Below are 55138 nucleotides of genomic sequence, written 5' to 3' on the forward strand. Positions count from 1 at the left end.
GCTACTGGTGGAGGGTTGTGTTCTTTGGACTTGGCGCTGCAGGATTCGCTTATCGCATCTTCGTTCCGGTGGCAGCCTAGGCGCGTGGGCTTGCTGCCTAACAGTTCATTCAAGCCGAAGCCACTTCGTGGCTCGGCTTAATTCAGGCGTTAGGCAGCAGGGAGGGCTATGTCGGCGATTGATAGGGCATTGCAGATTGTCGGTCGCCTTTTTGTTGGGCTTGGATTGGCTGCTTTGGCATTTGCGCTTCTGGCAAGCGGACCGATATTTCTTGGCGGGCTGGGCGACCACACATATCTACGGCTAGTGCCGGCCCCATGGTGGCAGTCCACTGTGATCGGGCTATTCTTCCTAGCTGTTGGTGCCTATTTGATGGTTCGCTCCCGCAACCGAGGCAGGCCGCAAGGCCGATAGTCGGCCCGCTGCCTAACAATTCATTCAAGCCGACGCCGCTCCGCGGCGCGGCTTAACTCTGGCGTTAGGCGAGTTGTCGCCGCTGTGCAGCCGTAAGGGCGTAGAGCGGCACGGGTCGCGGACGCGTGGTGGGCGACTCCGCTAGACCCTGGTCGCCCTTTTTCGATGCCGGCTCCGGCAAGGAAGGGGGCAGGTTCACAGTCCGCCGCAAACTGCTACATTTTCGGCCGGGGAAGGCCCAGGGCATGGCCGGCTGCAGTTCTCGGCTCCGGTCACGACACTAGGCCTAACAAGTCATTCAAGCCGACACCGCTCCGCGGTGCGGCTTAACTCAGGCGTTAGGCCCACGATGAACATCACCGAGTACGACGTTGTTCGTGTCATTTCCGACATCCCTGCGGAGCGTGTGGACAAGAGTGTCGGCCAATGCCTGCCGCGGGTCGGCGATCTTGGCGCTGTCATTCTCGCCCATGCGACTGAACCGCAGCAGGAACCTGCTTTTGTCGTCGAGTGCGTCGGATCCGATGGCCACACCATCTGGCTCGCGGATATATTTGCCCGGGAGCTTGAGCGGGTTCCGCCCACATCGGGCGTTGCCTAACAATTCATTCAAGCCGACACCGCTCCGCGGTGCGGCTTAACTCTGGCGTTAGGCGAGGGAAGGCAATGAGTCGCGACGTGTATTACACATTGAGTGCTTGGGTCGGATTGCTCGGATTGCTGGGTGGCTTTTTGGTGCTTGCTTTCCAACTCAAGGCATATCGAGCAACCCGGCACAAGAGCCTGCGGCTTCTTCTGATGTCTACGGGCTTGACCTTGATAAGCATCCCCATTGGCATGATTCTCCAGTACACCTTCTGGCAGCCTTTCGCTACTGCGATCTATTGGGTTCTGGCTGTGCTGGCGACAGTCGAGACTATAGTCGGAGTGCTCGGTGTCCGATCCCTCTTGCGTGCGTTCGAATCTAGCGCCGAGGGCGTTAGGCACCAGGACTAAGGCTGATGCGCGGCAAGATAGAGAACTGGAACAATGGTTGGTATGGGGTCAGCCTCGGACTCTCAGTTGCGGAGATCGATCGCTTGATCGTTTTACTCACGAATCTACGCGGCGACCCCGAGCAGCATTTCCACATCACAAGCGACTACTCCGGTGCCGGTGGCCTTGGTGACATTGAGGTGTACGTGGCTGAGGCTGATGTGCAATGCAACATGCGAATGAGCGGTTTGGCACGGGCACCTGGCAGCGATCTTCCGCCGGCCGACGCCTAACAATTCATTCAAGCCGAAGCCACTTCGTGGCTCGGCTTAACTCAGGCGTTAGGACTGTTGTCGTCGCGGTGCAGCCGTAAGGGCGTGGAGCCGCATGGGGCGCTGGGCGTCGCGAGTGACTTCGGTGGCCCCGGCCGCCCCTCTTGGATTCCGGCTCCGGGCAGGGAAGGGGGCTGGTTCACAGGCCGCCGCAAGCTGCTACATTTTGGACCGGGGAACGCCCAGGGCATGGCCGGCTGCAGTTCTCGGCTCCGGTCACGACACTAGGCCTAACAAGTCATTCAAGCCGAACACCAATCGCTACGCGATTGCTGTCGGCTTAACTCAGGCGTTAGCCGCTCTCAATGATCGCCATACTTCTCAAGCTACTAGGCACGGCGCACGGTCTTTTTGGCCTGTGGTCGTTATCCGTGATCCCTGTTGCGTACAGGAGCGGCCTGTTTGCTAGTCTCTCGCCCGTGCAGGTGGCAATTAAACTCACGGCCACCTTCGTTGGCATAGTCTTGCTCTTGCTATGCATGTGGTCGTCCTGGCATCTCTCTCCCCAAGCGCATCTATACGCGTGGTTTGCCTTGATCACGTTCTTGGTCTCTGCCTTTAGTGACACTGTGGCGCTTCAAGGCATCCGCGGCCTTCTTCAGCTAATGTCAGTGTTCTACACTGCTATCGCTGTGCGTGTCCTTGCGGCCTCGCTACTTAGTGCATTAGCAATTAGCCTTTCCAGGTCGCCGGCAGGCGGCTAACAATTCATTCAAGCCGACACCGCTCCGCGGTGCGGTTTAACTCTGGCGTTAGGCATCATGAGAAAGATCATCGCGACTGCTGCACTAGGTCTGGCCCTTCTGACCGGCTGCGCAAGTGACGCCACCATTCGCACCACGGCCAACCGGCTTCCTGGCACCTATTACAGCGGCGACGGACTGGGACGCATGGTCACGGTTGTCCTCAAACCAGACGGCACCTTCTACAGTGACTGGCAGGGCTGCCTTGGCGTTTACGGCGAGGCAAGTGGCACTTGGACGTTGCAAGGTGACCAAATTACTTTCAAGCCTGCCAATGAGCACGAGCTCCTTGTCGGCTATCTGAGACAAGCCACTACCATTCAACGTGACGGGCGTCTTGGCTTCGCTCGGGCGCAAGATGTAGACCACGAGAAAATTAGTGAGGACCTCGTGTTCTTTGAGCAGCCGGAGCGCCAATGATGCCTAACAATTCATTCAAGCCGAAGCCGCTTCGCGGCTCGGCTTAATTCAGGCGTTAGGCCCACAGGGGGCGTTCATGCTTCGTAAGATTGTCTTTGGATTCTTATGGTTCATTGGTCTGAACGTCGTCATTGGCCTTCTGATTGCAATGATTGCTGGCATGGTGGCGGGCGCGGGCGAGACTGATCCGCAGAAGGCCTTTGAAGCTGGGAGGGTTGCGGGCGCATCGGTGGCTTGGCTCCAGTCCTACGTGTTTGTTGGCTCTGCCATCGTCTCGATCATTGGCGCCGTCAAGGGATACCTGCCAGGCACTAAGCGGGCGCCGCAGTCATCCGGCGGGGCCTAACAAGTCATTCAAGCCGAACACCAATCGCTACGCGCTTGGTGTCGGCTTAACTCAGGCGTTAGGCCTCACGAGGTGGATATGCGGGTTTGTCGGACTCTGTTCGCGGCCGGGCTGTTGCTTCTAGCGCTGCCGCTGTTCGCTCAAGAGCACAGCGTTGGACCGAAGCAGGGCCTCGTTCCTGACGCGAGGACGGCCATTGCCATCGCGGTGGCTGTATGGTCGCCAATCTACGGCGAAGAGGAGATCGCCTCGGAACGGCCGTACCACGCGGTGCTTTCTGGTGGGAAATGGACCGTGACAGGCTCACTTCCAGAGGGGTGGGCCGGTGGCGTCGCAATAGCGGTCATTTCCAAGTCGGACGGCCAAGTCTTGCGCGTGAGCCACGGCAAGTGAGGCCTAACAATTCATTCAAGCCGACACCGCTCCGCGGTGCGGCTTAACTCAGGCGTTAGGCCATCGGGGAGGGGTATGCGCCATCGGAAGCGAATGTCAGTCGCGGGAGTTTTGGCCGGTAGGCTTGTGCCCCTATGGTTGACCGCATGGCTGTTGATGGCGCCCTTAGCTGGCGCCTTCGCTACCGGCCTCGATCCTGTTATCTCGCGTGCGGAGCAAGGTGACGCGAGTGTGCAGCATGAACTGTGCTACCAGTTTCTCTACGGAGAAGGCGGGCGACAGAAGAATTTTGAACTCGCCTTCCGATGGTGCAGCGCGGCCGCCGCCGCAGGCCAGTCTAGTTCGCAGACTTTGCTAGCTGAGATGTACTACCTTGGCCTACATGTCGAGAAGAATGAAGGAATGGCGAAGGAGTATTACCTTGTGGCGGCAGAGCAAGGCCATCCACATGCGCAGCTCATGCTTGGCCGGCTAGCGCTTCACAATTCAGACGTCGTTGATCCATACCAGTTCTGCTATTGGACCCGTGCTGCGGCCGCGAAGAACTACGGCAAAGCTATTGAGCAGCTCCAATCAGTGGAAGACCAGTGGCGCAAGCAGCAAAAGCCTGGTGCCGCCGGCTACTGCGATTCGGTAATGGCTAAGCAATCACACACTCAGGCGTCGCAACCAGCGCCGACAGATGCGGGAGAGGTCAGTCGGACCTCTTGTCCGCTGGAAGTAGACCGAAATGGCTGCGGCCGCAGACCTAACAATTCATTCAAGCCGAAGCCGCTTCGTGGCTCGGCTTAACTCTGGCGTCAGGCCGCTCTGCATGACTCTTCGAAACCCAGGCCCCTTCTCACTCGTGCTGACGATGCCTGCTGTGGGTCTTCTGTGCTGCTTTGCATACTTCGCATATGAGACTGGTTGCACTGCGGACCTTAAGACGGGCTCAGTAGGAGACGCACAGGAGGCCATTCGCCTGGGCGGCATTTCCTTCATCAGCCTCTTACTTGGTCTGGTTTTCGGATCACTGGCTGTCGTCGCAGCCCACGGAGTGGATGCGGCCGTACGGGGTGGCTGTGCTGTGGCATTCTTTGTTCTAGGGGGCGTAGCGCTTTGGTTTGTCGGGGCCTCCCTAGAGGCTGCGGGCCTGCAAGCGTGTTTTGCGGCCTAATAGTTCATTCAAGCCGATACTGCTCCGTGGCTCGGCTTAACTCAGGCGTTAGGCCACATGAGAACGATCGCGGCAGTCATGGCACTTTGGCTCCTATCAGGCTCGGTCTTTGCGCATGAGGATGGCATTCTGCCAATTGGCGCAGGTGGCACGCTTACCGGAATTCCTGACACCTACGGACCCGTCAAAGTGCGTATCTCGCGCGCGACGGATAACCCAAAGGTGCTTACGCAGGTTGCGCTGACATCGCCGCACTTCAACATCAACCTTAACCAATGCATTGTCAGCAGGCTAAAGGACGTCACTCGTGTCCAGGCAAGCGGCTCTTGGTATCACGCTCCTGGCAGCCTCCCTCCGTACGTTTCGTTGACGTTGCCGCTTCGCGGCTCGGCTTAAAGACAGGCCGGGCGAGCGGTGACCCGATGTTCGTAGTGTACGGAGATCTCGCATTTTCCCGCGCCGGAAACTCACTGATGTCCCGCTATTGCCCAGGTGGCTGCGGCGAGAAGCTGCAGGTTCCGCCGAAGGGGCGGCTGGAGGCCGTCGTGCCCTATCAGGATTTCGGCGAGCCCCTACAGATCGCCTCCCTGCCTGATCGCCAACTACAGTTCAGTGTTTACGTCAGCGCTTGCCGTGACTAGGTCGGCGCCTGACAATTCAATCAAGCCGAAGCCGCTTCGCGGATCGGCCTAGGCCGCTCGGAGAGTTGATGCCAACGCTGTATTACTTGATGGTTGCTCTGTTCGCTGCTGTCATAGCGAACGATTGGTTCCTGGCCAGGAAGATCCGCAATGCTGTAGAGGCGGGGCGGCTTAAGGGCCAGGATTTCGAGGGTTTTCGCTTCGGTGGCTCTCCTCTTGGAATCGTCATTAACCTCTTTCGCTTGCGGAAGATGCCCGTAGCTAATGATCTATCGGACCCAGACCACATCGCGATCCGACGGCACTGCCGTACTCAGGAAGTTCTCGTCGCGTCGTTGGCCGCTTGCATCGCAGCGGGGTTCTTCCGCAATATCGCGGCCTAACAAGTCATTCAAGCCGACACCGCTCCGCGGTGCGGCTAAGTTCAGGCGCTAGGCATAAGGGGAAGCTTCGTGACGCCGGAAATGCTCATTGCCGTGGTGGTTGCTGCCGTTGCGGCCTTGGGTCTTGTTACCAAGTTTCTGCCAAAGCGCAAACCACCATCCCCGGTATTCCAATGCGGCCGTTGCGGCACGGCCTCACGACACAACGACCGTACGACAGATGCCTGGCGGGGCGGTAAGACAAAGTTCTTCTGTCAGACGTGTCATGCCAAATGGCTTCAGTCGCGTTCACCGCTGGAGCGGGAGTCGTACGTCAAGGCGGCTGGTAGCGCAAGCTCTGGTTGTCTTGGTGCAGTTGCACTTTTCGCATTGCTACCGCTGGGCGGCCTAGTGGCGTGGGCTTATGCCTGACAGTTCATTCAAGCCGAAGCCAATTCGCGACGCGGCTCAACTCAGGCGTTAGGCCGCATGCTCGAACCTCGCGGAATCTTGATTCAAGGAAACGTGCATGAAAGGAGTATTTCGACTCGCTGCGGTTGTTGTTTGGTTCGCGTTCTCTACAACAATTGCCACCGCACAGGAAGCAATGATTCCTGCGTCGACAAACGTGCTAGCGCAGATCGACTCGATGGCAGCGGCCGAGTTCGCAAAGGACAAGGCAGGCAGTCTGACGGTGGGCGTCATCATGGCCACCGACCGGTTCTGGACCAAAAGCTACGGTGTCACTGGCATCGGGCCGGCATCCGCACCTGCGGACCGCAAAACGGTCTACAGAATAGGATCCATCACCAAACAGTTCACCGCATTGATGCTGCTTCAACTGGTGCAGCAAGGAAAGGTTCGACTCTCCGATCCTGTCGAAAAGTACTTGCCCGAGATCGACCGGATCCAGGGCCAGATTCCGTTCGCAGCCCCTATTACTTTGGTGCAACTCGCAACGCATACGGCAGGGTTGTCCCGCGAGCCTGACGACGCGAAACAATTCACGTCCGGCCCCGTCGCGTACTGGCGCGACGACCTGCTGCGGGCTCTGGGAAAGACCAGATATATCCATAGTCCTGGCTCGCAGTATTCGTACTCGAATATCGGCTACGCGATTCTTGGGGCCGCTCTTGCGCGCGCGGCGGGCCAGGACTATATCGGCTACGTCGAGGAGCACATTTTCCAGCCCCTTGGCATGAAGGACACCGCCTTCGAACTCAATGAAGAGATGCGGAGCCGTCTTGCCACTGGCTTCGATATTGAAGAGGGCCAGTTGGATTCAACGACCTCGCAACGGGAGCTCCGCGGCCGTGGCTACAAAGTGCCCAATGGCGGCATCTATTCCACGATGGACGATCTCGCCGCATTCGTGTCGTTCGAACTCGGCAATGGGCCCGAGGCCGTTCTGCAGAAGGAGGCGTTGGACGAGAATTTCAACCGCCTCATTGCTTCCAACCCAAATCTGACCGGCGGCTATGGCATTGGGTTCGAGACCTTCCGCCGTGGCGATTTGCAAGGGTTCGGCCATAGTGGCCAAGTGGCCGGTTACGAATCCGCGGCCTATTTCAATCGCAAGTCGCAGACAGCCGTCATCATGTTGCGTAGTGCATCGGGCGGCTCGTATCGCGGCACGAGCTTGTGCATCAGCATTCTCCAGGCGCTTGACGAGGATCGACCACCGCAGGTCGGATCAGTTTCGGCGCCGTCACAGCAGGCGGCGCAGCGTCGGCAGGTACTTCTCGCTGGAGCCGGTGTTGACCGCGACCACCCGCTCATCGCGCCGGATGAGGCCGCGGTCGAGTAGCTGCGGTAGGGCTGCGAGGCAGGCTGCGCCCTCCGGCGAGATCCAGTCGTGCGTGCGGCGCCACTCCGCTGCGAGTTCGGTTTCGATCTCGGCTTCATCGACCGCGACGGCCGCGCCACCGCTCGTCCGGATGATGTCCAGCACGCGGAAATGACCGACGCCGCCGGGCACGTTGAGACCCACGGCGAGGGTCTGCCCCGCCGCGACGACTGTCGTGTCCGCCGCGCCGTCATCGAACGCACGCACGAGCGGGGCAGTTCGTGCGCTCTGCACGCACAACATGCGCGGGCGTCGCCCACCGATCATCCCGAGTGCCTCGAGCTCGTCCCACGCCTTCCACATGCCCAGCACGCCGGTGCCGCCGCCGGTGGGATAGATCACCGCGTCGGGCAACGACCAGCGTGTTTCGCCCGGCACCGGCTCAGCGAGTTCCAGGCCGAGCGACTTCTTCCCCTCGATCCGCCACCCCGGTTCCTGAAACGTTGCGACGGAAAACCAGCCATCTGGGATGTAGCGCTCCTTGAGGAACGCGCCGGCCTCGCGGATGGTCGGGCCGACCAGCTCGAGCATCACCCGATCGGGATAGCGCTTGGCGGCCGCGGCGACGCCGCCGAGAATTGGCATCGGCGTGTCATCCGGCATTGCGACTACGACGCTCAGTCCGCCTTCGAGCGCGTAACGTACTAGCGAATCGCCGGCGTTGCCCTGCGTCGGCACCGCGAGCCTGGTCAGACCCAGGCGACGCGCCTGCGCGGCGACCATCGCCATGCCGCGATCCTTGAAGCTCTGCGTCGGGTTCGCGCCGTGTCCGGGATGTGCCTTGCCTTCGTCCTTGAGCTGGAGCGCAAGGCCTGCCTTTGCCGCGACCGGATGCGTCGAGTAATCGAGCAGCGGCGTCGCGCCTTCGCCGAGCGGGACGAGATGCGCGGCGTCGACCGGATCGTCGGCATCGAGCGCCATCAACGCGCCAAAGCGCCACAGGTCGCGACGCTGCGGGCGATACCACGCCGCGTCCGGTTTCTCGCGCGCCAGTCGCTCAAGGTCGAGCACCATCTCGACTGGCCGGCCGTCGACCGGATCGAGGTTCATCGGAACGTCGGCGGAATACTCGACGCCGGAGGCGATACCGCGAACGCAGCGCACGTAGGACATGGGTGGACCCGATCGGAGGTCCGTCGTTGTCGCAGCCCCGCGCCCGGATTGCAACCACGCGCGGCTCTCCCTGTTCGTAAACGGCGGGTGGGCGGTGGAAGCTGCACCGCCGTAGCCCCGCATTGGCCGTGGATGCGCCGCACTTCTCGCCCCGCCTGAGCTAGTCCTGGGACACAGGTTTTATGGCCCGAAGGGTTGGTCCACTGGCCGCCGCAAGCTGCTACATTTCGGGCCGGGGAGGGCCCCGTGCACGGTCGGCAGCAGTTCTCGGCTCCGGTCACGGCGTTGGGCCTGGCGGTTCATTCAAGCCGAACATCATCGCTACGCGCTTGGTGTCGGCTCAACTCAGGCGTTAGGCTCGTTTGGGAGATCACTATGAGCTGGCTGATCACCAAGGACCTGCTCACTGCTGCCGTCGTGGTCATCGTGTCTGAGGCTGCAAAGCGCAGTGACAAGCTGGGCGGGTTCATCACTGCCCTTCCCTTGGTCACATTTTTGGCACTCATCTGTTCCTGGCATTCCCGCTGCTACTGCCCCGCCTCGGCTTCTGGCTGACGATGCTGGCAAGCATCGGCATTACAGTGCTGTGCTTCAATGAAGCCGCACTGGCTGGCTTTGGCACCGATGCGATCCGGCTGCTCTGTGCCGGGGATGTGTCGACCCTGGTGAATCGCTGTGGGTACGCGCTCCAACCGAACGACGGTGGCTTGTTCGCACTCGTTGCTTTGGGAAATGCATTGATTCTTGTTGCATGCGCAGATGAGCTCAGCAGAGCGGCTTGCCCTTGGCGTCAGGTGCAGAAATGGTCCTGCTAGTTGTCCTGCTGCCGTTCCTTGCGTTCGCTCCATCGCAGATCACTATCTGAAGCAAGACCCGGGCGAAGCGCTGAGCGCTTGGCATAAAGATGGCGGATTCATGGCTCTCGCTTTCGTGTTCTACAACTCTGTCCTGGTCGCCCTCGTTGCCTCACTGGGTGCAGTTGTCGCGCTAATACGCCGTCGCCTGCGCAGCTAGTCTGCCTGGAACAGATCAGTGCCGCGACGGGTTTTCCCCGCTCACGATAGGAGTAGGACATGCTGCAGATGCGTCCAGGCTGCGAATGCTGCAATGTTGATCTGGCGCCAGATTCGAAGGACGCCTGGATCTGTTCGTTCGAGTGCACGTTCTGCACGACCTGCGTCGAGTCCAGGCTTGGCGGCCGCTGCCCCAACTGTGGCGGGTCGTTCTCCCGGCGGCCCACTCGCGTCGGTGGCGCCCTGGAAAGGAACCCGGCATCGACGGAGCGGGTTTTCAAGCCAGGCGGCTGCGCACCGGCAGCCTGACAGTCAATTCAAGACCAAGCCGGTCAAGACCAGGCCAGCCCGGCTCGAGTCTGGCGGTGGCCCGCCAGGTGGTTTTCGTCGCCGTATTCGCGGCTTCATCAGGGGGGCAGCCGGTTCGTCGCACGCCGGTTGCCAATGGGCCCGCCGGATCGCAGTGTTGGCCGTGCCGTAACGGACCCGTGTCGCGAGGAGACTGGAAATGAAGGCGCTGATTGCCGTTGTTGCCTGGTGCATCCTGTTCGTTCTTTGCTGGCCGCTGGCCCTTCTGGCTTTGGTCCTGTGGCCGATCGCCTGGCTGATCGCCCTGCCGTTCCGCCTGGTGGGCATCACGTTCTCCGCCTTGTTCGCGCTGTTGCAGGCGATTCTCCTGCTGCCTGCCCGCCTCCTTGGCTGGCGTTCCGGGCCCGCTGAAGTGGCGGCACGCGGTTGACCGGCCGCCGCATTTTGTAGACAGTCGGCAAGGGGAAGTTTCAACCAGGCCCGGCCGCCTCGCGGCGGGCCTTAGTCCGGCGTCAGCCTTCCTGGGGAGGAAGAATGCGCAACCTGCTGCTGTCTGTCGTGGCCCTTGCCTTGCTGCTCACGGCCTGTGCCAAACCCGTGCCGCCCGCGAAAGCCGACTACGTCGGCGAGTGGCGTTCGCAGACCATGGCGCTGCTGATCACGCAGGACGGAAGCGTCGTCTACAAGCGCCTGGAAGCGGGCGTGAGCAAGTCCGTCGAGGGCCCCCTGCAAGGGTTCGATGGCGATGACTTCAGCGTCGGCCTCGGCCCGATCAAGACCACCTTCGTCGTTTCCCGGCCGCCCTATCAGGCGCAGGGGGAGTGGAAGATGGTCGTGGACGATGTGGAGCTCACCCGGGTCAAGGAAGGCTGAGCATGTCCACCGACAATCCGTGCATCGCACCCGCCGCGGCCATCGCCAATCCGCGCGCTGAAGCAGACGTGAGGCATGAGCGGCATTCCGATGGCGGTCCTGAAGGATTCGCGTTGAACGCGCCGGGGGGTTCCTGTCTCGCGGCGCCAGCGCAATGAGCGACCGGGTCGCGCGTTACCCCGCCTCGACCTTTGCCTCCAGCGCGTTGCTGTTCTTCGGCAGCGGCCTGGCGACGACACTGCTGCTGTCTGCCAAACCGCTCGAGTCGCTGGTCGGCGTCTCGGTGGCCTGCATCGGCCTGTCGATCATGCTGGGCAGGCTGAGGCGGCGAAATCTGGCGATGCAACTGATGCGTCATGGGCGAGCGGTCGAGGCCAGGGTCACCGATGTCCAGGACGACGGCCTCTTCCAGGTCAGCGGCCACGCGCCCTACCGGATCGTCGCGCAATGGGTGGACCCTGCCACCGGCGAGGTCCACATATTCCGCAGCTGGAAAGTGCTGAACGACCCCCGGGTGTTCCTCAGGCACGACCATGTCGTGGTCTATATCGATCCGCAGCGTAGCGAGCGGCATTTCCTGGATATCTCGTTCCTGCCGGAGTTCGACGGCGCCGGGCCGGCGTGATTCGCAGGAAGCAACGGCCGTCGCTGTCCGGTGGCGGCCGTCACGCCGCGCGACTATCCTGCGGCGGTGCCCTGGGGAGGGCATCGCACGACCAGACGCAAACCAGTCAACCAAGGGGAAATCGAAATGCAGAATCCGTATCAGGCGCCGGCCGCGACGCTGGCCGAGCTGTCGATGGGCGACAACACGTCGGGCATGGGCAAGGACGCGACGATTCCGCCGGGCGTATCCGGCTGGAGCTGGGGTGCGTTTCTGTTGAACTGGATCTGGGCGGTGAGCAACCGCACCTGGATCGGCCTGCTCTGCTTCATCCCGTATGTCGGCTTCGTGATGTCGATCATCCTGGGCATCAAGGGCCGCGAGTGGGCCTGGCGCAACAAGCGCTGGGACAGCGTCGAGCACTTCCAGCGCGTGCAGCGCAAGTGGTCGATCTGGTCGCTGGTGATCATCGTCGGCGTGATGGGTCTGGCCATCCTCGCGGCAATCGCCATTCCGGCGTACCAGGATTACGTGGTGCGGGCACAGGCCGCGGGCTGAGGCCGCCCTCACACCAGCCCTCTCCCGCTAGCGGGAGAGGGGCTTCATGCGGTCAGCAGCAGCGCGAGCGGCCCTTGCCGTAGCGCGCCAGCATCCGTTCGTGGAAGAACGCGTCGCGGCTCATCGCGGGTAATTCCGGATGGTTGCGCCGCATGTGCTCGACGTAGTTGTCGTAGTCGGGAATGCCGATCGCCAGGCGCGCGGTCCGGGCTGCCGCACGCCACCAGCGTGCGAGCAGGTCCAGGGCCATGGCGCCGGTATCAGCGAGCGAGGCCATCGAACGCAACATACTCACTCTCCTTGGCCGTCGGGGCATTGTTGCGGCGTGCCGCAAACGCAGCCTTCAGGCCGAAGAACACCGTGGCCAGCACCACCAGCACGAACAGCGCGCACAGGCCGGCATCGAGGTAGTTGTTGAAGATCACCCGCGTCATGTCGTCCATCGACTTGGCCGGGGCCAGCACCTCGCCGCGCGCGGCGGCGTCGGCGAACTTGCGGGCGTTGGCGATGAAGCCGATCTTCGGATCCGGGTGGAACAGCTTCTGCCAGCCTGCGGTCAGCGTGCAGATCAGCAGCCACGCGGTCGGGATCAGCGGGATCCACAGGAACTTCTCGCGCTTCATCTTCACCATCACCACGCTGCAGAACACCAGCGCCAGGCCGGCGAGCATCTGGTTGGCGATGCCGAACAGCGGCCACAGGGTGTTGATGCCGCCCAGCGGATCGACCACGCCCTGGTAGAGGAAGTAGCCCCACAGGGCCACCGCCAATGCCGTGCAGGCCACGTTGGCCGCCCAGCTTTCGGTCTGCTTGAACGGTGCGTAGGCCAGGCCCATCAGTTCCTGGATCATGAAGCGGGCGACGCGCGTGCCGGCATCGACCGTGGTCAGGATGAAGAGCGCTTCGAACAGGATCGCGTAGTGGTACCAGAACGCCATCATGCCTTCGCCGCCGACCAGCCCGTGCAGGATCTGCGCCATGCCGACCGCGAGCGTCGGTGCGCCGCCGGTGCGCGAGAGGATGGTGGTTTCGCCGATTTCCTTGGCGGTGGCGGTGAGGATGTCAGGCGTGAGCACGAAGCCCCAGCTCGAGATCGCAGCCGCGGCCGATTCGGCGGTGGTGCCGATCAGCGCCGCCGGTGCGTTCATCGCGAAGTACACGCCCGGCTGCAGCACGCAGGCGGCGATCAGCGCCATGATGGCGACGAATGCTTCCATCAGCATGCCGCCGTAGCCAATCAGCGGGATCTGCGATTCGTTCGAGATCATCTTCGGCGTGGTGCCGGAGCTGATCAGGGCATGGAAGCCCGAGACCGAACCGCACGCGATGGTGATGAACAGGAACGGGAAGAGTTTGCCGCTGAACACCGGGCCGGTGCCATCGACGAACTTGGTCATCGCCGGCATCTGCAGGTCGGGCATGGCGATGAGGATCGCGACGGCCAGCACCAGGATCGTGCCGATCTTGAGGAACGTCGACAGGTAGTCGCGCGGCGCCAGCAGCAGCCACACCGGCAGCACCGCGGCGATGAAGCCGTAGGCGATCATCAGCCACGCCAGGGTGGTGCCGCTGAGGTGGAAGATCGGGGCCCACTCCGGGCTCGCGGCGACCTTGCCGCCGCTCCAGATCGCCAGGATCAGCAAGACGAAGCCGATCACTGAAACTTCCATGATCCGGCCGGGCCGGAAGTAGCGCAGGTACAACCCCATCATGATCGCGATGGGGATGGTCATCGCCACGGTGAAGGTGCCCCACGGGCTGTCGGCGAGCGCTTTGACCACCACCAGTGCCAGCACCGCCAGCAGGATCACCATGATCATCAGGATGCCGATCATCGAGATCACACCGGCCGACGGTCCCATCTCGGCGCGGATCATCTCGCCGAGGGAGCGGCCGTCGCGGCGGGTGGAGAAGAACAGCACCAGCATGTCCTGCACCGCGCCGGCCAGGACCACGCCGAACAGGATCCACAACGTGCCGGGCAGGTAGCCCATCTGCGCGGCGAGCACCGGGCCGACCAGCGGGCCGGCGCCGGCGATCGCGGCGAAGTGGTGGCCGAACAGCACGCTGCGCGGCGTCGGCACGTAATCCAGGCCGTCGTTGCGGCGCCAGGCCGGTGTCGCGCGAGTGGGGTCGACCATCAGCGCGTTGCGCGCGATGTACAGGCCGTAGAAGCGATAGGCGATGGTGAACACCGAGACCGATGCCACCACCAGCCACATCGCGCTGATGGTTTCACCCCGGTGCAGCGCGATGGTGCCGATGCAGAACACGGCAAGTACCGCGACCGCGACCCAGCCAAGCCAGGACAGTGCTTTCATGACACCCCTCCGTAAGGATCAACGAAGGGTCGCGCCGCCGGTGGCGCCGGGTCAATGCGCAGTGCGCAATGGATCCTGCGACTTTGGTCTAAGCGTGACAACAATCCCAGCGTTTACAGCCACTTGGCCCGGCGAAGGAAGGCGAAGAGGATCAGGCACACCACCACGGTCACGCCGATCAGGACGCCGTAGCTGTGGCGGCCCTGCAGCTCGGGCATGTTGTGGAAGTTCATGCCGTACCAGCTGGCGATCAGGGTAGGGGCGGCCAGCAGCGCGGCCCAGCCGGCCAGGCGCTTGACCACTTCGCCCTGGCGGATCGTCACCAGCGACAGGTTCACGCTCATCGCCGCGGTCAGCATTTCGCGCAGCGTGTCGGTGGTGTCGTTGATGCGCACGACGTGGTCGAGCACGTCGCGGAAGTACAGCTGGCTCTCTTCGTCGACCAGGGTGTTGCGCATGCGCGAGAGCTGGCCAAGGATGTCCTGCAGCGGCGCCACGGCCATGCGCAGGCGCGTGAGTTCGCGCTTGAGTTCGTAGAGTTTCTTGACGGTGTCGGCGCGGAACTCGTCGGCGAAGATGTCCTGTTCCAGCTCGTTGAGGTCCTGGCTGAACTCCTGGACGATCGGCAGGAAGTTGTCGACGATCTGGTCCAGCACCACGTACAGCGCCGCGGCCGGGCCGTGGGCCATGTCCTCCGGGTCGCGCTCGAAGCGCGCCCGCGCCGGGGCGTAGCTGGTCGAGGCGCCATGGCGCACGGTCACCAGGTAGCGAGCACCGACGAACATGTGGCTTTCGCCGAAGCGGATGTGGCTGTCCACACTCTGCGCGGTGTGCACGACGATGAACAACGAGTTGCCGTAGCTCTCGATCTTCGGGCGCTGGTGGGCGTTGCGCGCATCCTCCACGGCCAGGTCGTGCAGGCAGAACTCTTCCTGCAACTTGTCGAGGATGTCGTCGGCCGGCTCGTACAGGCCGACCCAGATGAAGGTGCCGTCATCGACGGCGAGGACGTCGCTGATCTGGTCGAGGGTGATATCGCGGCGCTGGCCGTCGCGGGTGTAGGCGGCGCAATTGACGACGCACTGGGGCAGGGTGGGATCTTTCATGGCGCGATCGTGCCCCCGCGAATCAGCGAGGGCAAGTCGTCGCGGCAATGCCGTGGCCGGCCGTTCAGCGCTTGCGAAGCCCCAGCCACAGCCCGAGCTGGATTGGCAGCAGCAAGGCGACCCAATGCGCATTGCGCTGCGGGTAGACCGGCAGCCAGTACACGAACAACGCAGCGACGGCGGCAACGGCCAGCACCGTCAGCCAGCGCCGGAACCACGGGCCCGGATCGCGACCGCGCAGCAGCCGCCATCCGCCGGGCAGGAGCAGCCAGGCCAGCGGGTTCAACAGCAGCAGGTTGTTGTTGGCCCAGCCGTAGCGATGCTGGGTGCCGAGCCAGATGAACAGCATCACCGCACCGAGCACGCCCGACAGTGTCCAGAACGGCAATGCCAGCGCCGCCACTGCGCGCGGACGACGAGGGCCGGCCCAGGCCGCGGCAATGCCCAGCACGAGGCCCACCAGGCACCACGGCCACCAGCGCGGCGGCGGTGTCTGCGGCTCCGGTGGCAGCCGGTGCGGCAGGATCGGCTGCTCCGACAGCACCAGCGGCCGGCCTTGGCTGTTCTTCACTTCGCGCAGCGCGGAGGCCAGGCGCATCGGCACGTACGATTCGCTCCACACCGGTAGCGGCTGGTCCGCCGACGGACCCAGGCCGACGTCGAAGCCCAGCCACATCCACCAGGCCGGCGAGGCCAGCCGCACCGCTTCGCTGCGGTAGGTGCTGCCGTGGGAGCGGCCTTCGATCTGCCGGCGCAGGCCGCCATCGAGCACGCGGTCGAGCGAATCGCGCACGCGCGTGCTGCAGTTGTCGTCGAAGTACTGATAGGCGTAGTGCGCGTTCTCCGGCTTGGCGTTCTCGGCCAGGGCCGCGGCAAGTTCGTTGGCCTGGGCGTCGCTCAGGTCGAGCCATTGCACGTCGACGCCGCGGCCTTCGTCGCGGTACTGCAGCAGGTCCTGCTCGAACGGCAGCGCCGCCAGCTGGTAGCGCATGTGGCCGCGGACGAAGCGGCTGAGGAAGTCCGGCTCGCTCGGGTCGAAGAAACCGAAGTTGTAGGAGATGGCGGTGCCGGTGTCGGGGTCGACGACGACAATGGCGTTATGGCCGAAGCGCTCGAAGAAGATCTCGCCGGGCTGCATCGTGGCTACGCCGATGCGGGGGGTGGCGGCGAAGGCCTGGGTGCCCAGAAGGCTTGCGGCGAGCAGGACCGCGGCCATGAGCAGTCGCTTCGTTCGCCCCCACCCCAGCCCTCCCCCGCCAGCGGGGGAGGGGGCGCTTTCGTCACGCATCCGACAGGACGCCGACGTGGAAGGCGTGGACGCGGCGCGCGTCGGCGCCGGAGACGCGGAAGACGAAGCGGCCCAGGGTGAGCTCTTCGCCGGCTTCGGGCAGGTGGCCGATCGCGGCCGTGACCAGGCCGCCGATGGTGTCGTATTCGTCGTCGTCGAAGTCGGCACTGAAGCGCTCGTTGAAGTCGGCGATGGGCGTGAGCGCGTCGACGACGAACTGGCCGTCGGCCTGCGCGGCGATTAGTGCACTGGGGTCTTCTGCGTCGTCGTGCTCGTCGTCGATCTCGCCGACGATCTGCTCCAGGACGTCCTCGATGGTGACCAGGCCGGCGACGCCGCCGTGCTCGTCGATCACGATCGCCATGTGGTTGCGCGACTGGCGGAACTCGCGCAGCAGCACGTTCAGGCGCTTGGATTCGGGAATCAGCACGGCCGGGCGCAGCAGCTCATGGACACTGCCGGGGCCGTTGTCGGCAACCACGCCGCGCAGCAGGTCCTTGGCCAGCAGCACGCCGAGGATCTCGTCCTTGTCGTCGCCATGCACAGGGAAGCGCGAATGGCCGGATTCGACCACCTGCCGCATCAGGTCCAGGAACTTGCCGTCGGCCGGCAACGAGACCATCTGCGAACGCGGGATCATTACGTCGCCCACGGTCAGGTCGGACACCGCAATGGCGCCTTCCATCATGCGCAGGGTGTCGGCGGCGATCAGGCCGTCGGCTTGCGCATCGCGCAGCAGTTCGACCAGGTCCTCGCGGGTGGTGGGTTCGCCGGAAAGCGCCGAACTGATGCGTTCGAGCCAGGAACGCGGCTTCTCGTGGTGCCGTCGCTCGTGGGTTTCCTGCGCGTGGAAGCTACTACTGTCGTCCTCGGACATTGCGTTCTTGAAGGCGCCCAGGGGGAAGGGCGACGGGAGGAGTCTACCCCGGATGCGGCTGGGGTGGGCTTCCGGCCCCTGGGGCGGCGCGGAATGGACCGTCCGGGCAGCGGCCGGCTCAGTCCTGGTACGGGTCCTCGATCCCGAGTCCGGCCAGGATCTCGCGCTCGAGCTGCTCCATGCAGATCGCTTCCTTCTCGTCCTCGTGGTCCCAGCCCAGCAGGTGCAGCGCGCCGTGGACGGTGAGGTGGGCGTAGTGGGCGGCCAGCGGTTTCTTCTGCTCCTTGGCCTCGCGCGCCACCACCGGTGCGCAGATCACCAGATCGCCCAGCAGCGGCAGCTTCACGCCCTTGGGCAGGCCGGCGGGCAGGTCGGCGGGGAAGCTGAGGACATTGGTCGCGTAGTCCTTGCCGCGGTAGTGGCGGTTGAGTGCGCGGCCTTCCTTGGTGCCGACGATGCGGATCGCCAGGTCGGCTTCACGGATGCGGCTTTCCAGCGCGGCCGCCACCCATTTGCGGAAACTCACCGCCGCCGGGATGCCGGTGCGCGGAACTGCATAGTTGATGGCAACGTCGAGTCGAATGGGGCCCCGGGTCATGGCGTCTGCGCTCAGGAGGACGGGCCCGACGCCGAGTCCTTGGCGTCGCGGGCGTCGTAGGCGTTGACGATGCGCGCCACCAGCGGGTGGCGCACCACGTCGCGCGATTCGAAGAAGGTGAAGCTGATCCCGTTGACGTCATGCAGCACATCGAGCGCGTCGCGCAGGCCGGACTTCTGGTGCTTGGGCAGGTCGATCTGGGTCAGGTCGCCGGTGACCACGGAGGTGCTGCCGTAGCCGATGCGGGTCAGGAACATCTTCATCTGCTCGATCGATGTGTTCTGCGCTTCATCGAGGATCACATACGCATCGTTAAGCGTGCGTCCGCGCATGTAGGCCAGCGGCGCGATCTCGATGACGTTCTTCTCCAGCAGCTTGACCACTTTCTCCACGCCAAGCATCTCGTAGAGCGCGTCGTACAGCGGGCGCAGGTAGGGGTCGACTTTCTGGGTGAGGTCGCCGGGCAGGAAGCCGAGCTTCTCGCCGGCCTCGACCGCCGGGCGCACCAGGATCAGGCGCTGCACGCGCGCCTCGTTCAGCGCTTCCACGGCGCTGGCGACGGCGAGGAACGTCTTGCCCGTGCCGGCCGGGCCGATGCCGAAGTTGATGTCGTGGGTCGCGATCGCGTGCAGGTATTTGGCCTGGTTGGCGCCGCGGCCGCGGATCGTGCCGCGCTTGACGCGGATGCTGACTTCCTGCGGTTCGACGTCATCGGCGGCGACGGCGTCGGCATCGATCTCGGTCAGGCGCAGGTGGATCGCAGGCTCGGTCAGCGTTTCCTCGGCGGTGTCGCGCCAGAGATCACGTAGCAGGCGTTCGGATTTGTTGACCGCGAGCGGCGGCCCGACGATGCGGAAGACGTTGCCACGGTTGGCGATCTCCACGCCCAGGCGGAGTTCGATCATGCGCAGGTGGCCATCGAACGGGCCGGTGAGGTTGGCCAGGCGTTCTGCTTGCGCGGGTTCGAGGGCGAATTCGGAAGTGGTTCGAGAGGACATCGAGAGGAGGTGTCTTCCGTGGCGGAACGGGCGTGGCGGAGCGCGTGTTGCGGAGCAGGCCGCGCAGCTCGCCGGGGGGTAAACAGCTTGCGCCTGCACGGGCGATTTCGCAAAGCGATCGCCGTCGGGCAGGCAGCCGTGGCGTCAGTCGCGCCGCGCGGTGGCTGCAGGCCTGAGGGCGCGGATGACCAGGTACACGCCGACCGCGCCAACCAGCAATGAGCCGATCAGCCACAACCACATCACCGTGTCGCCGGCATGCTCGCCGTCGCGCAGGTAGCGCATGGCAAAGCGCAGCAGGCCGAGCGCGCCGATGGCGCAGAACCACAGGCCCAATGCGCAGCGCTGGAGCACGGTGGAGGAAGGATTCGGGTCGGACATGGCGGCAAGGTCTGCGGGCAATGGCTGTCGACACGATAGGGCACGGGCCTCGGCCGCGCCGTTGCAGCTCCGGGCGGATTCGGTGCCCCACGACCGTTCGTCGGCCTGGGGTTGAAACTAATTAATCGTTGAATTAAATATAGCGCCCATGACACAGTCGCGCCAAACCCCGGCCGGGAAGGCCGGTACGCCGTCCAGGCCCGCCAAAGGGGCGATCCGTCGTGCTCCGGGCCGGCCCGGGCCCGACAGCCCGGACCTTCGTGAGCGCCTGCTCGACGGCGCACTGGCCTGCTTCGCCCGGCAGGGCATCGCGGCAACGCCGCTGCGCGCCATCGCGACCGAGGCGGGGGTGACGCCGGCGCTGCTGCACTACTACTTCGGCGACAAGGAGCAGCTGCAGGAGGCGGTGGTGGTCGAGCGCATCCTTCCGGCCTTCGCCCGCCTGCGCGAGCCGCTGATGCAGGCCGGTGACGATGTCGCCGAACTGGTGGCGGTGTTCGTCATGGGCATCGGCCGCCTGGTCGCCGAACACCCTTGGCTGCCGGCGCTGTGGGTGCGCGAAGTGTTGTGCGAGGGCGGCGCGTTGCGGGGAGTCCTGTTCGAGCGGATTGGCCCGCAGATGCCGCAGATGATGGCCGCGCGCTTCGCCCAGGCGCAGCAGCGCGGCGAGATCAATGAAGACCTCGATCCGCGCCTGCTGATGGTGTCGCTGATCGGATTGACCCTGTTTCCCGCGGCCGGCGCCCCGATCTGGCGCCATATGTTCCAGGCCGACGACCTGGATTTCGACGCGTTGCGCCGGCACACGCTGGCGTTGCTGGATCGCGGCCTGGGTGTGAGATGAAAGGCGCAGCCATGAACGACACGACGAGCACCTCCACGACAACGCACAAGGCCTGGCTGACCCTGGCCTGCGTCGCCCTGCTGGCAGGCTGCGGCAAGGAGCCGGAGCAGGCACTGGGCACGCTGGAATGGGACCGCATCGCGTTGCCAGCGACCGCGCCGGAACGGATCGTCAGCATCGACGTGCGCGAAGGCCAGCGGGTCGAAGCCGGCACGCGCCTGGTGCAGCTGGAAGTCACGCGCACGCAGGCAGAACTGGCCGCATTGCAGGCGCAGGCGCGCCAGGCCGGTGACGTGCTGGCCGAACTGGAGGCCGGCCCGCGCAGCGAGGACATCGCCCAGGCACGCGCGCGCCTGGCCGCCGCGCAGGCCGAGGCGGTGGACGCCCGCGCGTACTACACGCGGCTGCAACCGCTGGGTCGGCAACAACTGGTCGCGGCATCGGACGTCGATCGCGCCCGCGCAGCCGCGCACAACGCCGAAGCCCAGGTGGGCGTCGCGCAGGCGGCTTTGCTCGAGCTCGAACGCGGCACACGCGTCGAACAGATCGCGCAGGGCGAGTCGGCGCTGGCCGCGGCCAAGGCGCAGGCGGCATCGCAGCAGGTGACCTTGCAAAAGCTCGACCTGGTCGCGCCGCGTGCCGGCGTGGTCGACAGCCTGCCGTACCGCCTGGGCGACCAGGCGCCGGTCGGCGCGCCGCTGGCGATCATGCTGGTCGGCCCCGCCCCGTATGCACGCGTCTACGTGCCCGAGCCGATCCGCGCCGGCGTCCGCGTCGGCCAGTCCGCGCGCGTGTTCGTGGACGGTCGCGACGGTGCGCTGCAGGGCAAGGTGCGGATGATCCGCAACGAGGCCAGCTTCACTCCCTACTACGCATTGATCGGCAAGGACGCGGCACGGCTGAGTTACCTGGCCGAAGTCGAACTCGTTGGCGGCCAGACCGCGAACCTGCCAGCGGGGTTGCCGGTGCGGGTCGAGTTCGAGGCGACCGCGAAGTGAACGCCGGCGCCGACGAACTGGCGATCCGCGCGCGCGGACTGACCAAGCGCTTTGGCGCCCTGGTCGCGGTCGATCATGTCGACCTGAGCGTGCCGCGCGCCAACGTCTATGGCTTCCTCGGCCCCAATGGTTCCGGCAAGACGACCACCATCCGCATGTTGTGTGGGCTGCTGACCCCGAGCGATGGCGAAGTGGAGGTGCTGGGCCTGCGCATCCCCGCGCAGGCCGAGGAGCTGCGCCGCCGGATCGGCTACATGACGCAGAAGTTCTCGTTGTTCGAAGACCTGACCGTGCGCGAGAACCTCGAGTTCCTCGCCGCGGTGCAGGACATCCCCCGCGCGGCGGCGGCCAAGCGCATCGACGAACTGGTCGCGCAGTACCACTTCGAGGACCGCCAGAAGCAACTGGCCGGCACCATGAGCGGCGGCCAGAAGCAGCGCCTGGCGCTGGCCGGCGCGGTGATCCAGAAGCCCGAACTGCTGTTCCTGGACGAGCCGACCAGCGCGGTCGATCCGGAATCGCGGCGCGACTTCTGGGAAAAGCTCTTCGACCTGGCCGATGCCGGCACCACCATCCTGGTGTCCACCCACTACATGGACGAGGCCGAGCGCTGCCACCGCATCGCCATCCTCGATCGCGGCGTGCTCGTCGCCGATGGCACGCCGGCCGAACTGACGCAGGCGCTGGCCGGACGCACCGTCGAAGTCCTGGCGGCGCAGCCGCGGCGCGCGCAGCAACTGCTGGTCAAGGTGCCCGGCGTGCTCAGCGTTGCGCAGATCGGCAATTCGCTGCGCGTATTGAACGAGAGCAATGGCGACGCCGCCGAACGCCTGCAGCAGGCGCTGGCCGGCGCCGGGATGGAAGCCACCGTGAAGGTCGCGCAGCCCAACCTCGAGGACGTGTTCGTGTCCGCCACGCGCGGCCGGGACACCAGTGGCAGCCAACCGACGCAGGAGCGCGCCGCATGAACCTGCGCCGCCTGCTTGCGATCGTGCAGAAGGAAATGCGGCAGATGCGCCGCGACCGCATCACGCTGGCGATGATCGTCGGTATTCCGGTGATGCAGCTGGTGCTGTTCGGCTATGCGATCAACCTCAACCTGCGCGGCCTGGAAACCGGCGTGGCCGACCAGGCCAACACCGCCGGCTCGCGCGCGGTGGTCATGGACATGGTCGCGACCGGGGTGATCGATCCGTCGGTCAGCGCCACCTCGCCGCAGGAACTGATGGAGCAACTGCGGCGCGGCAACATCAGCGTCGGCGTGGTGATCCCGCCGGACTTCGAGCGTCGCCGCTACGAGGGCCGCGAGGCGGTGCAGGTGCTGGTGGACGGCAGCGACACGGTGGTCCAGAGCGCTGCGGTCCAGCTCGCGCAGTTGCCGCTCAGCAACACTCCGACCAACAACCTCGCACCGGCGCGCGCGGGCACCGGCCAGCTCGGCGCTGGCCAGATCAGCGTGGTCAGCTTCTACAACCCGGAACGGCGCTCGGCGGTGAACATCGTGCCGGGCCTGATCGGCATCATCCTGACCATGACCATGGTGATGTTCACTGCCGTGGCCATCGTCCGCGAGCGCGAGCGCGGCAACATGGAGCTGCTGATCGCCACGCCGCTGACCAGCAGCGAGTTGATGATTGGCAAGGTGCTGCCCTATGCCGGCATTGGCCTGATCCAGACCACGCTGGTGATCGTGCTGGGCATGTGGCTGTTCGACGTGCCGATCCGCGGCAGCCTGCTCGACGTCTACCTCGCGGCGGTGCTGCTGATTGTCGCCAACCTGACGCTGGGGCTGTTGATCTCGACCAAGGCGCAGTCGCAGTTCCAGGCGATGCAGATGACGTTCTTCGTGTTCCTGCCGTCGATCCTGCTGTCGGGCTTCATGTTTCCGTTCGCCGGCATGCCCAGGGTGGTGCAGTGGCTGGCCGAGGTGCTGCCGCTCACCCATTTCCTGCGCCTGATCCGCGGCGTGATGCTGCGCGGCGCCACCCTGGTGGAGCTCTGGCCGGAGGTGCTGGCGCTGCTGGCTTTCATCACGGTGATGATGACGGCGGCGATCCTGCGCTTCCGCAAACGCCTGGACTGAGGCCCCGCTCCGGGCAGACGACTTGCGCGCCACCGCGTCATTGCGCAAAGTCCACTGGCTTCGATTGCCGGCTTGAACTGCCGGCTTCAATCGCCTGGGGAGGCGCAATGCACAAGCTCGCGATAGCTGTTTCCACCTTGTTGCTCGCACTGGCCGGTAGCGCCGCCGCGGCCGAGGTCACCGTACTCAGCGCGGCCAGGATCCACACGATGGACACCGGCCAGCCGCGCGTGCAGGCGCTGGCCTACGACGAGACCGGGCGCATCCTTGCCCTGGGCGACACCGCCGCGCTGCTCAAGCGCTACCCGAAGGCCAAGCGCGTCGATGCCGGCGAGTCGACCGTCATCCCCGGCCTCATCGACGCGCACGGGCATGTATCGGGCCTCGGCCTGACGATGCTCACCGCCGACCTGGTCGATTCGACCAGCAAGGACGAGGTGATCCAGCGCCTGCGCGGGTTCGCCGCGAAGTTGCCGGCCGATGCCTGGTTGATCGGACGCGGCTGGGACCAGAACGACTGGCCGGAAACGCACTTCCCGACCGCCGCCGACCTCGACGCCGCCTTCCCCGACCGCCCGGTCTGGCTCGAACGCATCGACGGCCATGCCGGCTGGGCCAACAGCGCGGCGATGCGCGCGGTCAAGCGCGACCTCGCTGGCAGCTGGCAGCCCGATGGCGGCCGCATCGATCGCGACGCTGCCGGCAAGCCGACCGGAATCTTCATCGACGGCGCCATGCCGCTGGTGGATGGTGCGCGGCCGCCGCTCGACGAAGCAACGGCCGAGCGCGCGCTGGCACTGGGAATGCAGTCGGCCGTGGAGCACGGCCTGACCGGCGTCCACGACGCCGGCGTGAGCCTGGCCGAATTGAACCTCTATCGGCGCCTGGCCGACCGCAACGAGATGCCGTTGCGGATCACCGCCATGGCGGCCGGCGACGGTGACGCCCTGGCCGAATTGTGCCGCGACGGCCTGTACCGGCACCCGTCGGGCCGCCTGCAGATGCGCACGGTCAAGCTCTACGCCGACGGCGCGCTGGGCAGCCGCGGCGCGGCGATGCTGCAGGACTACAGCGACGAGCACGGCAATCGCGGCCTGCTGCTGACATCGCCCGAGGCGCTGGCGGCGGCGGTGGCCAAGGCCAAGCGCTGCGGCGTGCAGGTGGCGACGCATGCCATCGGCGACCGCGGCAACCATGAGGTACTCGAAGCCTATGCACGCGCACTGGGCGCCGACGCCGCCGGCGATCACCGCTGGCGCATCGAGCACGCCCAGGTGCTGACGCCGCAGGACCTGCCGCGCCTGGCGCAGCTGCATGTCATCGCCTCCATGCAGCCGACCCACGCCACCAGCGACATGCCCTGGGCGCAGGACCGCATCGGCCCGCAGCGCATCATCGGCGCGTATGCCTGGCGCCAGTTGCGCGACAGCGGCGCACGCCTTGCGCTGGGATCGGACTTCCCGGTGGAATCGGTCGACCCGCGCTTCGGGTTGTATGCGGCCACGACCCGCGCCGACGCCCACGGCCTGCCGGTGGGTGGGTGGTTCCCGCAGGAGAAGCTGACCGCATTCGAGGCGCTGCGCGGTTTCACCCTCGACGCGGCCTATGCCGGTTTCGCCGAGAATGAAGTGGGCAGCCTGGTCGTCGGCAAGCGCGCCGATTTCGTCGTGCTGAAGGAAGACCCGCTGGCGATTGCGCCTGCGCGGCTGCGCGAGCTGACCGTCGTGGCGACCTACGTCGACGGCCGCGCGGTGTACACAGCCGGGAAGTAGGGGAGATGTCCCAACCCTCTCCCGCGCCGCGGGAGAGGCGCTCGATTACGCGGCGTCCTGCTCGCCGGCCGTGGCCACGCGTCCACGCAGCGAGTTGCTCAGCGCTTCGGTGATCAGCACGTCGACGAACTGCCCGACCAGGCGCGGATGGCCGGCAAAGTTCACCGAGCGCATGTTCTCGGTCTTGCCGGTCAGCTCGTTCGGATCCCTCTTCGACGGGCCTTCCACCAGCACGCTCTGCACGCTGCCGACCATGGCCTGGCCGATCGCGCGGGCGTTGTCGTTGATCGCCGCCTGCAGGCGCGACAGGCGCGCGTGCTTCTCCTCGCCGGAGACGTTGTCCTCCAGGTCGGCCGCGGGCGTGCCGGGACGGCGCGAGTAGATGAAGGAGAACGACTGGTCGAAGCCGACGTCCTCGATCAGCTTCATCGTCTTGTCGAAGTCGGCCTCCGATTCGCCCGGGAAGCCGACGATGAAGTCCGACGACACCGAGATGTCCGGACGCACCGCGCGCAGCTTGCGGATCTTCTGCTTGAACTCCAGCGCGGTGTAGCCGCGCTTCATCGCCGACAGGATGCGGTCGCTGCCGGCCTGTACCGGCAGGTGCAGGTAGTTGGCGAGCTTGGGCACGTCGCGGTAGGCCTCGATCAGCGAGTCGGAGAACTCCAGCGGATGCGAGGTGGTGAAGCGGATGCGGCCGATGCCTTCGATCTCGGCGATGGTGCGGATCAGCAGGCCCAGGTCGGCGACCTCGCCGTCCCCGCCATCCTCGGCCGGGGCAATGGGACCGCGGTAGGCATTGACGTTCTGGCCGAGCAGGTTGATCTCGCGCACGCCCTGCGAGGCCAGGTCGGCGACTTCGACCAGCACGTCCTCGAACGGCCGGCTGATCTCCTCGCCGCGGGTGTAGGGCACCACGCAGAACGAGCAGTACTTCGAGCAGCCTTCCATGATCGACACGAACGCGCTCGGGCCGTCGGCGCGCGGTTCGGGCAGGCGGTCGAACTTCTCGATCTCGGGGAAGCTGATGTCGACCTGCGGCAGGCCGGTGGCGCGCTTGGCGGCGATCAGTTCCGGCAGCCGATGCAAGGTCTGCGGGCCGAACACCAGGTCGACGTAGGGCGCGCGCTTGACGATCGCTTCGCCTTCCTGCGATGCCACGCAGCCGCCGACGCCGATCACCACCGGGCGGCCGCCCTGCTTGAGCGCCTTCCAGCGGCCGAGCTGGCTGAAGACCTTCTCCTGCGCCTTCTCGCGGATCGAGCAGGTGTTGATCAGGATCACGTCGGCTTCTTCGACCTTGTCGGTCAGCTCCATGCCGTCGCTGGCAGCGAGCACGTCGGCCATCTTGGCCGAGTCGTACTCGTTCATCTGGCAACCGTGGGTCTGGATGAAGAGCTTCCTGGCGCCGGTCGGGGCGGCGGCAGCGGGGGCGGCGGGGGCAACAGGGGTGGCAGCGGTGTCGGTCATGGTCTCGATCCGGGGAGGGCGGCGGTTATTCCGCGCCGGAGGGGGCGTCATTCTACCCGCGCCGGCGCCAGGGGCGGGCCGGGTCGGGCGGCCGATCGCGTTGGATCAGGGGAAGGGCAGGGCGCGAGGTGCGCCGCCGGGGTCGAGGGAATGTCCGTGAAGGCAGGTGCGTGGTGGTTGGGGGCCGTATGCCTGCTGGCATTGTCGCCGGCGGTGGCCGCCGGTCCCGAGCGCTGCGAGCGCGGGGGCGACCCTGCCGCGAGCGCCTCAGCGGCCGTCTCCACGCCGCCGTGCCCTGGGGCCGCGACCGCCGCCCCGCTGGGCCGGGTGAGCCAGCCGTCGATGCCGTCCCGGGTCGGAGAATCGGCGCTGCTGCTGCCCACGGTCGCGCGGGAACTGCAGGAACCGCAGGTCGCAAGCATCGATACGGCGGCAACGCCTGACCAAATGCCGATGCGGGTAGCGCAAGGCGAGGTCTACCGGTACACCAGTGGCGGCGACGTTATTTACAGCAGCGGCCGTCCGGCCAGGCGCGCGGGCATCGGCGCGGTCAGCCTGGTGCGCTACACCTACATGGAAACCTGCTACGCCTGCGACCTGCAGCCGGGCATCGACTTCGGCACGGTCAGCCTCAACACCGATGCCTACCGGCGCGAGATCGCCTCGGCCGCGCGCGATTTCGGCGTCGACGAGTCGGTGGTGCGGGCGGTCATCCATGCCGAATCGGCCTACAACCCGCGCGCGCTGTCGCGGGTCGGGGCGCAGGGTCTGATGCAGTTGATGCCGGACACGGCGCGGCGCTTCGGCGTCGCCAACGTCTTCGATATCGGGCAGAACATCCGCGGAGGCGTGCAGTACCTGGCGTGGTTGCTCAAGCGTTTCAACGGCAACCTGACGCTGGCCGCGGCCGGCTACAACGCCGGCGAAGGTGCGGTCGATCGCTACCGGGGCGTCCCGCCCTACAGCGAAACCCAGCGCTACGTCGAACGGGTGGCGGTCCTGGCCGACCGCTACCGCAACGCCAGGGCAGCGCCCTGAGCGTGGCCATGACAGGGGCCCAACGGGCGATGCCGGGGGTGGGGCTCCGGCGTCGCCCGCCATGGGAAAAGGGGGCAGCGGGCGCGACGCGGCATGGGTCACGTTTCGCTTCAGTCAGTACGATCAAGCACTTGTAGCGGTAGGGGAGACAGGACACACTCGCGGCCATGAGGGGGGGCTCACTGCTACTGGGGATTGCCTGTTTGCTGGCTGCGGCGCCGTCCGTGGCCGGTGCCCTGTACCGTTGCGATCTGGCCGACGGCAGTCGCAGCTACGTCAGCAAGAAGCCGCCCAACGCGCGCTGCATCGTGATCAGCCAGTCGCACGGGGGCAGTCGACCCGCCGCCGCGCCGGCCAAGGCGCCGGTCGCCATCGGCAACGCAACCCCGGTCAACGCCGTCGCCGGTTCGCCCGTCGCGGTCCACGCGCAGGCGCCTGCCGCGCCGGTCTCGGTGCCTGCCTCGTTGCAGGTGGCCAGCACCGCCAGTCCGCCGCCCGCCGTTGCTTCCTACGCCAGCACAGCGGCCGCCAGCACGGCGCCGCGGGTAGTGCGTGGCCAGGTGTACTCGTACATCCAGGATGGCGTCCGCCACTACACCAGCCAGGCGCCGCGAGGCGTGGCCAACGCCGGCGCCGTGCGCACCATCCGCTACAGCTACATCGAGACCTGCTATGCCTGCGGCGTCCGGCCGGGCGTGAACTTCGGCACGGTCCGGCTCAACACCGACGCCTACCGCAATGAAATCGCCATGGCCGCCCGCCAGCACGGGGTCGACGAGGCGATCGTGCGCGCGATCATCCATGCCGAGTCGGCCTACAACCCCAATGCGCTGTCGCGGGTCGGGGCGCAGGGTCTGATGCAGCTGATGCCGGCCACGGCGCGACGCTTCGGCGTCAGCAACGCGTTCGACGCCGGCCAGAACATCCAGGGCGGCGTGCAGTACCTGGCCTGGCTGCTCAAGCGCTTCAACAACAACCTGGCCCTGGCCGCGGCCGGCTACAACGCCGGCGAGGGCGCCGTCGACAAGTACAAGGGCGTGCCGCCCTACAGCGAAACCCAGCGCTACGTCGTACGCGTGGCCCAGCTGGCCGAGCGCTACCGCGGCGCGGGCACCGTCGTGCGCTGATCGCGCGGGCCAACCCGCCGCCGGGCCCACGGGCCTGACCACGACTGGCCCGCTGCCAGCCCGCGACCGGCCCGCAAAACCAGTGATTCCAGAGCCGCCAGGCGCCTGACGGGCCCCAGCAGGCGGTTTACGCAACATCGGCGGATTGTCGGGCCATTCACCGTTCCGTTACACTTCCCCGTCTTTTGTGCCGCGAGCCGTCGCCAGTGGCTGGCTACGCGGTGTAACTTCGAACAGCTTTGCGGAGTGCCGGATGGCCAACCAAGGGGTCCATGATCCTGTCAACCAGGGCCGCCGTCGGTTCCTGACCGCGACCACTGCCGTGGTCGGTGCGGTCGGGGCCGGTTTTGTGGCGGTGCCGTTCATCAAGTCCTGGAATCCCAGTGCCCGAGCCAAGCTCGCCGGCGCTCCGATTTCCGCGGACATCAGCGCCCTTGAGGAAGGCCAGCGCATGATCCTGGAATGGCGCGGTCAGCCGATCTGGATCGTCAAGCGCTCCAAGGCCATCCTTGATGCGCTGCCGACCCTGGACTCGCGCCTGCGCGATCCCAAGTCGGACAACAAGGACCAGCAGCCGGCCTACATCACCGGTGAGCTGCGCTCGATCAAGCCGGAGATCTCCGTGCTGGTCGGCCTGTGCACGCACCTGGGCTGCTCGCCGGAAATGAAGGCCGAGATCCGCCCCGAGCCGTTCGATGACGACTGGAAGGGCGGTTACTTCTGCCCGTGCCACAAGTCGCGCTTCGACATGGCCGGTCGCGTGTTCCAGGGCGTCCCGGCGCCGACCAACCTGGTCGTGCCGCCGCATCATTACGAAGGCGACACCACGATCATCATCGGCGTCGATCCGTCGTCCGGCAGCAAGGGAGCGGCGTAAGTCATGTCGAACATCATTACCCGCACCGCCCTGGGCGCCTGGGATTGGGTCAACGCGCGCGCGCCCGGCATGATGCCGGCGTACCGCAAGCACATGACCGAGTACTACGCGCCGAAGAACTTCAACTTCTGGTACTACATGGGGTCGCTGGCACTGCTCGTGCTGGTCAACCAGATCGTCACCGGCATCTTCCTGACGATGCACTTCAAGCCGGCAGCGGCTGAAGCGTTCTCGTCGGTCGAATACATCATGCGTGACGTGGAGTGGGGCTGGCTGATCCGCTACATGCACTCCACCGGCGCGTCGATGTTCTTCATCGTCGTGTACCTGCACATGTTCCGCGGCCTGATGTACGGCTCGTACCAGAAGCCGCGCGAGCTGGTGTGGATCCTGGGCATGCTGATCTACCTGGTGCTGATGGCCGAAGCCTTCATGGGCTACGTGCTGCCGTGGGGCCAGATGTCGTTCTGGGGCGCCAAGGTGATCATCTCGCTGTTCGGGGCGATCCCGGTAGTCGGCAACGGCCTGACCGAGTGGATCATGGGCGACTACCTGCCCGGCGACGCCACCCTCAACCGATTCTTCGCCCTGCACGTGATCGCGCTGCCGCTGGTGCTGCTGCTGCTGGTCGTGCTGCACCTGGGTGCGCTGCACGAGGTCGGTTCCAACAACCCCGACGGCGTCGAGATCAAGAAGGGCCCGAAGGGCAACCGCTGGGATTCGACCAAGCCGCTGGACGGCATCCCGTTCCACCCGTACTACACGGTCAAGGACCTGTTCGGCGTCAGCTTCTTCCTGATCATCTGCGCGTTCGTCATCTTCTTCGCGCCGGCCTTCGGTGGCTGGTTCCTGGAGCATGACAACTTCACCGAGGCCAACCGCCTGGTGACGCCGGAGCACATCAAGCCGGTCTGGTACTACACCCCGTACTACGCGATGTTGCGCGTCATCCCGCACAAGCTCAGCGGCGTGATCGTGATGTTTGCCGCGATCGCGGTGCTGTTCCTGGTGCCGTGGCTGGACAAGTCGCCGGTGAAGTCGCACCGCTACCGCGGCATCCTGACCAAGGTCATGCTCGGCATGCTCGCCATCTGCTTCCTGTGGCTGGGCAAGATCGGCGCCGGCCCGGGTACCGACCCGGTCGAGACGATCATCGGCCGCGTGCTGACCTTCCTGTACTTCGTCTTCTTCATCACGATGCCGCTGTGGACCAAGTTCGACAAGACCAAGCCGGTGCCGGAACGGGTGACGATGCATGACTAACCAGACCGACGTCCGCCAGCCCTTCCAGAAGACGCACATCGTGAAGAAGCTCGCCACCTTTGCCGCCGGCCTGTTGGTTTCGGTCACCGCCTTCGCGTCCGAAGGCGGCCACCTGCTGCAGTCGGGCACCGACCTGGGCGACCAGGCGTCGCTGCAGCGCGGCGCCAAGCTGTACATGAACTACTGCTCGGGCTGCCACTCGCTCAAGTACCTGCGTTACTCGCGCATGGCCGAAGACCTCGGCCTGAGCGAGGACGACGTCATGGCCAACCTGAACTTCACCGGCGCCAAGGTCGGTGAGCAGATCCAGGTCAGCCTGACGCCGGAACACGCCAGCCAGTGGTTCGGCAAGATGCCGCCGGACCTGAGCCTGATCGCCCGCGTGCGCGGCACCGACTGGATCTACACGTACCTGAAGTCGTTCTACCTGGACGAGGCGCGTCCGCTGGGCTGGAACAACCAGCTGTTCCCGAACGCCTCGATGCCGAACCCGCTGTGGGAGCTGCAGGGCCTGCAGCACGCCGAGTTCGGTGAAGCCGACAAGAAGACGGGCGACCGTCCGGTGCACGGTCTGAAAGTGACCACGCCCGGCAAGCTCGACGAGAAGGGCTTCAACCAGGCGGTCCGCGACATCACCACTTTCCTCGAGTACGCCGGCGAACCGGCCGCCCTCAAGCGCCAGAGCATGGGCGTGTGGGTGATCCTGTTCCTGGCGATGTTCACCATCATTGCCTACCTGCTCAAGCTCGAGTACTGGCGAGACGTGGACAAGCACTGATCGCTGCTGTATCCCTTGGAGCCCGCCCAGCAATGCGCGGGCTCCTTGGTTGATGCGGCGGGCTGCGCGATCGAGGCCGTGACGACCGTCCACACGGGGTGGATGGCGTCTTGCCACTGGCGGATTCCAGTGGCTGGGAGAGGTCGATAATGGCGGCGAGTCCACGTATGCGTAATGCCCTGACGCTGTTTTCCTCCACCGATTGCGTGCTGTGCCATCGCGTGCGCCTGGTGCTTGCGGCCAAAGGCGTCACCTACGATCTGGTCCCGGTCGACCCGCAGAACCCGCCCGAAGATCTCGTCGATCTCAACCCCTACCACTCGGTGCCGACCCTGGTCGAGCGCGACCTGGTGCTCTATGCCGCCAGCGTGGTCAGCGAGTACCTCGACGAACGCTATCCGCACCCGCCGCTGATGCCGGTCGACCCGCTTTCGCGGGCGCGCCTGCGCCTGGCGATGCTGCGCCTGGAACACGACTGGGTGCCGCAGGTGCAGGCCATCCAGCTGGGCACCAAGGCCCAGGCCGAAGCCGGCCGCAAGCGCCTGAAAGAGCTGCTGACCGCCTCGGTGCCGCTGTTCAAGGCGAGCAAGTTCTTCCTCAATCCCGAGATGAGCCTGGCCGACTGCGCGATGGCGCCGATCATCTGGCGGCTCGACGCGCTGGGCGTGCCGATGCCGAAGGACGGCAAGGCGATCGAGGACTACGGCAACCGCATCTTCCGCAACCCCGGCTTCACCCGCAGCCTGACCGAGCAGGAACGCAAGCTGCGCGAAATGCCGGCCTGAGCCGCGGCCGGTCCTTTGAAAAGACGGGCGGGCCTGCTGGGCCCGCTTCGTATTTGGGCCTCCGGTTTCCACCTGCCCACGACATGACGGCGCTAAACTGCGCACATGAGTCAGGAAAGTCCCCCGATGACCAGTCACCGCCCCTATCTGCTGCGGGCGTTGTACGAATGGATCGCCGATAACGGCATGACCCCGCACCTGCTGGTCGATGCGGCGCGGCCGGCCGTGCAGGTGCCGGTGCATGCGGTGAAGGATGGCAAGATCGTGCTCAACATCGCCGAGCGCGCGGTCTCCCATCTGGAAATGGGCAACGACGCCATCCGCTTCAGCGCCCGCTTCGGCGGCGTCAGCTATCCGGTGAGCGTGCCGGTGCAGGCGGTGCTGGCGATCTACGCGCGCGAGACCGGGCAGGGCATGGCGCTGCCCGACGACGTGCATGCGGCCGGCGACGATGGCGACCTCGACAGCGACATGGAAAACAACGAAGAGGGCGTGACCACGACCCTCAGCGCGGTGCCCAGCAATCCGTCGCCCGAAGGCGACGACGATGGCCCGCAATCGCCGACGCCGTCGCCGCGCCGCGGCGGGCACCTTCGCATCGTCAAGTAACGCAGGCCGCCATCCCCGCGAACGCGGGGAGATCCAAGGACGTCGCGCTGGCCTTTCAGTGCAACTGCGCCGGCGCCCGCGTCACCGGCCCGCTGAACGCAATCAGCCGATCCCCGCGCAGCACCATCCGGCCCACGTGCCGGTCCTCGCCATCGATCGAATAGTCGAAGCGGAAGGTGCGTTCCCAGCCCAGCCAGCCACTGTCCTGGCGGCACAGGCGGATGCCGGTGGCGTGCACGCTCTGGTCCAGCCACTGCACCCCGGCGGCCTTGCAGGCGTCACGACCGACCGCTTCGGCGCGCTCGGCGGCGGCGCGGCCGGCACTCCAGAATGCGAACACCATCGCAGCGGCAATCATCAGAAACAGTAAAGTCGGCATGCAATTGGGGACCGCGGATGATGGGAAATCCAGGTCCTAAATGTGGCGGCGCGCCGCGCCGGCCGCAAGGGGTACGGGACATTGCTGACAGGGGAGCAGGTCCACGATGAAACTCGTCTTTCCGGGTGGCGAACACCCGCAGGTACTGCTGGGCCACGGCATCAACCGCGTCGGCTCCGATCCGCACTCCACCATCGTCATCGACCGCCCCGGCGTGCTGCCGCAGCATTGCCTGCTGCATGTCACCGCACAGGGCGTGATGCTGGATGTTCCGCCCGGCACCGCGGTCAGCGTCAACGGCCGCAACGTGGCCGGGCTGATCACGCTGCGCCCGGGTGACAGCGTCGGTTTCGACCAGGTCCAGGCCAAGCTCGCCGCACTGGGCCCGGCCCCGGTGGTCGGTCGCCAGCCCCCGTCAGCCGGCCCGGATCTGATCCCGGCCAACGACGACCCGGGCGTGACCGCGGTGCGACCGGTGGTGCCGCGCTTCTTCCTGCGCGGCATCTCGGCCGAAGTGTCGGGGCGGAGCGAACCGCTGGTGGGCGTGATTACCGTGGGCCGCAGCAGCGAAAGCACCCTGCGCTTCGACTCGCCGGGGGTGTCGCGCAACCATGCCCGGCTGATGCCCACCGACAGCGGACTGCAGGTCGAAGACCTGGGTTCGAGCAACGGCAGCTTCATCAACGGCAAGCGCGTCCTGCGTGGCGAGGCCAAGGTTGGCGACGAGATCGCCTTCGACACGGTGCGCTTCCGGCTGGCGGCCACGGCCAAGGCCGAGCCCGTGCAGGTCGTTGCCGCGCCGCGGCCTGCGCCGGGCAGACGGCCGCTGTGGCCGCGGCTGCTGGCGATCGTGCTGCTGGCCATGGTGCTCGTGGGCGCGGCGGCGGCTGTCGCCTTCGTGCTGTCGGGTCAGCGCCTGCCGGCTTTCTGAGCAGGCGCCCGGGGCGTCGCCGCCTCAACCCGGCGGCGGGCCCAGCTTGAGCGACAGGTCGATCGCGCGGACGTGCTTGGTCAGTCCGCCGATGGAAATGCAGTCGACGCCGTCTTCGGCGATCGCGCGCAACGTCTGCATGTCGACGCCGCCGGAGACCTCGAGCGGAATGCGCCGGTCGAACGGCGGGTTCGACGCGATGCGGACGGCCTGGCGCCGGGTATCGGCATCGAAGTCGTCGATCAGGATGCGATCGCAACCTTCGCGCAGGGCTTCTTCCAGCTGCGCGATCGTCTCCACCTCGACGATCAGCGGCAGTTGCGGGTGCATCGCCCGGGCGGCGCGGATGGCCGCGGTGAGCGAACCGGCCGCGCGCACGTGGTTTTCCTTGAGCATCACCGCGTCATGCAGGCCGATGCGGTGGTTGACGCCGCCACCGACTCGGACGGCGTACTTCTGCGCCAGGCGCAGGCCGGGGATGGTCTTGCGGGTATCGAGGATTTTCGCGCCGGTACCCTGGACGGCATCGACATAAGCCGCGGTGGTGGTCGCCGTGCCAGACAGCGTCTGCAGGAAATTCAGCGAGGTGCGCTCGGCACTGACCAGTGCCCGCGAGCGGCCCTGCAGGATCGCCAGCACCGTGCCCTTGGCGACGCGATCGCCTTCGGCCACGTGCCAGTCGATGCGCACCTGCGGATCGAGCGCGCGATGGCAGGCATCGAACCAGGGCCGGCCGCACACCACGGCGTCTTCCTTGCACAGCAGGTAGGCGCTGTCGGCGGTATCGGGCAGCAGGGCGGCGGTGACGTCGCCACTGCCAAGGTCCTCGGCCAGTGCGCGGGCGACGTCGTCCTCCACGGCCTCGGCCGGCGGCGGGGCGAAGGGCGCGGTCATGCGCCGGGGAAAGCGTCGACCTGGGCGGTGGCGATGGCCTCTTCGGCCAGCAGCACCGGGATGCCATCGTCGATGCGATAGGCGATCTTGCGGTCGCGGGTGATCAGGGCTTCCTTCACCGCAGCGGCCTGGGCGCTGCCGTCGCCGCGGACGATGCCACCGGCCTGGATCGCGTCGTTCAGGGCCTGCAGGCCGCGGCCGTCCAGCAATTGCAGGGGCTGGCGGGTGGTCGGGCAGACAAGGAGGTCGAGCAGCTTGCGATCCATACGGTGTGGTGCCGGGGGAACGGAACAGGGCGTTAGAATACGTCTTTGCACAAGGGCAGGACCATGCCAGTAGACCAAGTAGCGCCGCTTGTCGGCATCGTGATGGGCTCGCGCTCCGACTGGGAGACGATGCAGCACGCCGCCGCCAAGCTCGAGGCGCTGGGCGTCCCGCATGAGATCCGCGTGGTCTCGGCGCACCGCACCCCCGACGTCCTGTTCGACTACGCCGCCACTGCGCAGTCGCGCGGATTGCGCGCGATCATTGCCGGCGCCGGCGGCGCCGCCCACCTGCCGGGCATGCTCGCCGCCAAGACCGCCGTGCCGGTGCTGGGCGTGCCGGTGCAGAGCAAGGCGCTCAACGGCATGGACTCGCTGCTGTCGATCGTGCAGATGCCGGCCGGCATCCCGGTCGCGACCTTCGCCATCGGCAATGCCGGCGCCGCCAACGCCGCGCTGTTCGCTGCCGCGATGCTGGCCGCCGAACATCCGGTGATCGCCGCGGCGCTCGACACCTTCCGCACGCGCCAGACCGACGACGTGCTCGCCAACGACGATCCGCGGAAATGACCACGGTCGGCATCCTCGGCGGCGGGCAACTGGCCCGCATGCTCGCGCTTTCCGGTGCGCCGCTCGGCCTGCGCTTCCTGGTGATGGACAACGTCGCCGACGCCTGCGCCGGGCAGTTCGCGCCGATGGTCGTGGGTGACTACCGCGACGAATCCACGCTGGCCGAATTCGCTTCGCGCGTCGACGTGGCCACGTTCGATTTCGAGAACGTCCCGGCCGAATCGGCGCAATGGCTCAGCGAACGCGTGCAGGTATTCCCGAACCCGCGCGCGCTGGCAACGGCGCAGGACCGGCTGGCCGAGAAGACCCTGTTCGAGGAGCTGGGCATCCCGGTGCCGCCGTTCGCCGCGATCGACACGCGCGAACAGCTCGACGCCGCGATCGCGAAGATCGGCGCGCCCTGCATCCTCAAGACCCGCCGCCTGGGCTACGACGGCAAGGGCCAGTTCCGCATCAAGACGCCGGCCGATGCCGATGCCGCCTGGGACACCCTGGGCGCGCAGGCGAGCAACGTCGGCCTGATCCTGGAAGGCTTCGTCCATTTCGAGCGCGAGCTGTCGGTGGTGGCGGTACGCGGCCGCGACGGCGAATTCCGCACCTGGCCGCTGACCGAGAACTGGCACGTCGACGGCGTGCTGTCGGCCAGCCTGGCCCCGGCGCGCGTCGATACCGCGCTGGCCGAAGTCGCCTACGAACATGCGCGAAAGCTGGCCCAGGCACTGGACTACGTGGGCGTGTTCGCACTGGAACTGTTCTGCCGCGACGGCAAGCTGCTGGCCAACGAACTCGCCCCGCGCGTGCACAACTCCGGTCACTGGACGATCGAGGGAAGCGAAACCTCGCAGTTCCAGAACCATCTGCGCGCGGTGCTCGGCCTGCCGCTGGGCGACACGCGCATGGTTGGCGTGGCCTGCATGCTCAACTGGATCGGCGAGATGCCGTCGCCGACGCCGGTGCTGGCCGAGCCGGGTGGTCACTGGCACGACTACGGCAAGTCGTCGCGCGCCGGTCGCAAGGTCGGTCACGCGACGGTGCGTGCCGACTCCTCGCAGGCGCTGGCGACGTCGCTGCAGCGCATAGGCGAAGGGCTGGGCCGACAGGCGCAGGTCGATCCGGTGATCGCGGCGCTGGCGCGCTCGTAACGCCGCCATCGGCACGAAACGCAAACGGCCGGGTTTCCCCGGCCGTTTGTTTCTGGAGCGCTCTGTCGCTTGCTTCAGGTTCGCTTACTTCAGGTTCGCGGCCACGAAGTCCCAGTTGACCAGGTTCCAGAACGACTCGACGTACTTCGGGCGGGCGTTGCGGTAATCGATGTAGTAGGCGTGCTCCCACACATCGCAGGTCAGCAGCGGGGTGTCGTCGCCGGTCAGCGGGGTGGCGGCGTTGGAGGTGCTGACCAGGGCCAGCGAACCGTCCGGACGCTGCACCAGCCAGCCCCAGCCCGAACCGAACGTGCCGACCGTGACCTTGGTGAACTCTTCCTTGAACTTGGCGAAGTCGCCGAAGGCCTTGGTGATGAGCTCCGCCAGCTTGCCGCCGGGCTCGCCGCCGCCGTTGGGGGACAGGCAGTTCCAGTAGAAGGTGTGGTTCCAGATCTGCGCGGCGTTGTTGAACATGCCGCCCTGCGACTTGCGGATGATGTCCTCGAGCGCCATGCCGGCGAACTCGGTCCCCTCGATCATCTTGTTGAGGTTGTCGACGTAGGTCTTGTGATGCTTGCCGTAGTGGAAGTCGATGGTTTCGCCGGAGATGTGCGGTTCGAGCGCGGTGCGGTCGTAGGGCAGGGCGGGCAGTTCGATGGCCATTGCGGGCTCCAGAGGGCTGGCTAAGGGGAGGGCCGGGGGCGCGATCCGGGGTGCCGGAGCGTCCGCGGCTCGGGAAGGCTTACAATTACCCATTCTATCCCCACGCTTCGTTGCCGTGCCGTCAAAGGTTCGCAACGCACCATCGCAGGAGTTGCACCCATGTCCGTTATGGAGCGGATCCAGGCTGAAGTCGAAAGCCATCCGATCGTCCTTTTCATGAAGGGGACGGCGCAGTTCCCGATGTGCGGCTTCTCCAGCCGCGCGGTGCAGGCGCTCAAGGCGGCAGGTGCGAACGAGCTGCACACCGTCAACGTGCTCGAGGATCCCGAGATCCGCGCCAACCTGCCGCGCTACTCGAACTGGCCGACATTCCCGCAACTGTTCATCCACGGCGAACTGATCGGCGGCTGCGACATCACCATGGAGCTGTTCGAGTCCGGTGAGCTGGCGCGCATGATCAGCGAGACCCACAGCCAGTGATGGCAGCGGTGGAACCCGCGCAGGATGCCCGCGCGCTGGAAGGCCGCGCTCTCGAAGGACGTGTCGTTCTGGTGACCGGCGCCCATGGCGGCCTCGGCCAGGCCGCTGCGCTGGCGTGCACGCGCGCCGGGGCGACCGTCATCCTGCTCGGGCGCAAGCTGCCGAAGTTGAACCGCGTTTACGACGCGCTGGCCCAGGCAGGGCCGGAGCCGCTGCTGTACCCGCTCGACCTGGAAGGCGCGTCGCCTGACGACTACGCCGAGTTGGCGCAACGCCTGGAAAGCGAAGTCGGCCACCTCGACGGCGTGCTGCATTGCGCCGCCGAGTTCGCCGGCCTCACGCCGCTCGCGCAGACCGACCCGGCCGTCTTCGCCCGCGCCATCCACGTCAACCTCACCGCGCCGTGGTGGCTGACCCAGGCCTGCCTGCCGCTGCTGGGCAAGGCGCGCGATGCGGCCGTGGTTTTCGTCCTCGACGATCCGGCGCTCACCAGCAAGGCGTACTGGGGCGGCTATGGCATTGCCAAGCAGGGCGTTGCCGCCCTGGTCGGGATGCTCCATGGCGAACTGGCCAACAGCAACGTGCGCGTGGCCGGGCTGCAGCCGGGTCCGATGCGCACGCCGTTGCGCGCGAAGGCCTATGTCGAAGGCGATGACCGTTCCGCCGCCGATCCGTCGGCGTATGCCGCCGCCTGCGTCACCCTGTTGTCCGAGGCCGGGGCGGCGCATCGCGGCCAGATCTGGAATCCGCCCGCGCCTTCGGCGTTGAGCCTGCCCGTTCTTCCGACCCTTCCAAGCCAGCCGGGCCACTGACGCCTGCCGATGACGCCACGCCCATGACGATTGCCTCGGCGGCCCTGCTGCTGTTCCTGATCCTGGACCCGCTCGGCAACGTGCCGGTGTTCCTGAGCCTGCTGCGCGGCCTGCCGCCCAGGCGCCAGCGGATCGTGCTCGCGCGCGAACTGCTGATCGCCCTGGCGGTGCTGATGATGTTCCTGTGGGGCGGCAAGTACGCCCTGGAACTGATGCACCTGCGCCAGGAATCGGTGTCCATTGCCGGCGGCATCGTCCTGTTCCTGATCGGCATCCGCATGATCTTCCCGCCGCCGGAAGGGCTGATGGGCGAGATCCCAGATGGCGAGCCTTTCATCGTGCCAATGGCCATCCCGCTGGTGGCCGGCCCCTCGGGCATGGCCGCGGTGATGCTGATGGGCAGCAACGAGCCCACCCGCCTGGGCGAGTGGAGCCTGGCCCTGCTGATTGCCTGGGGCGCGACCGCGGCGATCCTCTTCAGCGCCACCTTGCTCTACAAGCTGATGGGCATCCGCGCGCTGACCGCCATCGAACGCCTGATGGGCATGCTGCTGGTGGCCATTTCGGTGCAGATGTTCCTGGACGGCCTGGGCACCTACCTGCAGATCGCCCCGCCGTAAGCGCCGCGGCCGGGTCCGGGGCCATTGTTCCCCGGAGCCCGCCCATTGCCCCGCGGTCACTGCCGCCGGGCCTGCACCGCCAAGGCTACCGGCCTCCAGGGACGGCTTTGCCGCCCATGGCGAATCTTGACCGTCGTCACGTCTCTGTCACAAGACGCACATAGCCTGTTAAACTACTGTTAACACAGTGGTAGGGGCCCGCACCCCACAGGGGCCGGGGCAGCCGCAAATCCGAATTTCGACCAGGCGCGGACAGGTTCCGCGCTGGTCGCGTCGTTTTTTCCATTCGAACCATGTATGAGGCCATCGCAATGACCCATCCGAACCGCGTCCGTATGTCCAAGCTCACGCTTGGCCTGCTGGCTGTCCTCGCTACTTCCACTGTGTTCGCCCAGGCCACCTCGGCCGGTATCGGCGGTCGCGTTGTCGCTGCTGACGGCCAGCCCGTCGCCGGCGCCGAAGTCGTCATCACCCACACCGAGTCGGGCACGGTCAGCCGCGCCGTCACCGGTGCCGACGGTCGCTACAACGCCCGCGGTCTGCGCGTCGGCGGCCCGTACACCGTCACCATCAACAAGGCCGGCGCAGGCAGCACCAGCCAGGACGGCGTGTTCCTGAACCTCGACAAGGTCAACCAGGTCGACCTGTCGCTGAACAACGAAGTCACCACGCTGGAATCGGTGCAGGCGATCTCGTACGGCGGTTCGGAAGTTTTCAGCGCCAACAAGATGGGCGCCGGCTCGCAGATCACCCGCGAGCAGATCGAGTCGATGCCGAGCATCAACCGCAACCTGCAGGACTTCGCCCGCCTCGACCCGCGCGTCGTGCAGAGCGACAAGGCCCGCAACGAGATCACGGTCGGCGGCCAGAACCCGCGCTACAACGTGATCCGCGTCGATGGCATCAGCGGCGCCGACTCGTTCGGCCTGCAGGGCAACGGCCTGCCGACCCCGCGCCAGCCGTTCTCGATGGACACCATCGATGAGATCTCGGTCGACGTCGCCAACTACGACGTCACCATCTCCGGCGGCACCGGTGGCGTGATCAACGCGGTCACCAAGTCCGGCACCAACGAGTTCCACGGTTCGGTCTACGGCATCTACCGCGACAACGACTGGTCCGGCAAGAACCAGAACGACGTCCGTCCGAAGCTGTTCGACAACGAGCAGACCTACGGCATGACCTTCGGTGGTCCGCTGATCAAGGACAAGCTGTTCTTCTTCGCCAACTACGAGAACTACACCGGCAAGGACCTGTTCACCGGCAACTCCGGTTTCGGTCCGGTCGGCTCGGGCGAGAGCAACATCGTCGGCATCACCCAGGCGCAGATCGATGAAGTCATCGCGCTGTCGCGGGCCAAGGGCTTCGATCCGGGCACGCTGGCCAAGCCCTCGCTCGACACCGAGAGCGAAGAGTACGGCCTGAAGATCGACTGGAACATCACCGACGCCCACCGCGCCAGCTTCCGCTACGGCAAGACCGAGCAGAGCACGCCGTTCCTGCAGGGCTTCAACGCCTCGTCGCTGGCCCTGAACACGTACCACTACGTGCAGGACTTCAGCCTCGAGACCTACAGCGCGCAGCTGTTCAGCGACTGGACCGACGTGTTCTCGACCGAAGCCAAGGTGTCGTACCGCGACTACTCGGCCGTGCGTAACCCGCTGGCCGACCTGCCGGCGATCGCCGTGCGCATCGGCAGCAACACGCTGAACTTCGGCACCGAAGAGAACACCCACGCCAACGTCCTCGAGACGCAGACCTGGAATGCGTTCTTCGCCGGCAACCTGTTCCTGGGCGACCACACCGTCAAGTTCGGCGTCGACTACGAGTCCAACGAGGTCTACAACCTCTTTGGCCGTCGCGTGAACGGTGTCTACACCTTCAACAGCATCGCCGCCTACGCCGCCAACCAGTCCAGCCGCTATCAGCTGTTCTACCCGCAGGGCGGCGACCTGGACGCAATGGCAGCCGTCTTCACCCAGCGCAACGTTGGCGTGTTCGTGCAGGACAGCTGGGCGGTCAACAGCAACCTGACCCTGACCTACGGCCTGCGTTACGACGGCTCGATCGTCGATGACGCGCCGAAGTTCAACGCCGCCGCCTCGGCGCTGTTCGGCGTGCGCAACGACAACACCATCGACGGCACCGACCTGTGGTCGCCGCGCTTTGGCTTCAACTACACCATCGACAGCGAGCGCCCGAGCCAGGTGCGTGGTGGTCTTGGTCTGTTCAAGGGCGCAGCGGCCACGGTGTGGCTGGCCAACCCGTACGCCAACAACGGCGTGACCTACACCGACTACTTCGATGCCAACGGCACCACCTCGTTCTCGCCGGACCCGAATGGCCAGCTGGCCATCGCCCAGGCCGGTGGCACCCCGGGCCAGCAGTCGGTCGACTTCATCGATTCCGACCTGGCGCAGCCGTCGGTGTGGAAGTCCAACATCGCGTTCGACACCGAGCTGCCGTGGTGGGGCGTTGTTGCCTCGACCGAGCTGGTGCTGACCTCGGTCAAGGACGGTATCTACTACCAGCAGCTCAACCTGGGTAACGTCGGTGCGATCGGCCAGGATGGCCGCGCGATCTACTGGAACCAGCAGGGTCGCAATCCGCTCAACTGGGATCGCAACGGCGTTTCCAGCGGCGGCGCGCTCGCACGCGGCAACCGTTCGGCTGCGCAGAATGGCTTCAACGACGCCATCATCGCCAAGCAGACCAACAAGGGCGAAAGCCAGCAGCTGACCCTGTCGTTGAACAAGCCGTTCAACGATGGCGACTGGGCCTGGGCGCTGTCGTACACCTACACCAACGCCAACGAAGTCAGCCCGCTGACCAGCTCGACCTCGAGCTCGCAGCTGGGCAACACCTCGGTCTTCCAGGCCAACGAGGAAGTCTCGGCAACCTCGAGCTACGAGATCAAGGACCGCTTCCTGGCCACGGCCAGCTGGAAGCACGCGTTCTTCGGCGACAACAACACCATCGTGTCGATGGTGTATGAAGGCCGCTCGGGTCGTCCGTACAGCTACAACTTCGACAATGACGTGAACGGTGACGGTCGCCTCAACGACCTGCTGTACATCCCGACCGCTCCGGGCGACGTGATCGTCGGCCGCGGCGCGACGAAGGCTGCCGAAGAAGCGGCTTTCTGGGATTACATCTACAACAACGAGTACCTCAACTCGCACCGTGGCCAGGTCGCCGAGCGCAACGCTGCCACCGGCGAGTGGGTCAACCAGTTCGACCTGCACGTCGCCCAGGAATTCCCGGGCTTCATGAAGGGCCACAAGGCCGAGCTGTCGTTCGACATCCTCAACTTTGGCAACTTGCTCAACAAGGATTGGGGCCGCATCGAGGAAGCTGCGTTCCCGGCGATGCGTGGCGTGGTCGAGTACGGCGGCATCGATCCGGCGACCGGCAAGTACGTCTACCGCTTCAACACCCCGGACAACCTGACGATCTATGACGACAAGGGCGTTTCGCGCTGGGCCGCCCAGGTCAGCGTCCGCTACCAGTTCTGATCGGCAGCAATGCCTGTTTGACGAAAACGGCCGGGTTTCCCGGCCGTTTTCTTTTGTGGGGGGGCAGGCTAGAGTCGTACCGGTAAACAAGACGAAAGAAGAGATAGCAATGAGCGCCACCATTGAAACCACCCTCCCCACCGTCAACGCCCGCATCTACCCCAAAGGCGGCCTGGACGTCCTCTCGCGTGACGAGGTCGCGCGCCTGCGCGACGTGTCCACCGGCATGCACGACCTGCTGCGCCGCTGCGCGCTGGCGGTGCTGACCAGCGGCAGCGCTTCCGACGATCCGCGCGCCGCGCGCGAGCTGTACCCCGAATTCGACATCCAGGTGCACCAGCAGGACCGCGGCGTACGCATCGACCTGACCCATGCGCCGGCGATGGCCTTCGTCGACGGCGAGATCATCCGCGGCGTCGCCGAGCTGTTGTTCGCCGTAGTCCGCGACCTGGCCTATACCGTGATGGAACTGGGCCCGGACTCCAACCAGGACCTGGAATCCTCCTCGGGCATCACCGACTCGGTGTTCGGCCTGCTGCGCAACGCGCGCATCCTGCATCCCACCGAGCCCAACCTGGTGGTCTGCTGGGGCGGCCACTCGATCTCGCGCGACGAGTACGTCTACACCAAGCAGGTAGGTTACGAGCTGGGCCTGCGCGGACTCGACATCTGCACCGGCTGCGGCCCGGGTGCGATGAAGGGCCCGATGAAGGGCGCGACCATCGCCCACGCCAAGCAGCGCCGCAGCCGCACGCGCTACATCGGCATCACCGAGCCGGGCATCATCGCCGCCGAATCGCCGAACCCGATCGTCAACCACCTGGTGATCATGCCGGACATCGAAAAGCGCCTTGAGGCGTTCGTCCGTCTCGGCCACGGCATCATCGTGTTCCCCGGTGGCGTCGGCACGGCCGAGGAGATCCTGTACCTGCTCGGCATCCTGCTGCGCGAAGAGAACGCGCACCTGCCGTTCCCGCTGATCTTCACCGGCCCGACCGCGTCGGCGCCGTACTTCGAGCAGATCGACAAGTTCATCCGCCTGACCCTGGGCGAAGACGCGACCAAGCGTTACGAGATCATCGTCGGCGACCCCGACAAGGTCGCCAAGCGCATGACGGCGGGCATCCGCAAGGTCCGCGAGCACCGCATCGCGCAGAAGGACTCGTTCTTCTTCAACTGGTCGGTGGATATCCCGCTGGCGTTCCAGCGTCCGTTTGTGCCCACGCACGAGGCGATGGCTTCGCTCGACCTGCACCACGGCCGCAAGCCGCACGAACTGGCCGCCGATCTGCGCCGCGCGTTCTCTGGCATCGTCGCCGGCAACGTCAAGGAAGACGGCATGCGCCGGATCGAGGCGCACGGCCCGTTCGAGATCCACGGCGACGCCGACATGATGCAGTCGCTCGATTCGCTGCTGCGCGCCTTCGTCGAGCAGCGCCGCATGAAGATCGCCGGCGAGTACAAGCCCTGCTATCGCGTAGTCGCCTGATCGCTTGAAGCCTCTCTCCCGCTCGCGGGAGGGGGGCTGGGGCGAGGGCAGGGCGCCGCAGCTACCCCGGCGACACCGGCAAGCGCACCGTCGCGATGAACCGCTTGCCTTCCTGCTGCGTGATCACGCTGCCGCGACCGCCGGTCAGCGCCTCGATCCGCACCTGCGAGGCATTGAGGCCGACGTGATGGCCGGGGTTGTGGCCACCGGTGGGCGCCAATGGATTGATGATGCGCACGATCACCGTATCGGGCGTGGTGGTGACGGCGATCTCGATCTGGCCGCCATCCGGGCGACGCTCGATGCCGTGGCGGATCGCGTTTTCGACCAGCGGCTGGATCGACAGCGCCGGCACTGTGACTGCCGGGATCTCGCGCGGCAGTTGCCAGTCGACCTGCAGCCGCTCGCCGAAACGCAGTTGCTCGATCTCCAGGTAACGACGCGCCAGCGCCAGTTCGTCCTCGAGCGAGATGTCGCGCGGGCCGGCCAGCGCGGCGCGGAACAGATCGGCCAGGTCGAGCAGCAGGCGCTCGACTTCCTCCGGCTTGCGGTGCACGAGCGCCGCGCCGGTGTTGAGTGTGTTGAAGAGGAAGTGCGGTCGGATGCGTGCCTGCAGGGCTTCCAGTTGAGCCTGCTTGGCCTGGACGGCCAGCTGCCGCGCCCGCCAGTGGTTCTGGAATGCGGCCAGCCCGAGCAGGCCCATGGCCAGGGCCATGCCGGTAAGGCGCAGGAACAGCGATTGCCAGTCGTCGCGCTCCAGCGTCCACAGGTCGCGCAGCAACAGCCACGTCAGTGACCCGACCAGCCAGGTGCTCAACAACAGCACGCAAAGCGCGACATAGGCCACGCTCTGCGGTTTCAGGCGCACCAGCGGACGCCGCACCAGATACAGCATGGCCAGGCTGAGCAGCAGCACCCACTGCACCAGGATCGAGGTCAGTCCGAAATACACCCAGCGGTCCTGGCTGATCCCGGGCGCAAGCGCCAGGATGATCGAGACACCTTCGCCGGCGACCAGTGCCCAGATGATGGTGGGCGCCTGCCAAAGAGTGTCCAGCGGATGGCTGGGTGCCGGTGAGGTCATGTCCTGTTGGCGATTCGGGCCCGAGCGACATCATGCCCTGTCGCTTCGCCCGTGGCTGCCCCTGTCGTCCATTCCTGACAGCTCGCTGCCCGCCGCTCATTCTGTCCCGCGCTCCGCTAATCGGTTGTCGCTGGCGCTCCCGGCGGGCGGTCCCTATGGTTGGCAGGCAAGTTTCCCGGGGAGGGGACAATGCCGTTTAGCCGTCAACACACCCGGCGCTCTCAGTACAGCGCCAGGAACCAGGAACGTGGATTCACCTTGGTCGAACTTGCCATCACCCTGGCGGTGCTGGCGGTGCTGATGTCGGTGGCCATTCCCGGTTTTCGCCTGGTCCAGAACTCAAGCCGGCTCAGTGCTGCCGCCAACGAGCTCGTGGGTTCGCTGCAGTCGGCGCGCATGGAAGCCATCCGCCGCAACGGCCGGGTGGTGATCTGCAGCTCCGCCGACGGCGCCACCTGCAGTGGCGTGGGCACCTCGCAGGGTTGGGTGGTGTTTGCCGACGCCGACGCCGACTCCAGCGTCGATTCGGGCGAGGAGATCATCCTGGCCACCGCCGTGCCGACGCCGCTGACCATCAAGGCCAGCAGCGCCGTGACCGAGGGCATCGTGATGTTCCGCTCCGACGGCATGGCCCGCAACAAGGGCGGTCAGCTGCTGACCGGGCAGATCCGCATCTGCATGGCTGCCACCGTGCCCGCCGACAACGTCCGCAATGTCGCCATCGGCGCCGGCGGCCGGGTCCGGGTCGAGCGCGACAGCACTGCCGGCGTGTGCAACTGAGCCCGACAAGACGAACTACTGGAATCTCCCATGAATCATTCGCAACGGCGCCAACCATCCGCCCCCCGCGCCTCGCAGCGCGGCATGAGCCTGCTTGAGGTGCTGATCGCAGTGCTGGTCCTGGCCATCGGCCTGCTGGGCGTGGCTGCGCTGCAGGCGACCGCGCTGCGCAACAGCCAGAGCTCGCTGGAACGCAACCAGGCCGTGATCGCCAGCTACACGATCCTCGATGCCATGCGGGCCAACGTCGTCAGCGCGCGCGCTGGCAACTACGCGCTGGCGCGCACCTGCACGGTGCCAACCGCCGCCGGTACCCCACCGGACCTGTTGCGCGATGCCGACCAGCAGGACTGGATCCGCGACATGCAGGCAGTGATGGGCGACAGCGCGTGCGGGACGGTCGAATTCGCCAGTGGTGTCTACACGATCACGGTGGAATGGGACGACTCGCGTGGTTCCGGTGGCAGCAGCGCGCAGACGCTGAAGACGATGGTGCAGATATGAGCAACTCCATGGTCCGGACCGGCCACTCCCTGCGCGGCGTTCGCGGCGTCACTCTCGTCGAGCTGATGGTCGCGATGCTGATCGGCCTGCTGGTCACGGTCGGCGCGGTCGGCATCTTCATGACCAACCGCAAGAGCTACGCGGCCACCGAAAGCCTGGGTCGCGTCCAGGAAGGCGCGCGCATGGCATTCGAGCTGATGGCTCGCGACATCCGCGACGCCGACGGCACCCCCTGCGCCCAGCCCGGGCCGGCCGTCGCCGGTCAGGCGCCGATGCTGCCGATGGCGAACGTCGTCGTCGGCACCGCCTGGTGGAAGAACTGGGGCGATGGCCTGGTGGGCTACGAAAACGGTGGACTGACCAATACCGTGGCCGGCACGGATGCGATCGAACTGCATTCGGCCAGCGATGACGTGATCTCGGTCAACACCTACGCATCCAACACATTCACGCTGACCCGGGCCCCGACCGATTTCGTCGCCGACGACGTGGTGGTGGCCTGCGACAACACCCAGGCGGCGATATTCCGCATCGGCGCCCCGTCGGGCAACGACATCACGGTCTCGGCCAACAGCACCAAGAATTGCAGCCAGAACCTCGGCGTCGGTCCCAGCTGCGGCGCGTTCGGCTATGCCTACGCCACCGCCGACAAGCCGGCGATGGTCGCCAAGCTCAATGCGGTGCGCTGGTACGTGAAAGCCAACGGTCGCGGCGGCAATTCGCTGTACCGCAGCGTGCTTGACCAGGAGTCCGAGATCCTGGAGGGCGTCTCGACGCCAGCCTCCGGTGCCGGCGGTCTGCAGCTTACGTATCTGGTGGAAGGCGCAAACGCCTACGTCACCTCCACTACCGTGACCGCCGCCAGCAACTGGAAGCGGGTCAAGGCCGTTCGCGTCGAGCTGGAGTTCGAAGGCCAGCAGGACCGCGACTCCGATGCCATCAAGGCAGGTACCGACGGCAAGGGCCTGCGCCGGTCCATCCGCCATGTCGTTTCTCTCCGGAACCGAACCTCATGACTTCCCGCATGCGCCGCCCCGTACCCTCCATGGCCTCGCAGCGCGGCATTGCGCTGCTGGTGGTGTTGATCCTGTTGCTGATCATGACGCTGCTGGGACTGGCGAGCCTGCGCGGCACGCTGCTCGGCGAACGCATGAGCGGCAACCTGTTCGACCGCAGCCTGGCCTTCCAGTCCGCCGAGTCCGCGCTGCGCCAGGGCGAGGCGGTCGCGGCCGGCCTGACCTCGATACCCACGGCCACCGATTGCAGCAATCCCGGTGGCGTCTGCGGCCGGCCGGTCAACGGTGCCGATCGCTCCCTCGCCGACGACGGCTGGGTGACGGCCGCGAAGATCGGCACGGGAACACAGAACGACCTCGCCGTCGGCACCGCGAGTGACCTGCAATACCTGGTCGAGTACCTCGGGGAATTTCCCAATTGGTACAACTGCGACAAGGTGACCAGCGGTGCTGGTGAGGTGCAGCCCGGTTGCATGGGCCATCGTTACCGCATCAGCGCACGTTACAAGGCCGATGGACGCTCGCAGGTTCTCCTGCAGTCCATCTACCGCCGTTACTGAGGCCTGGGGAGATGACCTTGCATACCGACACCAATCGCAAGCGCGCGGCGCTCCGTGGCAGCCGCAGCCGCTTCTACGCCGTGGGCCTTGGCTTCATGGCGACATTGGCAGGGCTCCCCGGCCACGCCGCGCTGGTCATTCCACCGACCCCGCTGCAGTCGGCCTCGCCGGTGCCGCCGAACATCATGTTCATCCTCGATGACTCCGGTTCGATGGAGGAAACGACGATGCCCGACGATCCGGCGCGCACCTCGCCGGTCCGCATCGAGAGCGCCACGTACACGCTCAACACGCTTTCGTACAAGCCCAGCATCACCTATACGCCTTGGAAGAACGCTGCCGGCACCACGCTCACCGGCGGTACTGCCTACGATTCCGCCTACAGCGATCTGAGCCTGGCATCGGGCACCACCACCAACCTGGGCAACAGCGTCCAGACGTTCTACGTACCCAAGTCGGCCGCGGTTGAGACGTCGACGGCCACTGCGGACTTCTACCGCTTCCAGATCCTGACCGATGGCACGATCTACCGCAGCGAGTACCTCGACGGCACCGCACCGCCGGCGCTCAGCCTGCTGTCGCAGGGCAGCATCGGCAAGTCTTCGGGCCAGTGGTTCTACGTCAACGTCACGGCTCCGGCGCAGTCCAAGGACCTGACCTTCACCACCAGCGGCGGCAGCGGCGGCGACCCCGACCTGTACATCAGGCTGGGCGCTGATCCCACGACGGGCACCTCCGACTGCTCCAAGACGCAGAGCGGCCGCGATCACTCCTGTGTGATCTCCTCGCCGACCGCGGGCGGCGTCTACCACGTCGGCATCTACGCCGACGGCGGCAGTGCCTTCACCGGCTTGACCCTCAATGTCACCTACGTCGACAACAGCAGCAGCGGCATCGGTTGCTCCACGAGCGGTGGCCTGGGCTGGCGCAACTGCACCCGGGTGACCCCGACGGGACGCTCGGAGGCCGCCGAGAAGACCAACTACGCGACCTGGTACTCCTATCACCGCACCCGCATGAAAGCGGCCAAGGCCGGCGCCAGCGAGGCATTCAGCGCGCTGACCGGTTCGAAGTACCGGGTGGGTTACACGACCATCTGGAACCGCTCGACCAAGTACATCCCGGTGGCTACCCATAACGGTCTGTTCGAGGACGTTACCGGCACCGCCGCTTCCACCAACCGCACCGACTGGTTCAACCGCCTGCACGCAGCGACCGGCAGCGGCCGCACGCCGCTGCAGACCGCGCTCAACCGCATCGGCCAGTACTACAGCGACGCCACCACCGGCGCCAAGGGTGCCTCGGGTCCTTACGGGCCGGCCACCACCAACCAGCTGGCCTGCCGTCAGAACTACGCGCTGCTGACCACCGACGGTTACTGGAACGATGGCCTGGTCGACGTCGGCAACTCCGACGGCACGGCAGGCCCGAACATCGGCGGCTCACCGACCTACTCGCCGTCCGCGCCCTACCGGGACAGCAAGTCCCAGACCCTGGCCGACGTGGCGATGGAGTACTGGAAGAAGGACCTGATGCCGAACATGTCCAACATCGTGCCCGCCTCGACCGCCAACCCGGCGTTCTGGCAGCACATGGTGACGTTCGGCGTCTCGATCGGACAGAAGGGCACGTTGCCGCAGACCAGCGTCGCCCAGGTGCTGGCCGATGGCGCCAGCTCCTTCACGTGGCCTGACCCGACCGATGCCGAAGACGAGGAACGCATCGACGACCTGCTGCACGCTGCGGTCAACGGCCACGGCACCTTCGCGATCGCCAACAATCCCGAGCAGTTCTCGCAGGCGCTGCAGTCGGCGTTGTCGGAGATCATTGCCCGCGAGAATTCCGGTTCGAACGTCACCGTCACCAGCACCGGGTTGCAGAGCGACACCCGCGCCTTCGTCGCCAAGTACAAGTCCGGCGAGTGGTACGGCGAGGTCGAAGCCTATCCGGTGACCGCCGACGGCGTGCAGAACACGCTGAGCTGGCGTGCGACGACCAACCTGCCCACGACGCAGCGCAGCAACATCTACACCCTGGGCTCGTCCAACGGCGGCCTGGTGACGACGTTCCCGACCAGCACGCAGGAAACGACGCTGACCACCGCGATCGCCAATTATGTGAAGGGCAATCGCACCGGTGAGGGCACGGTGTACCGCCGGCGCACGCACCTGCTGGGCGACATCGTCAACTCGTCGCCGACCTACGTCCGCGAGACCGTCGGTACCACCGTGGTGGAAACGGTCTACATCGGTTCCAACGACGGCATGCTTCACGCCTTCAACGCCAGCAGTGGCACCGAGCTGTTCAACTACGTGCCCAACCTGATCAACATGACGACGTTGAAGGGCCTGAGCGCGCTGACCAACTTCGAGCACCATTACTTCGTCGACGGTCCGGTGGTCGTGTCCAACCGCCGCCAGACCCCGGGCAAGAACTACCTGGTCGGCACGCTCGGCCGCGGTGGCAAGGGCGTCTACGGGCTCGATGTCAGCGACCCGTCCACCTTCGCCAGCACCGGCAAGGCGTGGGAGTTCGCCGGCGACAACGACATGGGCATGGTCCTTGGCAAGCCGCTGATCGCCAAGCTCAACAACGGCGACATGGCCGCGATCATCCCCAACGGCATCAACAGCACCAGCGAGCATTCCGTCCTCTACATCGTCAACCTGACGACCGGTGCACAGATCAAGAAGATCGACACCTTCCGCACCGGTGACGCGCTCAACAACGGTCTGTCGGCGCCGACCGGCGTGGATACCGATGGCAACGGCACCGTCGACTACGTCTACGCGGGCGATCTGAACGGCAATGTCTGGAAGTTCGACCTGTCCGGCATCGCCTCCAGTTCCTGGGGTGTCTATGGCACCACGGCCGCGCCGATCTACTCGGCCAAGGACGGTTCCGGCAACGCCCAGCCGGTCACCGGCGGCATCACGGTCTCGTTCAACCCGTACACCTTCGAACCCTGGGTGTTCTTCGGCACCGGCCGTTACATCACCGCCGGCGACAAGGACGACCTCTCGGTGCAGACCTGGTACGGCATGGTCGACAGCGGCGCCACCGGGCGCAGCCAGCTCAAGGCGCGCGACATCGTCGTCGCCGGTGTCATCACGGACGCGAGCACGGGCATCGATCGCACGGTGCGCTCGTTCGAGAAGGCCACCACCGGCGACATGTCCGGCAAGAAGGGCTGGTACATCGATCTGCTGACGCCGCCAAACGATGTCGCCGACGGCGAGCGCATGGTCGGCAACCAGGTGGTCGTGGGCGGTTCGGTGCTGGTCGCCTCGAGCATCATTCCGCAAAGCAGCGATTGCGACGTGACGGGCAAGGGCTTCGTCAACGCGGTCGATCTGTTCACCGGCTCGGCCGTCAGCAACCCGTTCTTCGATGCCGACGGCAACGGCGAGTTCAACCTCTCCGACATGCTGACGTCCGGCACCGGCACCGGCGCCACCAAGATCCCGGTCGGCTCCATCGACCTGGGCGTGGGCATGCCGACCGATCCGACGGTTCTCGAGAACCTGGTGGTGGTGGGCGGTTCCAAGGGCACCACCGGCAGCGTCAAGATCAAGCGACTGGTCCAGGACGGCCGTATCTCCTGGCGCGAAATCATCAAGGACTGACAATGACCAACCTGAGCCAGATCCATTCGCGCTCGAACCGTGCCGACGCAAGAGGCCAGGCGGGCTTCACCCTGATCGAGGTCATGATCGTGGTGATGATCATCGGCATCCTGATGGCGATCGCCTATCCGAACTACCAGAACCACGTCATCAAGACGCGGCGCTCGGCGGCGGCGGGATGCCTGGTCCAGCAGGCGCAGTTCATGGAGCGCTATTACACGACCAACCTCAAGTACACCGGCGCGGCGTTGCCCGCCGGTGGTTGCAGCTCGGATCTGACGAACTTCTATACCTTCAGCATCTCCGCATCGGCCACGCGCTCGTATACGGTGCAGGCGGTTCCGCAGGGGCGCCAGGCAGCGCGCGACACCAAGTGCGCAACGCTGACGCTGAACCAGCTCGGTGTGAAGACCGAGAGCGGTACGGCGGGTGGTTACGCCGAGTGCTGGTAACTGATGTCTGAAAAGACGAAGGTCTGAAAAGACGAAGGGCCCACAGCGATGTGGGCCCTTTTTTGCCTCTCGCGGCCGGTGCGGTTTACCGCCGAACCGCGCGCAAAAAAAAAGACCTGCGACCTAGATCGCAAGTCTTTGATATCTGGCGCCCGAAGTTGGACTCGAACCAACGACCCCCTGATTAACAGTCAAGTGCTCTAACCGGCTGAGCTATTCGGGCGGGGACGGGCATTGTAATGCCTCCGCAGACAGGGTCAAGCATTCTGCGGCCAGATCCGCGGACGGGTTGCAGGAGACGGGCTTGCGGCTGCGTTCGGAGCGGATCCTGCCGCCCTGGTTGACGTAGATGCGGCCGATTTCCTGCTGTCGCGGTTGCGTGCACAACTGCAGGGCGAGGTTGCTGCCGCTGCCCAGCCCACTTGCCTGGAATCGCAACCAGTGGCGACCCGTCGAGCCGCGTATCGAGATTCCTCGCGCGATCGCCGGCTCGTGCAGCAGTATCCGATCCGGCGACGTCGGGATCCGCGTCCGGCGCGGGTCGGGGAAGGCGATCCAACCCTGATCCCAGACCGGATCCTGCCTGCAGGTCACGCCGTCGTGGCTGGGGCAGACCGTCACCGGGACGCGATGGCTCACGGCCAAATTGCGGGCAATGGCCAACGACACCGTCAGGCGATGCAGTGCGGCGCTGATCCTGGCCTCTGCCACCACGTGCCTGAACGCGGGTATGGCGAAACCCAGCGCGACACCCACCACGGCCAGGGTGCAGACCAGTTCGACCAGGGTGATGCCGCGGTGCCTGAGGACGATATCCATGGCCGCCCGGATCGATTCGAAGGGCGGACAAATATCCTCCACGCGCACCCTGAACCCGATCGGGCCGCCACGGGTGGCAGGGGTAGGGATCCACCGCCGCTGCCCCCATCTCCAGCTCCGACTACACTGAAGGTTTAGCCCGGAGCCATCGCCCGATGAACGACAGTCTCCATCCCGCAGGCTTCCAGCTGGTGTCGCCCTACGAACCGGCGGGCGACCAGCCGCAGGCGATCGCGCGCCTGGTGGACGGCTTCGAGAGCGGATTGGCATCGCAGACCATGCTCGGCGTGACCGGCTCGGGCAAGACGTTCACCGTCGCCAACATCATCCAGACGGTGCAGAAGCCGACCCTGGTCATGGCGCCCAACAAGACCCTGGCTGCGCAGCTCTACGGCGAGTTCAAGGCGTACTTCCCGCACAACGCGGTCGAGTATTTCGTCAGCTACTACGACTACTACCAGCCCGAGGCCTACGTCCCGTCGAGCGACACCTTCATCGAGAAGGACAGCTCGGTGAACGAGCACATCGAGCAGATGCGCCTGTCGGCGACCAAGGCGCTGCTGGAGCGCCGCGACACGATCATCGTCTGCACCGTGTCGGCGATCTACGGCCTGGGCGATCCGAATGAATACTTCCGCATGGTCCTGCACATGGTCCGTGGCGAGCGCATCGACCAGCGCGAGCTGATCCGCCGCCTGACCGAGATGCAGTACACGCGCAACGACACCGAGTTGCGCCGTGCGACCTACCGCGTGCGCGGCGAGGTCGTCGACGTGCACCCGGCCGAAAGCGACTCCGAGGCGCTGCGGATCGAGTTGTTCGATGGCGAGATCGAGCAGTTGAGCGTGTTCGATCCGCTCACTGGCGAGACCCTGCGTCGTGTGCCGCGCTACACCATCTATCCGGGTTCGCATTACGTCACCACGCGCCGCACCGTGCTCGATGCGATCGAGACGATCAAGGACGAGCTGCGCATGCGCCTGGAGCAGCTCTACGCCGAGAACAAGCTGGTCGAGGCGCAGCGACTGGCCCAGCGCACCCAGTTCGACCTGGAGATGCTGGCCGAGGTCGGCTACTGCAACGGTATCGAAAACTACTCGCGGCACCTCACCGGGCACATGCCCGACGAGCCGCCGCCGTGCCTGTTCGACTACCTGCCGCCGGACGCGTTGCTGGTGGTCGACGAATCGCACGTGACCGTCCCGCAGATCGGCGCGATGTACAA

57 protein-coding genes and 1 tRNA gene (1 of these 58 cut by a window edge) are annotated in these 55138 nt (G+C 65.9%); 41 read left to right on the forward strand and 17 right to left on the reverse strand.

Going from position 1 to position 55138, the window contains the following annotated elements; translation table 11 throughout:
- Window positions 1-763: 763 nt before the first annotated feature.
- The 8 genes from AC1DER_RS16310 (at window position 764) to AC1DER_RS16345 (ending at window position 7592) form a co-directional block, all read left to right on the forward strand.
- Complete coding sequence (locus AC1DER_RS16310) at window positions 764-1015, forward strand: hypothetical protein (RefSeq protein WP_477245988.1); 252 nt, start codon at window positions 764-766, stop codon at window positions 1013-1015.
- A gap of 400 nt (window positions 1016-1415) precedes the next feature.
- The gene (locus AC1DER_RS16315; RefSeq protein WP_441817739.1) at window positions 1416-1682 is read left to right on the forward strand and encodes a hypothetical protein; all 267 of its coding nucleotides are present in this window, start codon (window positions 1416-1418) and stop codon (window positions 1680-1682) included.
- A gap of 800 nt (window positions 1683-2482) precedes the next feature.
- Window positions 2483-2884 carry a hypothetical protein gene (locus tag AC1DER_RS16320; RefSeq protein ID WP_477245990.1) on the forward strand — a complete coding sequence of 134 codons (402 nt, stop codon included), beginning with the start codon at window positions 2483-2485 and terminating at the stop codon, window positions 2882-2884.
- 76 nt (window positions 2885-2960) lie between these two features.
- Entirely contained in the window at window positions 2961-3230 is a 270-nt protein-coding gene (locus AC1DER_RS16325) for a hypothetical protein (RefSeq protein WP_241920102.1), read from the forward strand.
- Between the two features lie 78 nt (window positions 3231-3308).
- Window positions 3309-3623, forward strand: a complete 315-nt coding sequence (locus AC1DER_RS16330; RefSeq protein WP_477246082.1) for a YbbC/YhhH family protein — start codon at window positions 3309-3311, stop codon at window positions 3621-3623.
- A gap of 138 nt (window positions 3624-3761) precedes the next feature.
- The gene (locus tag AC1DER_RS16335; RefSeq protein WP_477245992.1) at window positions 3762-4415 is read left to right on the forward strand and encodes a tetratricopeptide repeat protein; all 654 of its coding nucleotides are present in this window, start codon (window positions 3762-3764) and stop codon (window positions 4413-4415) included.
- Window positions 4416-5491: 1076 nt separating this feature from the next.
- Window positions 5492-5806 carry a hypothetical protein gene (locus AC1DER_RS16340; protein ID WP_477245994.1) on the forward strand — a complete coding sequence of 105 codons (315 nt, stop codon included), beginning with the start codon at window positions 5492-5494 and terminating at the stop codon, window positions 5804-5806.
- Between the two features lie 508 nt (window positions 5807-6314).
- Window positions 6315-7592: a serine hydrolase domain-containing protein gene (locus AC1DER_RS16345; protein WP_477245996.1), complete on the forward strand. Its 1278-nt coding sequence runs from the start codon at window positions 6315-6317 to the stop codon at window positions 7590-7592.
- On the opposite strand, the gene AC1DER_RS16350 is transcribed toward AC1DER_RS16345, so the two are convergent.
- Window positions 7494-8744 carry a threonine synthase gene (locus tag AC1DER_RS16350; RefSeq protein WP_477245998.1) on the reverse strand — a complete coding sequence of 417 codons (1251 nt, stop codon included), beginning with the start codon at window positions 8742-8744 and terminating at the stop codon, window positions 7494-7496. The two genes, AC1DER_RS16345 and AC1DER_RS16350, sit on opposite strands and share 99 nt — an antisense overlap.
- Before the next feature lie 375 nt (window positions 8745-9119).
- On the opposite strand from AC1DER_RS16350, the gene AC1DER_RS16355 reads away from it, so the two are divergent.
- The 6 genes from AC1DER_RS16355 to AC1DER_RS16380 all read left to right on the forward strand — a co-directional run bounded on the left by AC1DER_RS16355 (window position 9120) and on the right by AC1DER_RS16380 (window position 12101).
- Window positions 9120-9299 carry a hypothetical protein gene (locus AC1DER_RS16355; RefSeq protein WP_477246000.1) on the forward strand — a complete coding sequence of 60 codons (180 nt, stop codon included), beginning with the start codon at window positions 9120-9122 and terminating at the stop codon, window positions 9297-9299.
- Window positions 9300-9826: 527 nt separating this feature from the next.
- Complete coding sequence (locus AC1DER_RS16360; RefSeq protein WP_477246084.1) at window positions 9827-10066, forward strand: DUF1272 domain-containing protein; 240 nt, start codon at window positions 9827-9829, stop codon at window positions 10064-10066.
- Between the two features lie 199 nt (window positions 10067-10265).
- Complete coding sequence (locus AC1DER_RS16365; protein ID WP_441815185.1) at window positions 10266-10496, forward strand: hypothetical protein; 231 nt, start codon at window positions 10266-10268, stop codon at window positions 10494-10496.
- Between the two features lie 104 nt (window positions 10497-10600).
- Complete coding sequence (locus AC1DER_RS16370; RefSeq protein WP_441815184.1) at window positions 10601-10939, forward strand: hypothetical protein; 339 nt, start codon at window positions 10601-10603, stop codon at window positions 10937-10939.
- Between the two features lie 154 nt (window positions 10940-11093).
- A complete protein-coding gene (locus tag AC1DER_RS16375; RefSeq protein ID WP_477246003.1) occupies window positions 11094-11564 on the forward strand; it encodes a DUF3592 domain-containing protein in 471 nt (156 codons plus the stop codon).
- Between the two features lie 126 nt (window positions 11565-11690).
- Entirely contained in the window at window positions 11691-12101 is a 411-nt protein-coding gene (locus AC1DER_RS16380) for a hypothetical protein (protein ID WP_477246005.1), read from the forward strand.
- Window positions 12102-12153: 52 nt separating this feature from the next.
- Here AC1DER_RS16380 and AC1DER_RS16385 read toward each other — a convergent pair whose 3' ends face one another.
- The 8 genes from AC1DER_RS16385 to AC1DER_RS16420 all read right to left on the reverse strand — a co-directional run bounded on the left by AC1DER_RS16385 (window position 12154) and on the right by AC1DER_RS16420 (window position 19670).
- Entirely contained in the window at window positions 12154-12351 is a 198-nt protein-coding gene (locus AC1DER_RS16385) for a YbdD/YjiX family protein (protein ID WP_477246086.1), read from the reverse strand.
- 10 nt (window positions 12352-12361) lie between these two features.
- Window positions 12362-14422 carry a carbon starvation CstA family protein gene (locus tag AC1DER_RS16390; RefSeq protein WP_441815181.1) on the reverse strand — a complete coding sequence of 687 codons (2061 nt, stop codon included), beginning with the start codon at window positions 14420-14422 and terminating at the stop codon, window positions 12362-12364.
- Window positions 14423-14535: 113 nt separating this feature from the next.
- Entirely contained in the window at window positions 14536-15528 is a 993-nt protein-coding gene (gene corA / locus AC1DER_RS16395; protein WP_477246007.1) for a magnesium/cobalt transporter CorA, read from the reverse strand.
- 64 nt (window positions 15529-15592) lie between these two features.
- Entirely contained in the window at window positions 15593-16744 is a 1152-nt protein-coding gene (locus AC1DER_RS16400; protein WP_477246009.1) for a lipoprotein N-acyltransferase Lnb domain-containing protein, read from the reverse strand.
- Between the two features lie 64 nt (window positions 16745-16808).
- Window positions 16809-17693 (reverse strand): HlyC/CorC family transporter, encoded by an 885-nt coding sequence (locus tag AC1DER_RS16405; protein ID WP_441815178.1) that lies wholly within the window; start codon window positions 17691-17693, stop codon window positions 16809-16811.
- Between the two features lie 118 nt (window positions 17694-17811).
- A complete protein-coding gene (ybeY, locus tag AC1DER_RS16410; RefSeq protein ID WP_441815177.1) occupies window positions 17812-18291 on the reverse strand; it encodes an rRNA maturation RNase YbeY in 480 nt (159 codons plus the stop codon).
- A gap of 11 nt (window positions 18292-18302) precedes the next feature.
- Window positions 18303-19289, reverse strand: a complete 987-nt coding sequence (locus tag AC1DER_RS16415) for a PhoH family protein (protein WP_477246012.1) — start codon at window positions 19287-19289, stop codon at window positions 18303-18305.
- A 144-nt stretch (window positions 19290-19433) separates the two neighbouring features.
- Window positions 19434-19670: a hypothetical protein gene (locus AC1DER_RS16420; RefSeq protein WP_441815175.1), complete on the reverse strand. Its 237-nt coding sequence runs from the start codon at window positions 19668-19670 to the stop codon at window positions 19434-19436.
- A gap of 148 nt (window positions 19671-19818) precedes the next feature.
- Here AC1DER_RS16420 and AC1DER_RS16425 point away from each other — a divergent pair, with 148 nt between their 5' ends.
- The 5 genes from AC1DER_RS16425 to AC1DER_RS16445 all read left to right on the forward strand — a co-directional run bounded on the left by AC1DER_RS16425 (window position 19819) and on the right by AC1DER_RS16445 (window position 25367).
- A complete protein-coding gene (locus AC1DER_RS16425) occupies window positions 19819-20514 on the forward strand; it encodes a TetR/AcrR family transcriptional regulator (RefSeq protein ID WP_441815174.1) in 696 nt (231 codons plus the stop codon).
- Window positions 20515-20525: 11 nt separating this feature from the next.
- Window positions 20526-21512, forward strand: a complete 987-nt coding sequence (locus tag AC1DER_RS16430) for an HlyD family secretion protein (RefSeq protein ID WP_477358165.1) — start codon at window positions 20526-20528, stop codon at window positions 21510-21512.
- A 23-nt stretch (window positions 21513-21535) separates the two neighbouring features.
- Window positions 21536-22480 carry an ABC transporter ATP-binding protein gene (locus tag AC1DER_RS16435; RefSeq protein ID WP_477246088.1) on the forward strand — a complete coding sequence of 315 codons (945 nt, stop codon included), beginning with the start codon at window positions 21536-21538 and terminating at the stop codon, window positions 22478-22480.
- Window positions 22477-23595, forward strand: coding sequence for an ABC transporter permease (locus tag AC1DER_RS16440; RefSeq protein ID WP_477246017.1), 1119 nt, complete (start codon window positions 22477-22479; stop codon window positions 23593-23595). Before AC1DER_RS16435 ends, AC1DER_RS16440 begins: the two co-directional genes overlap by 4 nt.
- 107 nt (window positions 23596-23702) lie before the next feature.
- Complete coding sequence (locus AC1DER_RS16445; protein WP_477246019.1) at window positions 23703-25367, forward strand: amidohydrolase; 1665 nt, start codon at window positions 23703-23705, stop codon at window positions 25365-25367.
- A gap of 45 nt (window positions 25368-25412) precedes the next feature.
- Here AC1DER_RS16445 and miaB read toward each other — a convergent pair whose 3' ends face one another.
- Window positions 25413-26837 carry a tRNA (N6-isopentenyl adenosine(37)-C2)-methylthiotransferase MiaB gene (gene miaB / locus AC1DER_RS16450; protein WP_477246021.1) on the reverse strand — a complete coding sequence of 475 codons (1425 nt, stop codon included), beginning with the start codon at window positions 26835-26837 and terminating at the stop codon, window positions 25413-25415.
- A gap of 342 nt (window positions 26838-27179) precedes the next feature.
- Here miaB and AC1DER_RS16455 point away from each other — a divergent pair, with 342 nt between their 5' ends.
- The 7 genes from AC1DER_RS16455 to AC1DER_RS16485 all read left to right on the forward strand — a co-directional run bounded on the left by AC1DER_RS16455 (window position 27180) and on the right by AC1DER_RS16485 (window position 33314).
- Window positions 27180-27875 carry a lytic transglycosylase domain-containing protein gene (locus AC1DER_RS16455; RefSeq protein ID WP_477246023.1) on the forward strand — a complete coding sequence of 232 codons (696 nt, stop codon included), beginning with the start codon at window positions 27180-27182 and terminating at the stop codon, window positions 27873-27875.
- A gap of 167 nt (window positions 27876-28042) precedes the next feature.
- On the forward strand, window positions 28043-29002 hold the full coding sequence (locus tag AC1DER_RS16460) for a lytic transglycosylase domain-containing protein (RefSeq protein ID WP_441815168.1): 960 nt from the start codon (window positions 28043-28045) through the stop codon (window positions 29000-29002).
- 253 nt (window positions 29003-29255) lie between these two features.
- Window positions 29256-29879: a ubiquinol-cytochrome c reductase iron-sulfur subunit gene (gene petA / locus AC1DER_RS16465; RefSeq protein WP_441815167.1), complete on the forward strand. Its 624-nt coding sequence runs from the start codon at window positions 29256-29258 to the stop codon at window positions 29877-29879.
- A 3-nt stretch (window positions 29880-29882) separates the two neighbouring features.
- A complete protein-coding gene (locus AC1DER_RS16470; RefSeq protein ID WP_477246028.1) occupies window positions 29883-31142 on the forward strand; it encodes a cytochrome b in 1260 nt (419 codons plus the stop codon).
- Window positions 31135-31920, forward strand: coding sequence for a cytochrome c1 (locus tag AC1DER_RS16475; protein ID WP_441815165.1), 786 nt, complete (start codon window positions 31135-31137; stop codon window positions 31918-31920). The genes AC1DER_RS16470 and AC1DER_RS16475 overlap by 8 nt, the downstream gene beginning before the upstream one ends.
- A 149-nt stretch (window positions 31921-32069) precedes the next feature.
- Window positions 32070-32705, forward strand: coding sequence for a glutathione S-transferase N-terminal domain-containing protein (locus tag AC1DER_RS16480; RefSeq protein ID WP_477246031.1), 636 nt, complete (start codon window positions 32070-32072; stop codon window positions 32703-32705).
- A 105-nt stretch (window positions 32706-32810) separates the two neighbouring features.
- Window positions 32811-33314 (forward strand): ClpXP protease specificity-enhancing factor, encoded by a 504-nt coding sequence (locus tag AC1DER_RS16485; RefSeq protein ID WP_441815164.1) that lies wholly within the window; start codon window positions 32811-32813, stop codon window positions 33312-33314.
- A gap of 55 nt (window positions 33315-33369) precedes the next feature.
- Here AC1DER_RS16485 and AC1DER_RS16490 read toward each other — a convergent pair whose 3' ends face one another.
- Entirely contained in the window at window positions 33370-33693 is a 324-nt protein-coding gene (locus AC1DER_RS16490; RefSeq protein WP_441815163.1) for a DUF3301 domain-containing protein, read from the reverse strand.
- 106 nt (window positions 33694-33799) lie between these two features.
- On the opposite strand from AC1DER_RS16490, the gene AC1DER_RS16495 reads away from it, so the two are divergent.
- Window positions 33800-34624, forward strand: a complete 825-nt coding sequence (locus AC1DER_RS16495; protein ID WP_477246034.1) for an FHA domain-containing protein — start codon at window positions 33800-33802, stop codon at window positions 34622-34624.
- A 24-nt stretch (window positions 34625-34648) separates the two neighbouring features.
- On the opposite strand, the gene nadC is transcribed toward AC1DER_RS16495, so the two are convergent.
- Together nadC and AC1DER_RS16505 are read right to left on the reverse strand one after the other, a co-directional pair.
- Window positions 34649-35518 (reverse strand): carboxylating nicotinate-nucleotide diphosphorylase, encoded by an 870-nt coding sequence (gene nadC, locus AC1DER_RS16500; RefSeq protein WP_477246036.1) that lies wholly within the window; start codon window positions 35516-35518, stop codon window positions 34649-34651.
- Window positions 35515-35784, reverse strand: a complete 270-nt coding sequence (locus AC1DER_RS16505) for a Trm112 family protein (RefSeq protein WP_441815160.1) — start codon at window positions 35782-35784, stop codon at window positions 35515-35517. The genes nadC and AC1DER_RS16505 overlap by 4 nt, the downstream gene beginning before the upstream one ends.
- Before the next feature lie 63 nt (window positions 35785-35847).
- On the opposite strand from AC1DER_RS16505, the gene purE reads away from it, so the two are divergent.
- Window positions 35848-36351, forward strand: a complete 504-nt coding sequence (gene purE / locus AC1DER_RS16510) for a 5-(carboxyamino)imidazole ribonucleotide mutase (protein ID WP_477246038.1) — start codon at window positions 35848-35850, stop codon at window positions 36349-36351.
- Window positions 36348-37493: a 5-(carboxyamino)imidazole ribonucleotide synthase gene (locus tag AC1DER_RS16515; protein ID WP_477246040.1), complete on the forward strand. Its 1146-nt coding sequence runs from the start codon at window positions 36348-36350 to the stop codon at window positions 37491-37493. Before purE ends, AC1DER_RS16515 begins: the two co-directional genes overlap by 4 nt.
- An 84-nt stretch (window positions 37494-37577) precedes the next feature.
- Here AC1DER_RS16515 and AC1DER_RS16520 read toward each other — a convergent pair whose 3' ends face one another.
- Window positions 37578-38156 carry a superoxide dismutase gene (locus tag AC1DER_RS16520; RefSeq protein WP_441815157.1) on the reverse strand — a complete coding sequence of 193 codons (579 nt, stop codon included), beginning with the start codon at window positions 38154-38156 and terminating at the stop codon, window positions 37578-37580.
- A gap of 159 nt (window positions 38157-38315) precedes the next feature.
- Here AC1DER_RS16520 and grxD point away from each other — a divergent pair, with 159 nt between their 5' ends.
- From grxD to ppnN, 5 genes are all read left to right on the forward strand, one after another.
- Complete coding sequence (gene grxD / locus AC1DER_RS16525) at window positions 38316-38636, forward strand: Grx4 family monothiol glutaredoxin (RefSeq protein WP_241920062.1); 321 nt, start codon at window positions 38316-38318, stop codon at window positions 38634-38636.
- Window positions 38636-39448 carry an SDR family NAD(P)-dependent oxidoreductase gene (locus AC1DER_RS16530; protein WP_441815156.1) on the forward strand — a complete coding sequence of 271 codons (813 nt, stop codon included), beginning with the start codon at window positions 38636-38638 and terminating at the stop codon, window positions 39446-39448. The genes grxD and AC1DER_RS16530 overlap by 1 nt, the downstream gene beginning before the upstream one ends.
- Before the next feature lie 23 nt (window positions 39449-39471).
- Window positions 39472-40068 carry a YhgN family NAAT transporter gene (locus AC1DER_RS16535; protein ID WP_386704543.1) on the forward strand — a complete coding sequence of 199 codons (597 nt, stop codon included), beginning with the start codon at window positions 39472-39474 and terminating at the stop codon, window positions 40066-40068.
- A gap of 311 nt (window positions 40069-40379) precedes the next feature.
- On the forward strand, window positions 40380-43583 hold the full coding sequence (locus AC1DER_RS16540) for a TonB-dependent receptor (protein WP_477246043.1): 3204 nt from the start codon (window positions 40380-40382) through the stop codon (window positions 43581-43583).
- Between the two features lie 109 nt (window positions 43584-43692).
- Entirely contained in the window at window positions 43693-45072 is a 1380-nt protein-coding gene (gene ppnN / locus AC1DER_RS16545; RefSeq protein WP_477246045.1) for a nucleotide 5'-monophosphate nucleosidase PpnN, read from the forward strand.
- 61 nt (window positions 45073-45133) lie between these two features.
- Here the strand turns inward: ppnN and AC1DER_RS16550 are convergent, their stop codons facing one another.
- Complete coding sequence (locus AC1DER_RS16550) at window positions 45134-46156, reverse strand: sensor histidine kinase (protein WP_441815153.1); 1023 nt, start codon at window positions 46154-46156, stop codon at window positions 45134-45136.
- Between the two features lie 189 nt (window positions 46157-46345).
- On the opposite strand from AC1DER_RS16550, the gene AC1DER_RS16555 reads away from it, so the two are divergent.
- Genes AC1DER_RS16555 through AC1DER_RS16580 form a run of 6 tightly spaced genes read left to right on the forward strand, consistent with a single transcriptional unit; the run spans window position 46346 to window position 53094 of the window.
- Entirely contained in the window at window positions 46346-46936 is a 591-nt protein-coding gene (locus AC1DER_RS16555) for a GspH/FimT family pseudopilin (RefSeq protein ID WP_441815152.1), read from the forward strand.
- Window positions 46937-46966: 30 nt separating this feature from the next.
- Window positions 46967-47440, forward strand: coding sequence for a type IV pilus modification protein PilV (pilV, locus tag AC1DER_RS16560; RefSeq protein ID WP_477246049.1), 474 nt, complete (start codon window positions 46967-46969; stop codon window positions 47438-47440).
- Window positions 47437-48456 (forward strand): prepilin-type N-terminal cleavage/methylation domain-containing protein, encoded by a 1020-nt coding sequence (locus AC1DER_RS16565; protein ID WP_477246051.1) that lies wholly within the window; start codon window positions 47437-47439, stop codon window positions 48454-48456. Before pilV ends, AC1DER_RS16565 begins: the two co-directional genes overlap by 4 nt.
- A gap of 8 nt (window positions 48457-48464) precedes the next feature.
- Window positions 48465-49016, forward strand: a complete 552-nt coding sequence (locus AC1DER_RS16570; protein WP_441815149.1) for a pilus assembly PilX family protein — start codon at window positions 48465-48467, stop codon at window positions 49014-49016.
- Between the two features lie 11 nt (window positions 49017-49027).
- Window positions 49028-52642: a PilC/PilY family type IV pilus protein gene (locus AC1DER_RS16575; protein WP_477358170.1), complete on the forward strand. Its 3615-nt coding sequence runs from the start codon at window positions 49028-49030 to the stop codon at window positions 52640-52642.
- Window positions 52643-52644: 2 nt separating this feature from the next.
- On the forward strand, window positions 52645-53094 hold the full coding sequence (locus tag AC1DER_RS16580; RefSeq protein ID WP_441815147.1) for a type IV pilin protein: 450 nt from the start codon (window positions 52645-52647) through the stop codon (window positions 53092-53094).
- A 146-nt stretch (window positions 53095-53240) separates the two neighbouring features.
- Here the strand turns inward: AC1DER_RS16580 and AC1DER_RS16585 are convergent.
- Window positions 53241-53317, reverse strand: a tRNA-Asn gene (locus AC1DER_RS16585).
- Window positions 53308-53913: a GspH/FimT family pseudopilin gene (locus AC1DER_RS16590; protein ID WP_477358172.1), complete on the reverse strand. Its 606-nt coding sequence runs from the start codon at window positions 53911-53913 to the stop codon at window positions 53308-53310. Before AC1DER_RS16590 ends, AC1DER_RS16585 begins: the two co-directional genes overlap by 10 nt.
- A gap of 155 nt (window positions 53914-54068) precedes the next feature.
- On the opposite strand from AC1DER_RS16590, the gene uvrB reads away from it, so the two are divergent.
- Window positions 54069-55138, forward strand: the 5' portion of a protein-coding gene (gene uvrB / locus AC1DER_RS16595; protein WP_477246058.1) for an excinuclease ABC subunit UvrB. Its footprint extends 964 nt past the window's final position; the window shows 1070 of its 2034 coding nt (coding positions 1-1070); its start codon is at window positions 54069-54071; its stop codon lies off the right edge, out of view.

It is taken from the genome of Lysobacter sp. 05T417, assembly GCF_056396405.1.

Coding starts and splice junctions, on each gene's coding strand:
- AC1DER_RS16310 (WP_477245988.1), top strand. CDS start 764: ATGAACATCACCGAGTACGACGTTGTTCGTGTCATTTCCGACATCCCT.
- AC1DER_RS16315 (WP_441817739.1), top strand. CDS start 1,416: ATGCGCGGCAAGATAGAGAACTGGAACAATGGTTGGTATGGGGTCAGC.
- AC1DER_RS16320 (WP_477245990.1), top strand. CDS start 2,483: ATGAGAAAGATCATCGCGACTGCTGCACTAGGTCTGGCCCTTCTGACC.
- AC1DER_RS16325 (WP_241920102.1), top strand. CDS start 2,961: ATGCTTCGTAAGATTGTCTTTGGATTCTTATGGTTCATTGGTCTGAAC.
- AC1DER_RS16330 (WP_477246082.1), top strand. CDS start 3,309: ATGCGGGTTTGTCGGACTCTGTTCGCGGCCGGGCTGTTGCTTCTAGCG.
- AC1DER_RS16340 (WP_477245994.1), top strand. CDS start 5,492: ATGCCAACGCTGTATTACTTGATGGTTGCTCTGTTCGCTGCTGTCATA.
- AC1DER_RS16345 (WP_477245996.1), top strand. CDS start 6,315: ATGAAAGGAGTATTTCGACTCGCTGCGGTTGTTGTTTGGTTCGCGTTC.
- AC1DER_RS16350 (WP_477245998.1), bottom strand. CDS start 8,744: ATGTCCTACGTGCGCTGCGTTCGCGGTATCGCCTCCGGCGTCGAGTAT.
- AC1DER_RS16355 (WP_477246000.1), top strand. CDS start 9,120: ATGAGCTGGCTGATCACCAAGGACCTGCTCACTGCTGCCGTCGTGGTC.
- AC1DER_RS16360 (WP_477246084.1), top strand. CDS start 9,827: ATGCGTCCAGGCTGCGAATGCTGCAATGTTGATCTGGCGCCAGATTCG.
- AC1DER_RS16365 (WP_441815185.1), top strand. CDS start 10,266: ATGAAGGCGCTGATTGCCGTTGTTGCCTGGTGCATCCTGTTCGTTCTT.
- AC1DER_RS16370 (WP_441815184.1), top strand. CDS start 10,601: ATGCGCAACCTGCTGCTGTCTGTCGTGGCCCTTGCCTTGCTGCTCACG.
- AC1DER_RS16375 (WP_477246003.1), top strand. CDS start 11,094: ATGAGCGACCGGGTCGCGCGTTACCCCGCCTCGACCTTTGCCTCCAGC.
- AC1DER_RS16380 (WP_477246005.1), top strand. CDS start 11,691: ATGCAGAATCCGTATCAGGCGCCGGCCGCGACGCTGGCCGAGCTGTCG.
- AC1DER_RS16385 (WP_477246086.1), bottom strand. CDS start 12,351: ATGGCCCTGGACCTGCTCGCACGCTGGTGGCGTGCGGCAGCCCGGACC.
- AC1DER_RS16390 (WP_441815181.1), bottom strand. CDS start 14,422: ATGAAAGCACTGTCCTGGCTTGGCTGGGTCGCGGTCGCGGTACTTGCC.
- corA (WP_477246007.1), bottom strand. CDS start 15,528: ATGAAAGATCCCACCCTGCCCCAGTGCGTCGTCAATTGCGCCGCCTAC.
- AC1DER_RS16400 (WP_477246009.1), bottom strand. CDS start 16,744: ATGGCCGCGGTCCTGCTCGCCGCAAGCCTTCTGGGCACCCAGGCCTTC.
- AC1DER_RS16405 (WP_441815178.1), bottom strand. CDS start 17,693: ATGTCCGAGGACGACAGTAGTAGCTTCCACGCGCAGGAAACCCACGAG.
- ybeY (WP_441815177.1), bottom strand. CDS start 18,291: ATGACCCGGGGCCCCATTCGACTCGACGTTGCCATCAACTATGCAGTT.
- AC1DER_RS16415 (WP_477246012.1), bottom strand. CDS start 19,289: ATGTCCTCTCGAACCACTTCCGAATTCGCCCTCGAACCCGCGCAAGCA.
- AC1DER_RS16420 (WP_441815175.1), bottom strand. CDS start 19,670: ATGTCCGACCCGAATCCTTCCTCCACCGTGCTCCAGCGCTGCGCATTG.
- AC1DER_RS16425 (WP_441815174.1), top strand. CDS start 19,819: ATGACACAGTCGCGCCAAACCCCGGCCGGGAAGGCCGGTACGCCGTCC.
- AC1DER_RS16430 (WP_477358165.1), top strand. CDS start 20,526: ATGAACGACACGACGAGCACCTCCACGACAACGCACAAGGCCTGGCTG.
- AC1DER_RS16440 (WP_477246017.1), top strand. CDS start 22,477: ATGAACCTGCGCCGCCTGCTTGCGATCGTGCAGAAGGAAATGCGGCAG.
- AC1DER_RS16445 (WP_477246019.1), top strand. CDS start 23,703: ATGCACAAGCTCGCGATAGCTGTTTCCACCTTGTTGCTCGCACTGGCC.
- miaB (WP_477246021.1), bottom strand. CDS start 26,837: ATGACCGACACCGCTGCCACCCCTGTTGCCCCCGCCGCCCCCGCTGCC.
- AC1DER_RS16455 (WP_477246023.1), top strand. CDS start 27,180: ATGCCGTCCCGGGTCGGAGAATCGGCGCTGCTGCTGCCCACGGTCGCG.
- AC1DER_RS16460 (WP_441815168.1), top strand. CDS start 28,043: ATGAGGGGGGGCTCACTGCTACTGGGGATTGCCTGTTTGCTGGCTGCG.
- petA (WP_441815167.1), top strand. CDS start 29,256: ATGGCCAACCAAGGGGTCCATGATCCTGTCAACCAGGGCCGCCGTCGG.
- AC1DER_RS16470 (WP_477246028.1), top strand. CDS start 29,883: ATGTCGAACATCATTACCCGCACCGCCCTGGGCGCCTGGGATTGGGTC.
- AC1DER_RS16475 (WP_441815165.1), top strand. CDS start 31,135: ATGACTAACCAGACCGACGTCCGCCAGCCCTTCCAGAAGACGCACATC.
- AC1DER_RS16480 (WP_477246031.1), top strand. CDS start 32,070: ATGGCGGCGAGTCCACGTATGCGTAATGCCCTGACGCTGTTTTCCTCC.
- AC1DER_RS16485 (WP_441815164.1), top strand. CDS start 32,811: ATGAGTCAGGAAAGTCCCCCGATGACCAGTCACCGCCCCTATCTGCTG.
- AC1DER_RS16490 (WP_441815163.1), bottom strand. CDS start 33,693: ATGCCGACTTTACTGTTTCTGATGATTGCCGCTGCGATGGTGTTCGCA.
- AC1DER_RS16495 (WP_477246034.1), top strand. CDS start 33,800: ATGAAACTCGTCTTTCCGGGTGGCGAACACCCGCAGGTACTGCTGGGC.
- nadC (WP_477246036.1), bottom strand. CDS start 35,518: ATGACCGCGCCCTTCGCCCCGCCGCCGGCCGAGGCCGTGGAGGACGAC.
- AC1DER_RS16505 (WP_441815160.1), bottom strand. CDS start 35,784: ATGGATCGCAAGCTGCTCGACCTCCTTGTCTGCCCGACCACCCGCCAG.
- purE (WP_477246038.1), top strand. CDS start 35,848: ATGCCAGTAGACCAAGTAGCGCCGCTTGTCGGCATCGTGATGGGCTCG.
- AC1DER_RS16515 (WP_477246040.1), top strand. CDS start 36,348: ATGACCACGGTCGGCATCCTCGGCGGCGGGCAACTGGCCCGCATGCTC.
- AC1DER_RS16520 (WP_441815157.1), bottom strand. CDS start 38,156: ATGGCCATCGAACTGCCCGCCCTGCCCTACGACCGCACCGCGCTCGAA.
- grxD (WP_241920062.1), top strand. CDS start 38,316: ATGTCCGTTATGGAGCGGATCCAGGCTGAAGTCGAAAGCCATCCGATC.
- AC1DER_RS16530 (WP_441815156.1), top strand. CDS start 38,636: ATGGCAGCGGTGGAACCCGCGCAGGATGCCCGCGCGCTGGAAGGCCGC.
- AC1DER_RS16535 (WP_386704543.1), top strand. CDS start 39,472: ATGACGATTGCCTCGGCGGCCCTGCTGCTGTTCCTGATCCTGGACCCG.
- AC1DER_RS16540 (WP_477246043.1), top strand. CDS start 40,380: ATGACCCATCCGAACCGCGTCCGTATGTCCAAGCTCACGCTTGGCCTG.
- ppnN (WP_477246045.1), top strand. CDS start 43,693: ATGAGCGCCACCATTGAAACCACCCTCCCCACCGTCAACGCCCGCATC.
- AC1DER_RS16550 (WP_441815153.1), bottom strand. CDS start 46,156: ATGACCTCACCGGCACCCAGCCATCCGCTGGACACTCTTTGGCAGGCG.
- AC1DER_RS16555 (WP_441815152.1), top strand. CDS start 46,346: ATGCCGTTTAGCCGTCAACACACCCGGCGCTCTCAGTACAGCGCCAGG.
- pilV (WP_477246049.1), top strand. CDS start 46,967: ATGAATCATTCGCAACGGCGCCAACCATCCGCCCCCCGCGCCTCGCAG.
- AC1DER_RS16565 (WP_477246051.1), top strand. CDS start 47,437: ATGAGCAACTCCATGGTCCGGACCGGCCACTCCCTGCGCGGCGTTCGC.
- AC1DER_RS16570 (WP_441815149.1), top strand. CDS start 48,465: ATGCGCCGCCCCGTACCCTCCATGGCCTCGCAGCGCGGCATTGCGCTG.
- AC1DER_RS16575 (WP_477358170.1), top strand. CDS start 49,028: ATGACCTTGCATACCGACACCAATCGCAAGCGCGCGGCGCTCCGTGGC.
- AC1DER_RS16580 (WP_441815147.1), top strand. CDS start 52,645: ATGACCAACCTGAGCCAGATCCATTCGCGCTCGAACCGTGCCGACGCA.
- AC1DER_RS16590 (WP_477358172.1), bottom strand. CDS start 53,913: ATGGATATCGTCCTCAGGCACCGCGGCATCACCCTGGTCGAACTGGTC.